This window comes from Psychromonas sp. Urea-02u-13 (assembly GCF_002835995.1).
Taxonomy (GTDB): domain Bacteria; phylum Pseudomonadota; class Gammaproteobacteria; order Enterobacterales; family Psychromonadaceae; genus Psychromonas.
On sequence record NZ_PJBZ01000047.1, the window covers coordinates 1 to 57,517 of the forward strand.

Genomic DNA, 57,517 nt, shown 5'->3' on the forward strand with positions numbered 1-57,517 from the left:
ATTATTATTTGTATTTTTTGTTTTGTGTCAAACTATATCAACAGTGATACTTTCTAGTTTCATTAAGAATATACTTTTGGGAAATAATGAAGGTTTAGGTTATGCAATATTTGTTAGGGCATTATTGATAGGAATAGAATAGATGACTGCTGATTGGTGACTTTTCGAGAAGGAGGTGTTGAGACTGATAGCCATATTACTCCATCCTCCAGTGGATAAAGTAATACGACTATTAGTGTGTAATAGGGAGCTAAATATCTTGCCAGTTAATTGCATCTACATCGATGCGTTCATTGGCAATGTAATGCAGGAAATCATCGGTTTTAATGATTTGATCAAGCGCTGGGTTAAGTTGCATATCATCGCCATTTTTGAAATGACTCAAACCAATTAATATCATGCCATGTTCCCGCTTCAAGCTATGAAACAGTGTCCCAAAATCAAGCGTATGCTCCAGATGAGGCGTTTGTAAACAATAAAGCGTTGCACCTGAGAGTGTTGAAAGTAGCTGTTCGGTCACTTGGCTTGAGCCAGGATCTTGCATGCTACGTACCATCATTTTTGCGCTGTTATCGATGCTACATTCAATACGTGGGCAATGCATTTTCAGTAATTGTGCTTTGGTTTTATCAAAGAAATGCGCTGAAATATTGGCATCTTGGGCTGCAAAGGTCGCGATACTAAGTGCAATAGACAGCGTTTCATCATCTGATTTTCCATCAACAATAATACGCTTCGCTTTACTAATACCCACTCTGTCTAACTCTTTTTTATCAGAGAAGGTACGTACTCTGGCAAAAGAGACATCCACATTATCTTGAAAAGGATTTTTAATGTCATCGGTAACACACAGTAAAATTTGGCGTTTTTTACGTTTCTTGTCACCCAAAATTAGCTTCACGATTTGTCTTGTTGAATGCTCGTCCCAGCATAGCAGCAGGATGTGATCATCATAATGGTAAAAATCATTGCTGCCGTTCATATTTCTTCTCGCTATGTTGATAAATAGTTGCGTGACTTTACCAATAAAAGAGGCAAAGACGATTAAACCAGAGGGGATTTGCCAAAACGAGACAATCGCTTTTCCCGCATAAGTCAGCGGGCTAAAATCACCAAAACCGACGGTTGAAACCACCACCATATTGTAATAAAAGAACTCTAACGGGTGATTAACCAGCTCGCTTTCACCTGCTAAAAAAAACAGAAAGTAGGTGATCGCAGTTTGCATCACCACTAACGAGAGCATCGCAGGCCAGCTCATCCGCCTTGCTAAACGTCGAAATAAGCGATTAATTCGTTTGCTAGGGAGCATGCATAATTCCTATTATTTATGTAACTACTCAGGCAGTCGCTATTTAAGGTCTGTTCAAGGTAAAGCTTCAGTTATCTGACGATAACCGTGTTAAAAAATGCTCATTTAAACAACTAAACTGCGCTTTTTCGCCTTGAACTAAGCATAAATAGCTTAGTCCTGAGCAGTTACTGTCTGTTTCATATAAAAGCACTCGTTTTAGCCGGGTGGTTACTTATTTATTAGCTAAGAAAAAACGATACGCTTGGTTGTCTGTTTCATCTTTATAGTTATAACCCAGTGCTTCAAGATGTTCATTGAATGAATGCATGTTCTCAGCTTTGACTTCAAAACCAGCTAATACCTGCCCATAAGCAGCACCATGGTTACGATAATGGAATAGGGTAATGTTAGCGTGTGTGCCAAGCATGTTTAAGAACTTAACTAACGCGTTAGGGTGTTCTGGGAATTCAAAGCTATAAAGTCGTTCTGTTAAGTTTTCAACGGGTGCACCACCGACCATATAACGCAGATGTAGCTTTGCAACTTCATCGTGGCTTAAATCGGCAAACCTATAACCTCTGGTGGTTAAATTGTCCGTTAACCCTGCCAATTCTTCAGCACCTTGTGGGGTGCGTACGCCAACAAAAATATTCGCTTCTTTACGTGAATTAAAACGATAATTGAATTCAGTAATAGCACGGCCATCAAGCTCATTACAAAAAGTTAAAAATGCACCTTGTCGCTCTGGAATAGTAACCGCAAGAATGCTTTCTTTTTGTTCGCCTAATTCACAACGCTCTGAAACATAACGCAAACCATGAAAGTTAACATTTGCACCACTTAAAATGGCGGCCAGTTGCTCATTCTCAAGTTGGTGTTGTTGGCTATATTTTTTAAGTCCGGCAAGGGAAAGGGCACCTGCAGGCTCTGCGATAGCGCGAGTATCTTCAAAGATATCTTTAACCGCCGCACAAATTTCATCGCTATTAACGGTAATGACTTCATCAACGTATTGTTGGCATAAACGAAAGGTTTCAGTACCAATGGTTTTTACGGCAACACCGTCGGCAAACAGGCCTACTTTACTGAGGGTAATTGGGCCACCATGATCCAGCGCCACTTTTAAACTCGCTGCATCTTCAGGCTCAACCGCGATAATTTTAATATGCGGTAACAGTTGTTTGATATAAACAGCGATACCCGCGGCTAAACCACCGCCACCCACAGGCACAAATATTTTATCAAGATGCACATTTTGCTGAATTAACTCTTTGGCAATCGTGCCTTGACCTGCAATCACATCACTATCATCAAAGGGATGAATCAAAGTGTAGTTATGCTCTGCTGCAAGTTCTTTACAGTGCTCGCTGGCAGCATCAAAGCTTTCGCCATGTAATATGACATCAGCACCTAATAAGCGTACTGAACTCACTTTAATATCGGGCGTCGTTTTAGGCATGACAATCGTTGCTTTGATAGCCATTTTCTTAGCGGAAAATGCAACACCTTGTGCGTGATTGCCCGCAGAAGCTGCGATAACACCACATGCTTTTTGCTCAGCAGATAAACTCGCTAGTTTGTTATACGCGCCACGCAATTTAAATGAATGCACGGGTTGTCTGTCTTCTCGCTTTAATAATATGTGGTTATTAAGGCGTTTAGATAACTTCGTCATTGGCTGTAATGGTGTTTCAACGGCCGCTTCATAAACAGGAGCTAAGAGTATTTTTTTTAAATATTGGGCTGCGGATAATGGCTGTGTCATGGTGTGATAAGTGCTCGCGCTTGAGAGTGGATAATCAAACGGGGACGGGACTTTAGTCCCGCTGTTTATTAAAGCTACACTGGGCTTCAGCCCCGCAAACTACACTAGGCTAAAGCCTAGGCCCCGGAATCGTGATTTTATTTTACTGTTGCAAATAGTTCGCCTAAACGTGTGACTGAGCCTGCTGCCAAGTCATCTGCAAAAGCGATGCTGTCTTTTGGAAATAGCGCAACAATGGTACTGCCGAGTTTAAAGCGACCCATTTCTTGTCCTTTTTCAAGGCGAATATCTTGGTCAGAATAATCGGTGTATTGGATCTCTTTACCTTTTAACGTGCCAGCCCAAACTGTTTCGATGCTCGCTACAATCGTTGCACCGACTAATACCATCGCCATTGGGCCTATTTCTGTTGAGAAAATAGCAACGGCGCGCTCGTTACGTGCAAATAAATTTGGCACGTTTTCAGCGGTTAATGGGTTTACTGAGAACAGATCACCAGGAATAAAGATCATTTGCTCTAATTTACCGGCAATTGGCATATGAATACGGTGGTAATCTTTTGGCGCTAAATAAACAGTCGAGAAGATGCCTTCGTCAAAAGGAGCTGCAACATCATCACGTCCACCAAGCAGTTCACGTAAACTAAAATCGTGACCTTTAGCCTGAAAAATACGGCCTTCTTTAATGTCACCTTGTTGGCTTACTTTTCCGTCTACAGGCGTAGCAAGATTATCATCACCTTCAATAACAGTACGGGCACCTTCTTTTAGCTCGCGCGTAAAGAAGTCATTAAAAGTATCAAAGTGTTCTGGTTCTGAGTGTTTTGCTTCGCTCATATCGATTTTGAATTTTGCGATAAATTGTTTAATTAAAAAGGTAGTGAATTTACCCATTTTGGCTGCTGCTAATTTACCTGTGAAACGTGATAAAAGGTGTTTAGGTAAAATGTATTGGCCAATAATTTTTAATTGATCGATCATAATGTTCTCTACTTAAATGATGATGTAACACCCCTTGTTAAAGAGGTGCGTTTATAAATTTAGTTCAAGATGAACTCGACTCGAGTAATCATATCTTAATACGTGTTTGGATCTCGATGGCGTGCATTTTTTGCATCGTCCATGGTTTCTAAAATACGTAAGAAACTACGGTAGCGTGCATCATCGATTTTCTTTTCTTCGACTGCTGCCACTAATGCGCAACCTGGATCCGCTTTGTGTTTACAATCTCTGAAACGACATTCACCTAAGTAATCTCGAAACTCAATAAAACCACTGGCAATACGCTCTGCTGCTAAATGCCATAAAGAGAATTCACGAATACCCGGGCTATCAATAAGATCGCCACCTTCAGGGAAGTGATATAAACGTGCAGTAGTCGTGGTATGTTTACCAAGACCTGAGCCTTCAGATATTTCACCGGTAACCGCTTCAACTTCTGGTAGAAGCATATTCAGTAATGAAGTTTTACCTACACCTGATTGGCCAACAAAAATATTGATTTTGTCTTTCATTACCGCTTTTAAGTTATCAAGACCATCACCGTGCATTGAGCTATAAAGCACGTTATAACCGATATCTCGGTAGCTTTGTAATTCATTATCAATATGCTCACGTGACGCATCATCTAATAAGTCACTTTTATTAAGCACGATAATGGGTGTGATACCAATGTCTTCACAGGCGACTAAATAGCGGTCAATAATATTACGCGAGAAATCAGGCGCAATAGAGCTAACAATTATAATATGATCAATGTTAGCTGCAATCGGTTTGATACCGTCATAATAATCTGGACGTGTTAGTACGGTTGTACGCGGGTGAACAGCTTCAACCACGCCACTAATGCCGTGGTAAGACTCGTTACCCGCACGCCATACGACTTTGTCGCCAGTTACTAATGATTTGATTGCGCGACGTAAATTACAACGTTCAATGTTGCCATTTTCATCTTCGATATCAGCATGTTGTCCAAAACGGCTAATGACCACACCTTGAAGTTGTGGACCAAGTTCAGTTTCATCCCATTCTTTGCTCTCTTTTTTATTCAATCGTTTATTCTGATTGCTTTGAACACGACGGACTTGATTTTGGCTGAGTTTTTTCTTCTTAGTCACAGGCTTCCTTAACGATTACTTAACTATCACATGTTGTATTAATCAAGTATCATACTATATTTTGTAGATGATTTAGCAAAAGAGCGCTCTCTCGTAGAGAAAAGGATCACAATAAGCATGAATAATAACTTAATATGGATCGATTTAGAGATGACAGGTCTTGATCCAGAGACAGATACCATTATTGAGATCGCTACCGTTGTAACGGATAGTGACCTGAATGTGATTGCTGAGGGGCCTGAAATAGTGATCCATGAAAGCAAAGAAAAAATGGATGCTATGGATGAATGGTGTGTAACACATCATGGCGAGTCTGGTTTAACAGACCGTGTTCTCAATAGTAAAATTAGCTGTGCACAAGCAGAGCAAGAAACACTCGCATTTTTAAAGAAATGGACTGAAGCTGGCGCGTCACCTTTATGTGGTAATAGTATTGGTCAAGATCGTCGATTTTTAGTGCGTTATATGAAAGAGTTAGAGTCTTACTTTCATTACCGTAATATTGATGTCAGTACCATTAAAGAGTTAGGGCGTCGTTGGGCACCAGAAATGACAAACGCTCATAAAAAGCAGGGAACACATCTCGCAATGCTCGATATTCAGGAATCTATTTCTGAATTGAAACATTACCGTGAGAACTTCTTTAAGTTTTAGCCTCTTTTTTAAGCGTAAATTTTACATTTGCGCAAAAACTCAGCAAGCAAGCTTTGGATTCACTAAAAACAGTAAATAAAGCTTGCATTCATTTGCCTCCTCTCTATAATCGCCCCCATACGAAGCAGGCATCTCCTAGATGCTTTCCTAGTAAGAAAATGAAGCGCGGCACTAGCTCAGTGGTAGAGCATAACCTTGCCAAGGTTGGGGTCAAGAGTTCGAATCTCTTGTGCCGCTCCATTTTCCTTCTAACTCGTATAAAAAGTAAAAAAGAATGAAGCGCGGCACTAGCTCAGTGGTAGAGCATAACCTTGCCAAGGTTGGGGTCAAGAGTTCGAATCTCTTGTGCCGCTCCATTCTTACTTACACACCTCAGTGACAAATAACACCCTCATAAAAAATACAACTCCATTAAAAAATAAAAACACTCTCTAATTACCCATCATTTATTTAAAAATAAAGCCTTACTCGATTTATGCTCGTGTTATTAATTAAACGCAGGCCTTTTAGCTATCTATAGCTACAAATTAATAACAGAGGGTGATAGTTCAAAGGTTACTAACTGTGGATTATGGTCCGACGCATCAGTGATTATGCTTTTTGCCTCAATGACGTTTAAACCTCGAAAATAAATATGATCCAGCGGTAAACCAAATACGGTTAGACGCTGATCATCATCAAACAAAGCCTCTGAAAATCCTGATTTGATTAATGACTGTTTCACCTCTGATAATCTCGCATCTGTCCAAGTATTAAAATCACCACTAAAAATAATCGGTCCGCTATGTTGCTTTATTAATGCCAGGTAAGGGGAGAGTTGCTCACGTAAGGGTTGTTCGGTCAGAGTGAAATTAACGCCGTGTAAATTAATCAATAATAATGTCTGTTGACTACCTTGAATCGGATAGGTACTTGCAAGCCCTGTTTTAGGCACCCAAATCCAAGGCTCTGGATAAGCACTGCCACATAATGATAAGGGGGCCACTCTGCTTAAGGTATTTACCCCATAAATGAAATTGTTATATTTGAAAGCGTAGTTGTGTAGATAAGAAAGTTCTTTTTGGACACTAAATTGTATTAATGCAGGCGAGAGTTTAGCTTCTTGCAAGGTTATAAAGTCAGCACGATCAGCCCACTCTTTTAAACTGTTTTCCCAGTTTTGGTTTTGTTGTTTAAAAATATTCCAATTGAGCAGGGTAAAAGGAGAAGAGAGTTCTTTTTGATTGGTGTTGATTGATGCTTTTGAAAGTATCGGGCACTGGGTTTGATAATACTGATTGTTTTTAGCCAGTATGGTGAGTTGCTCTGGTGAGTCTGGAAAAAAGGCATGCGCATTACCCAAGCCTAGTACGGTCAGGAGTAATAAAATAACAATACAAATAGGTTTGCGTATCATTGTTATTAAAGGAAATGTGAGCTGTCGATCCATATACCTATATTCCAGTTGATAGAGTGGAGTCTTACTGGTTATACCCAAACTACCTGAAGATGCAGATTCAGAGGCTCGCTCGGATGTCAGATTAAGGCGCGACATGAAGAGAAGGGTTATTCCCTTTTCGAATGTTGTAACGCAGAGCTGGCTTTCGAGCGAACCTCCCGTAGGGCCAGGTGAGAGATACCCCTCTTCTGTGTTATGAAGCATTGATTTAGAATGACTAAACCTTCAACTTCATGCCTTGAATATGGCTACCTCTCAACTGGCTGATTCCTGCATCTTCAAGTAGCTTGGGTATATACCGATGTTACCTCAAGATGCTTTGTCAGGTACAAGCTCGGTAACCAGAGCAAGGCGAAACATGAGGTAACCTTCTACCGGTAAGATTAAACAAAAGGCTTTAATCTCCTATTGTCATTCACTTTTCGATTGTTGTAACGATGGGCTGCCATGGTTGAGTAATAAGCGAGCTTGTACCCCAGAGGGCAAGGCAAATTACACCAGTCTACTTCGTTATAAAATATCGGCTTAGAGTGACTAGGCTTCACTTTTATGCCTCGTATCCTGTCACAATTTTCCTTGCTGACCTTGCATCTTGAAGTCTCATCGGTATATATTGCGCGTTCCATTCCTCTTTTTAAAGTAGTTATTATGCCATTACAACGAACACTTTCAATTATCAAACCCGACGCAGTGCGTAAGCAACATATTGGCGCAATTTTAGGTCGCTTCGAGCAAGCACAATTAACGCCTGTTGCAATTAAAATGGTGCAAATGACACAAGCACAAGCAGAAGCGTTTTATGCAGAGCATAAAGGCAGAGAATTTTTTGAACCGTTAGTTGAGTTTATGACATCAGGTCCAATTACGGTGCAAGTATTACAAGGTGAAAATGCAATTTCACATTACCGTGAAGTGATTGGTACAACAGATCCAGCACAGGCTGCACCGGGTACTGTTCGTGCTGATTTTGCTGAATCTATGCGTCTTAACGCAGTACATGGTTCAGATAGCCCAGAGTCTGCATCACGCGAGATTGCTTTCTTTTTTACAGACGATGAAATCTGTCCACCTGCTGAAGCTTAAGGTAAACCCATTAAATGAATGATTTTATGATGTTGATGGAGCAAGTGCCTGAGCTTCTTTATGCTTGCGTAACCATTCTTGGCGTATTGATAGGATCATTCTTAAATGTAGTTATCTATCGCTTACCAGTGATGATGGAGCGTTCATGGAAAGCAGAGTGTGCAGAATGTTTTCCCGATGCAAACATCAAAGTAGATGAAGAAGTTTTTAATCTTGTTTTACCGCGATCTCGCTGCCCTAAGTGTAATCATTTAATTGGTTCCAGTGAAAATATCCCACTGGTTAGTTGGTTATTCCAGAAAGGTTGCTGTAAACATTGTGGCTGTAAAATTAGCAAACGTTATCCGAGCATTGAGCTGTTAACTGGTTTTATGTCGTTAGCCGTTGCTTTTGTTGTGCCATTTGGTTGGCCATTACTGTTCGCATTAGTATTTACATGGGTCTTGATAAGCCTAACGTTTATTGACTTTGATACCATGTTATTACCGGATCAGTTGACACTACCACTGCTTTGGCTTGGCTTGATTGTTAATATATCAGTTACGTTTAGTGGCTTAACCGATGCTGTACTTGGCGCTATCTTTGGTTACTTAAGTTTATGGTCTATTTATTGGGGCTTTAAGTTAGTAACCGGTAAAGAAGGCATGGGTTATGGTGACTTTAAGTTATTAGCCGCGCTGGGTGCTTGGTTTGGTTGGCAGGCATTACCGATGATTATTTTGCTCTCTTCTTTTGCGGGTGCGATTATTGGCATTGCTGTTATTGCTGCTTCAAAAGATAAACAAAGTCGTCCGATGCCATTTGGGCCTTACCTTGCAATCGCAGGTTGGATTTACTTGGTTTACGGTTTTGAGCTTAATGAGCTTTATTACTCTTTGGTATTGTAGTGTCTGAATTAAATTTGCAACAACAAACAGATGAAAAATGGATGGATTACGCTTTATCACTTGCGCATAAAGCGGAGCTAGAAAATGAGATTCCAGTAGGGGCTGTTTTGATTAAAGATGATCAAATCATCGCCGAAGGCTGGAATCTTTCCATTCTAAATCATGATGCCTGCGGACATGCTGAAATCATGGCTATTCGTAATGCGGGTCAGGCGTTAGAAAACTACCGCCTTATTGATTGCACGCTTTATGTTACGTTAGAACCTTGCCCAATGTGTGCGGGCGCGTTAGTACATGCTCGTATTAAACGTCTTGTTTATGGTGCAGGGGATTATAAAACAGGCGCCGCTGGCAGTGTTTTCGACTTAGTACGCAGTGATAAGCTCAATCACCAAATTGAAGTGACGTCTGGTATTTATGCTGACGAGTGTGCCATGAAAATAAGCGCGTTTTTTAAACGTCGTCGTAAAGAAAAAAAAGCACTGAAAAAAATGGCGACAGAGGCTACGACAAGGGAACAAAATGACATCTAAAATAGTAAATTTTGAAATAGAAAAAGAAACCAAAAACAGCATTCGTTACAAAGAAGTACCGGAAGAAGGGCAACCGCCGATTGTGGGTAGCTTGTATGTGCAAAAATGGTTTGCTGGAAAGAGTAAAAATATTCAAGTCACTATTGAAAAGAAAGATTAATCTCTTTGCTTTTTTGAGGTGTTGCTGGATATTTTAAAGGGGGAGGTTGCTATGAAAGTCGCTTTTACAATGTGTACTTTATTACTGCTTATTGCTGGTTGTAGTACGAGTGATTCAACGTACAGCCCTCTCTCTGATTTTGAGCAACAGCAATTACAAACCTATCAATTAAATCACGCGTTCCTTTCTGGCTGTGTCACAGAGAAACTCGCGGATATTAACCGTGATTATTGTGATAAAGAAAATAACTTCTGTAATATCCCGCCTGAAGCGACATTTAATTTTCTGCAGTGGTTAGTAGTTTATCAAGCCTGTATTGCTAAATGATAAGGGCGCTATCAGCTCGGGTCACTTAGCTCTTGTCCAATCTTCAAAAAATCCTCTTTATTATCCAAAAATAGCGTCACTAAGCGTGGTTCAAAAAACGCACCTGACTCCGATTGAATATATTCTAATACGCTTTCAATACCCCACGGTTCTTTGTAAGCACGTTTAGAGCAAAGCGCATCAAAGATATCAGCTAACGCACAAATGCGCCCATAAATAGGGATATCTTCCCCTGATAGCCCATTTGGATAACCTGTTCCGTTCCATCGTTCATGATGTGTACCTGCAATAATGGCGCCGGCATCAAGTAATTCTAACCCTGAGCCCGTAAGCATGGTTTCACCTAACTGGGCATGTGTTTGCATAGTGACCCACTCATCTTTATCTAATTTTGCGGGTTTATTTAAGATGCGATCAGGAATACCGACTTTACCAATATCATGTAATGGCGATGCAAATAGTATCACTTCGCACTCTTCTTCATTTAAACCATATAGTTTGGCTAATAATTCACAATATCTAGCGACACGTTTAACGTGATAGCCTGTTTCATTAGAACGACTTTCAACGACTTCGGTTAAGCGATATATCACTTCGCGTTGTGAGCTTTTCATCTGTTCATTTAATTCAATGTTCTTCAGTCCGACCCCTAAATTCTCAGCAAAAACCTCTAATAAGTGTCTGTCTAATTCATTTAATGGATGATCGGTCGCGATGTAAAACATCACTGAATGAGATTCATTTTTGCAGTAGATGAGTATTTCATTTTCGGTAAAAACAGAGTGTGCTTGTTGCAATGCTTGATTCAGCAAATCTTGGAAAGGGAGTTGGTCTAAATGTGAATATTGTTCTTCAACATTGGAAAATACACCGGTACCACAAATCGTTTGTAAAGCTTGTTTGTGATGGTCCATCTCAATAGCATGGCTATCAAGGTTCACTAACATCGCATCGTTCACTTTTAACAAGGCAATAATTTGTTCTAATGCTGCTTTAGTAAAGGTAAAAAATCCGAGTTTATCCATGACATTACGTGTTGCCTGAACAACTTGTTCCATGCCTTGTTTGCTTTTTTCTAAAATCATAATGTGCTGATAAGCACGCAATGCGGTCAGTGTTGCGGTATATAATTTTTGGGCGGTTAACTCTGTTTTTGCCTTGTAATCATTAATGTCATAATCACGAATCACGGCTTGCTCTGGTGCTTGACCTGGCTGGCCTGTTCTTAATACGATACGTACATTTAAATTTTTATGTTCTTCGCGAATCCATTTGGCTAGATCTAACCCTGCGTGCTCTGTTTCCATCACCACATCAAGCAAGACCATCGCAATATCATTATTGTTTAAAAAGGCATCTTTACCCTGTTGTGCAGACATCGCATTAATAAATTTTAAGGGTCTATTATCAAAAGAAAAACCCGTCAAGGCCATCTCGGTGACACGATGAATCTCTTCTTCATCATCAACCACTAAAACATTCCAAGGCTGTTTTACTTCTTGTTCGCAGACTTCTTCCTCGGCAAAAAAATCATCACTAAATAGGTCGTTGTCACTCATTTTGTCACCTTAATAGGTAAAGTTATGTCGAATTTTAATCCCGATGGTTTAACGTGAGAAAGTGCTACTTGACCATCTAATTTTTTAATAATGTTATAGACAATATTTAAACCCAACCCTGTGCCACCTTTGCCTCTTTTTGTGGTAAAAAAAGGTTCAAATAATTTCGCTAAGGCATCATTTTCTACACCGGTGCCGGTATCAAAGTAACAGATGTGTAAGGTTTTTTTATCAATGTGTGCTTTTATTTCAATAGTGCCTTTAAGGTTTGATTGAAAGGCGTGTAGCAGTGAATTGTTCACTAAATTGGTGATGATTTGATTTAACTTACCAGGACAACTGTAAATACATAAGGCGCTATCGATATGGTTAATAAACTGGATAGGTTTATTTTTAAATTGGTGTTGAAAACTCTTTTTAATATTGTCAATTAGCTCTTTGAGGTCAATGTCTAACGAGGTATCAATAGACTGATCAACGGCCAATTGTTTGAAGCTTTTTACTAAATCTCCAGCACGCATCAAGTTATCTTGAATAATTTCACCACTCTCAATTGCACAGTGGAAATAATCATCTAACTGCGATTTTTTCATGGTTTTATTAACGTAGTGTTCATTAATGCTTTGAGTCTGTACAACAAGATGGGAAGCCGCCGTAATACCAATGCCGATAGGGGTATTAACTTCATGGGCGATGCCTGCTACTAGGCTGCCTAACGAGGCGAGTTTTTCTGATTCAATTAATTCATTTTGTGTTTTTTCTAATAGTGAAATTTTATCTTTCAATTGAGAAGATCGCTGCTCAACTAAAGACTCCAAATTATCATTAATATCTTTGAGTTTTTTTAAGTTATTAAAGCGTACGATGCTATGCCCTAACGCTTGCCCTAATTGGCCTATTATCTCTTTTAACCAAGGTTGAAGTGGGCGTTTTTTAATTAAATTATCGCACGCTATCCATCCGATGGCGGTATCACCATCCCAGATTGCCGCCATTGCACTCCAACCTTTACCGACTACTTTATTGTAATAGAGAAGGTCAATATCATTCCATACTTGTACATTTTCTTTTGAAGCAAGTGTTAGTGCGACCCAAGGCGAATCAGAGATAGGAGAACGAAAACCTCTTTCATCTTTAACAGTGCCATCTTGGTCTGTACCCCAAGTGCCAATCATTTCATTAGTCTCAGTGTCGAGCAGGAAAATAGCGAGGCGATCCAGATAAAGGTGTTGTTGCGCTTCAATGATTGATTGTTGGTATAACTCATCAAGTGTTGCCACTTGGCTAATACGACGAGTAATCGCATGTAATTTCCCCATTGTATCGGCAAAATTTTTCCAACTCGATTCGTCTATTTTTAAGTGGTTAAATTGGTAACAATATAAGTTATCAATACAGGAGACATGTTCCACTTGCAGTGAAAAAGAAGAAAAATTAGGGTGCTGATATTGATCTGCAGGTAGGTCTCTTAAGAAATTAGATAGATTTGTCGTGCTATGTGATAGCAAGTTAGTGAGTGCTTTACTAGCGCAACTGTATTGCTCTTCTGGTTCGAAAAGTAACATTAATTCTGGCGATTGAGTGCAGTATTCTTTAGCCCAATTTGAAATGCTCATAGATTCCCTAACTAAACAATGTTTATTAAAGCTAGTTCAAGGAGTGAATTATTTCGAGTAGATAACTCTTTTTTAAGTAATTAATGGGGGTTATATAGGATTAATATTAGGAGAGAAACGACAGTATTAAATGAGTAAAGATAATCATTTAATACTGTCGTTATTTTACATTAAAATGTGTTATTTATTTTCTTCAGCACGACAAGCTGCTACGGTAAATAATACATCCGTTGAGCTGTTTAATGCTGTTTCCGCAGAATCTTGTACAACACCAATGATGAAACCAATAGCGACAACTTGCATTGCAACTTCATTTGGCACACCAAACAGGCCACAAGCTAGTGGAATAAGTAATAGTGAACCACCTGCAACACCTGAGGCACCACAAGCTGAAACCGCTGCCACAATACTCAATAAAATAGCCGTTGCTATATCAAACTCAATGCCTAATGTATGCACTGCAGCAAGCGTTAATACTGTGATAGTAATCGATGCGCCGGCCATGTTGATAGTTGCACCCAGTGGAATTGACACAGAGTAAGTATCTTCGTGTAGGTCTAATTTCTTACAAATTTCCATGTTAACTGGAATGTTAGCAGCAGAACTACGTGTGAAGAAAGCTGTTACACCTGACTCGCGTAAACATTTGAATACTAACGGGTAAGGATTAGTACGTAGTTTTAAATAAACCAGTGCAGGGTTAATCACTAATGCAACAATTAACATACAGCCAATCAATACCACTAATAACTGTGAGAAGCCTAATAGCGCATCGAAGCCTGTTGCTGCTACTGTTTGTGCTACTAAACCAAAAATACCGATAGGTGCAAAACGGATAACCATATGAACAATTTTTGTTACTGCATTAGAAACATCATGCAATGTGTTTTTTGTGCTTTCGTTTGCATGTTGAAGTGCAAAACCAAGACCAATACCCCAAGCTAAAATACCGATAAAGTTACCAGTCACAAGTGCATTAACTGGGCTGTCGACAATTTTAAATAACAAAGTATTTAAAACTTCAAGAATACCTTCTGGTGGTGTTGCTTGAATGTCAGTCGCTGTTAATACCAATGTTGTTGGGAACAATACACTGATAATTACCGCTGTTGTTGCAGCTAATAATGTACCAATCAGGTAAAGATGAATGACTGGCTTAAGGTTGGTATGTGTGCCTTTTTTCTGGTTTGCAATAGAAGAGGCTACTAAAACAAATACCAAAATAGGTGCAACGGCTTTTAACGCGCTAACAAAAAGACTACCAAAGAAAGACAATGAAAGTGCCGTTTCTGGTGAGATTGTAGCGAGCAAAATACCAGCAACAATACCAATGACAATCTGTACTACTAAACTACCATTTAAAAATCGTTGAAATAGAGTGGGGTTGGAGTTCATATAACTTACCTGTTGTAATGATTAAGTGCAGAGGTGATAAGTCCATTTATTACTGTGCAGTGAATTTATTACCTATTCTCAATCAAGGTGCTGAATGTTGCATTTGATTGAGAATGGGTAGACACCATCATGGTGTAATGGCGTGCATTGTAGATAGATCAAAAATTATTGCATGTGTTTACGTCATAGATTTTAACAAAATCACTTTTTATTGATCATTTACATGGGGAAGTGAATTGTACTCTAAGTGTTTTTTGGTTGTGTTTTGTTCGTAACTAACTGATATAAAATAGAATGTTGAATGCAACAACAAATGTAAAACGAGTCGCTTTATTAACGCTAAACATGATTTTTTGTTGCACTAATGTTAAATGTTTTCCGCGGGTCTTGTTTTGCTTCCTGGTTAAGCACGCGCCGCGCTTTCTTTAAAGAAAAGTTAGACGGCTTAAACGGTTGGCTGACCTTCTAATACGTAGATTAAAAGGTCTAATGTAAATAATTGCTTAAAGGAATTATCGAGTTTCGCTAACGAGTCCAAGCAGGTATGATAATGTTCTTTATCAAATCATTATAATGAGACAAATAAATGTCTGCTTCAAATTTTGTTTTACCTCTAATTGATCCTATTGCGATCAGCTTAGGGCCTCTCGATATTCGCTGGTACGGCTTAATGTATCTAGTGGGTTTTATTTTTGCTTTCTGGATGGCAAATCGTCAATGCGATCGCTCAAATGGTGTATGGACACGTGAGCAAGCGAGTGACTTACTCTTTTACGGTTTTATGGGGGTTATTCTCGGCGGGCGAGCAGGTTATGTTTTCTTCTATCAATTCCCACAATTCTTAGATAACCCTTTATACCTGTTTAGAATATGGGAAGGCGGTATGTCATTCCATGGTGGTGTTATAGGGGTCGTTACTGCGATTGTTTTTTATGCGCTTAAAAATAAACGTTCTATTTTAGCGGTGGGAGATTTTATTGTCCCATTATTACCTGTTGGTTTAGGCGCGGGTCGTATTGGTAACTTTATCAATTCTGAATTATGGGGGCGTGTCACTGATTCTCCTTTCGGTATTATCTTTCATAATGGTGGCCCTCTTGCGCGTCATCCATCGCAACTTTATGAGTTTGCACTTGAAGGTGTGGTTCTGTTTATTATATTAATCGTATTTATTCGTAAACCTCGTCCAGCGGGATCGGTGGCAGGGCTATTTTTATTAGGTTACGGCATCTTCCGAATTATCGTTGAATTTGCACGTGAGCCAGACGCACACCTTGGGTTCTTAACCTTTGGATTAACCATGGGACAAATACTGTCAGTACCGATGGTTATTGCGGGTATTGCTTTGATTGCTTATGGCTACAGTCGTAAAAACACAGAAAATTCTACGCTAAAAAGTGAGAGTAAATAATGAAACAGTATTTAGATTTATGTCAGCGTATTGTTGAAAAAGGTGACTGGATTGAAAATGAGCGTACCGGTAAGCGTTGCTTAACCGTGATTAACGCAGATTTGGAATATGATGTAAAAAATAATCAGTTCCCGATGATCACCACACGTAAAAGTTTTTACCGTTCTGCAATCGCAGAGTTTCTAGGTTATATCCGTGGTTACGATAATGCTGCCGATTTTCGCGCATTAGGCACTAAAACATGGGATGCCAATTCAAACCTTAACGAAGCATGGCTTAATAACCCTGCACGTAAAGGCACTGACGACATGGGGCGTGTTTACGGTATTCAAGCGCGAAGCTGGAAGAAACCCGATGGTAGTGTTATCGATCAACTTCAAAAGGTAGTTGATAACTTAACTCAGGATATTGATGATCGCGCTGAAATCGTGACGTTTTATAATCCTGGTGAGTTTGATATCGGCTGTTTGCGTCCTTGTATGCATACACATACTTTTTCGTTAGTCGGTGATACTTTGCACCTAACGAGTTATCAGCGTTCTTGTGATGTCCCTCTAGGACTTAACTTTAACCAAGTGCAAGTATTTACCTTCTTGGCATTAATGGCGCAAATAACTGGCAAAAAAGCAGGTACGGCTTACCATAAAATTGTCAACGCACATATTTATGAAGACCAGCTTGAACTCATGCGTGACGTGCAATTAAAACGTGAACCGTACGAGTCACCACAGCTAAAGATCAATCCAAAAATCCAATCTTTAAAAGATTTAGAAACATGGGTAACAATGGATGATTTTGAAGTTGTCGGTTATGAGCATCACGAAGCGATTAAGTACCCATTTTCGGTATAACCTTTAGGTTTCATATTTTTAATCGATTCAAGTTATCAACATAGATAAACCTTAAACAATAAAACAACCTTATCAGTCCGGTGGGGTTGTTGATTTCCCCCACAATCAGTCAATAGCGAAAATTATATTATGGATAACATTTTTACTCGCCCACTTAGTCTCTGTCACCTTGTTGCACCCCTTCTGTTTACTTCAAGTTTTGTCAGTGCAACGGAACAACCAGAGATCAATCACTGGTCTCAGTTTACCTTTGAAAATGACGTGATGGCGCTCGTTAATGCCAGTGATGATGGTTATAGCAATGGTATTTCTTATGCATGGGGACGTTCGCAATACGATAGCTTTGAGTCGCTAGATATACCACAATGGATCCGTTATATCAGTGATTGGACTTTTATCAATCAAGGGGATAGCAAGACCTATGCGATTTCCTATGGGCTTTCTCAGTCTATGTACACACCCACTGAAATAGAAGAGCCAGCGTTGATTGAAGATGATCGTCCCTATGCCGGTACGATGTTATGGCACGCTAAAATCCGCAACTTTGCAGATAATCGAGCGAACAGCCTAGGGTTGTCGCTGGGTATTGCCGGTCCTGCTTCATTAGCAGAGCAAAGCCAGACAATTATCCATAAAGCGATTGGTGCGACAACACCAGAAGGCTGGGATAACCAGATAAATAACGAATTGGTTTTTCGTGTTTCAGGTGAGCATATTGAACGTTTTTATGATTATAAATTCACTGACACGGTTGGCTTTGATGCAAGCTCATACAGTGAAGCGGGAATAGGTAATTTACGCAGTGATGTCGGTACTGGTTTGACCTTTCGAATTGGTAACCTGTTAGATGGCAGTTACGCGTTTATTAATCCCGTTAATAGTCAATCGGCGAATGTATTAAGTAGCAAAGGGGAAGGGTTCTATTGGCAGGCTTTTGCGTCTGCTTATGCAAGTTATGTCTTTAATGATATTAGCTTGGATGGTAATACGTTTTCCGATAGCCACTCTATCGAAAAGGTTAACGAGCAAGGACTACTGAGTTTAGGGGTATTCTTGATGTACAACTCTTGGGGTGTTGCGTTCGCTACCCAACGCGGTAACGAACAGTTTGTAGGCCAAGACAGTACCAGTAAATATGGCTCTGTAACGATTAGTTACCACCATTAAATAGAAGCACTGAGAATTGTTTTTTTAACTGAAAGAACGGTTCTTCTCTGCGATTAATAACGCTTCAAACTCAAGTGCGGGCAACGGCCTACTGAACATATAACCCTGGCCGTATTCGCAATTAAGTTGTTTGAGAAAATCAGCTTGCGCTTGCTCTTCTATTCCCTCTGCAACCACTTTCATATTAAGTGCTTTCGCCATTGCGATAATGGCGGTGACCAACGATCTATCTGATTCATTGGTTTCTAAATTCATCACAAATGCGCGGTCTATTTTTAGCTTACTAAAAGCATATTTCTGCAGGTAACTTAATGCCGAATACCCTGTGCCAAAATCATCGATGGTTAGTTGAATACTTAAATTTCTCAATTCAGTTAACATGCTACTCAATTCATCCTCTTGATTGATGAGTAAACTTTCAGTCACTTCTACATCGAGTTTGTCACTGGGTAATCCAGTTTGCTCAAGCACACTTTTAATTTGTGTTAAGAGCGCATGGCAGTCTCTAAACTGCACACTAGAAAAATTAACCGAGATTTGTATGGGTATGATTGTTTGCCATTGAGCCGCTTGCTGGCACGCTTCTGTTAATGCAAATTCACCAAGAGAATGAATTAAGCCATTACGCTCAGCGAGTATGATAAATTCATCGGGAGGCACTGCACCAAGTTCTTCATCGGTCCAACGCATCAATGCTTCTGCACCAATAATACAGCCTGTTTTTAAGTCCACTAAGGGTTGGTAATACATCTCTAAATCATTATTTTCAATGGCATAACGTAATCGTCGGTTAATGGTGACATTACGTAATACATCTACATTCATGGCTGCATTGTAAAAGCTAAAGTTATTACGGCCTGCATTTTTAGCGCGATATAGTGCCATGTCTGCACATTTCAACAGGTTCTCAGGTGTTTCGCCATCCTGCGGATAAATAGATAAACCGATGCTGATGGATGTGAAAAATTCTTGTCCATGTAAATGAAAAGGTTGCTCGAATAGAGACAGTATTTTTACTGCCAACATAGTCGCTTGCTGGTTGTCTTTTAGCTCAGGTAAAATAAGTAAGAATTCATCACCGCCTAAACGCGCAACGGTATCGGTTTTACGCACTGAATCAAGTAAACGCTTACTGGATTCAATAAGCACTTCATCTCCTGTGCTATGGCCGAGCGTATCGTTAATTTGCTTAAAGTTGTCTAAATCAAAGAACATGATTAAAATTTTGGTGTTATTACGTTTACTCACTTCAATGGCATACGCGAGCTGGTTTAAGCTGTAATTACGGTTAACAAGGCCTGTTAGTGAATCATGGGTTGCTTGATACTCCAATATTTTTTCAGTCGCTTTACGCTTACTAATCTCCTGCTCTAGTTGGAAGTTATGCACAGACAATTGTTGCTGTTGATATTGAGAGGTACTGACCTCTGTTTGTAAAACAGTATTATTATGTTCGATACGAATCAGGTAATAAAGACCACCAAATACAGGAATTGCGAGTAAAGAAATGACGACAATAAACCAGTGAGAGGTAAATAAATCTTGTTCGTTAACTGCTTCATACCAGCCGGTTAGCGTAAGCGGGGTATTGCTAACAGGGGCATCTAAAAAGTGTAAATCATTATCTTCTATCGCTTGATTTTCGCTTAGAGTACTGCTGTTATTTAATGAATTCCAAATGAAAATGTTGCCAACAGCACTTTTTAATTCTAAACGGCTAGGACTATCGAGGTATTCTTGAGTCACCAATTGTTGAGCAATAATTGGCGGGTTAATTTCTGCTGCGATAAATGCAATAGGGTCACCGTTCAGATAAACGATTTGTAATAACTTGATACTGAGGTTGTTATCTAAGTGTTCAATGTGGATGGAATTGCCATCGTTAATTAACGCTTCAACATTAATACTGCCTAAATTAAAGGGGATCTGGGTATTATCAAGGATCATGCTTCCATTAAGATTGATCAGTGAAATACGCTTGAAAATAGGGGCTTTATCAATTTTTCTGTCAAGACAAAGCTGCTTAATTAAAGATTCTAATTTAAATAAGCTCGATCCTAATCCATAAGCCATGGACATGCCTGCGCTTCGGTTGTAAAAATAAGTGCTCATGGTTTTATCCTCTGATAAAACCAATATATCTTCCTGCGAAATGCTAAAAAAATAACTTAAAGTGTCTGCGTAATGCGCCACTTTTAACTGTAATTCATTGTGTTGCGATTCTTTTAAACGGTTTTGTCCGAGGTTAATTACGGTTAAAACAAGCGCTAAATAAGCGCCTAATACAAGACCTGCATAGATAATAATGGTTTTACTGGAGGTAAACTTCTTTTCGCCTGACATTGTTTATTCGCTATGATTTGATGGTGAAAAACTCACCATAGAAGTGGAAAACGGAAGGGTAGTATTTTTTAACGAGTCGATTATAACTGCCATCTTTTCTTAGCTGACGTAAATATAAATTAAACGCATGACGTAATTCAGGTGAGTCCTTACGAAAAGCGACGGCCATAAATTGATCTTCTGAAATAGGTCCTATTACTTTAATTTCTCCTGGCCATTTTTGTAATGCAATTAACGTATCAGGCACATCTAATAAAGTGCTTTCGGCATCATCGTTTAAGATAGCGGGAATCATTTCATTGAGTTTTCTTGCAGTTACTGGAAAAATTAAATTTGCACCTGTTTGCTGTAAATTATATAAGTCAGGGTCTAAGCAAGAATGTTTCATTGCGAGTACATTAACATTGTTGATTAATTTTTTTACTTGCTGGATATCGAGGTCGGTAGAGCCTGCGGGGGTGATAGGGTGTAAATTTGAATCTGCACGCGCAACTAACCATACTGCGGAAGGAAAATATTCATCTGAAAAATCCACTACCTGTTTTCGCCAATCAAGCGTAGTTGCGCCATTTGCGATGACATCACCTGCAATTTTTTGTTTATGTTCGCCGATAATGAGCTGTCCATTTTTATAGTGGGCACTTTCCCCATTGAGTAGCGTAAAGACATTTGCCCAATCGGCTTTTACATATTCATAACGCACACCAATATGTTTCGCAAAACCTTTCATTAGTTCAACATCAAGACCTGCCTCAACCGTTTTATTACCTTGCTTGTATTGAGTAACAAAATTGGCATAAGGAACACCGATATGGCGTAATACACCCTTGGCTTGAATTTCAGCCAGATCGTAAGCCTGTACAAAAAAGCTAGATAGCAGAAGACAGAAGGCAAAAAGGGAACGATTGCAGAGGAGTGTTGTTAATTTTTTTTTCATTATTAATCCTTTCAATTAATAAAGGTACTTTGTGCTTGATTATGTATTTATTAGCATAGGCAACTTTTGACTAAGTTGTGACTAAATATAGGGGGTTTATGTGTAAAAACAGAAAGAAAGGTAAATACGATGACTTTTATTTCTGTTTTTTCGGTGCCAGTGTTTAAATCGTTTGATATATCTGCTGCATCGCATTAACCAGTTCAAATACATCTTTTTCATCGTGGAAAAGATGTGTTGAAATTCGCAACGCATGCGAGTCATTTACATCGGAAGAGTGCACTTTAAAATCAGTAGTACGGATGATAAAACCGGTGTTTTCACGCAGCTTATCTCTAAATGCGGTCAAGATCGGTAAATCATGTTGATCGTCATAAGGGTTAAAGGTACTCAGACCACTGCTTAACTCGCTGATATTAGGTGCGTAAAAGTGGGCGTTAGGAAAGGCTTCTAATAAAAGATCCTTACATAATTTACTTAACTGTAAAATACGCGTCTCTATTTTTTGTCGGCCTATTTCATCCCAAAGTTCACAGGTATCACAAAGCGCTTGTTTGGCGGGATAATTGTCATTACCTATATATTGAAGCTGTAATTGTGTGCCTAGGTAATCTGCATGGCCGAGTGATGAGTTGATAAACCACAATGGGTTTTCTCTGTCAGACCAGTATTGGTCAAGACGATTTGCATTGTTGAGTACAAATAAAATACCGGTTGCCCCTGGACCACATTGCCATTTGTGACCGGATCCTGCGTAAAAATCACAACCAATATCATGAAAATCAAGATTAAACATACCCACTGTATGCGCGCCATCGATCAAGGTTGGGATGTTATTTGGAATCGCGACTTCTTGGCAAATTCGTTTCGCGGGCAGTGCGGTACCGGTTTTATAAGTGATATGTGAAAACGTAATGAGGCGAATACGTGACCCGTAGTCTGCAACCGCATTAGCAAAAATATCCACAAAGTCCTGCTCGCTTATTTCATTGCTACCGGTATACACGGGAATATCAAGGTAAACGACTTCAACACCGTAGCGCTGAGTAATAACATGAAAAGGGGAGCTGGCGGCTACATGTTCATGATGTGTTGTTAAAATGACATCACCCGCTTCAAAATGTAATCCATTAAGAATGCTACACATGCCATCGGTGGTATTACGGCTGAGGATTATTTCATTTGGCAGTGCGCCAAAACCTGGGGCTATTTTGCTAATCATTTCTGATACGTATGGCCATTGTCCAAATTTTCCCTGCATATCCCATGGGTTTTTAGCGACAATATAATTGTTTTTATCGTAATCTTTGAGTACTGATTTTGGCATTGAACCTGTGGTGCCAATATTCATATAAGTGGTTTTTTTATCAAGTCGAAACTCTTTTTTTACCTTTTTCCAAAAGTGCTTATCTGAGCTTTTATTGTTTAACTTTTGCCAATGAGTGCCCGCTTGTAATTCGCTACTGAACACAGTTGTACCTAACCCAGTTAAAGCAATACCTGCAGTACTCTTAAGAAAAAAACGACGCTCTAGCGAGGTTTCTTTTTTAGTCTCTTGTTCACTCATTGTTAACTCCAAAGATTAAAATATCACGAATCAATGAGCTTAGGATGCTTTTATGAAAGGGGTGTTAAAAAATCCAATCAAACAATATTTATATTCGAAATTTTGAAGCTGATCGTCTCACTCACATTTATGCCTTAATAAGAGGGAAGTAAAGCAAGATGTACTTTAACTAATGAGTCCAATCAAAGGCTTACTTGAGTTGATTCTGTGAGACGCATTTTTACGCGTGTTGCTCGAACTTTACACATAATGATACTTATTTCTCCACTCGTTTAAAAAATAGTCAATAAAGGAGGAAATTTGATGAAGATCACGTATACTGCGCCACCGAATAAACACCTTTCAACGATGAGACGTGTTTTTCACTCATTATTTTATTTACCGTTATGTGCAATATTACTAGTTCGCTAGTTAATATCAATTAGCTAACACTAGGAATACCAACATGCTTGCAACGTCTAACATCACCATGCAATTCGGCCCTGAGCCATTGTTTGAAAACATCTCTGCTAAATTTGGCCACGGTAACCGTTACGGTTTAATCGGCGCTAACGGCTGTGGTAAATCTACTTTAATGAAAATCATGAGTGGTGAATTAGCACCTACATCAGGCAATGTTTCAATCTCGCCTGGATTTAAAGTCGGTACCTTAAGCCAAGATCAATTCGCTTTTGAAGAATCAAACGTAATTGATACCGTTATCATGGGTGATACCGCGTTATGGGAAGTGAAGCAAGAACGTGATGCTATCTACGCAAAACCAGATATGACTGAAGAAGACGGTATGCGTGTTGGTGATCTTGAAAGCCAATTTGCTGAAATGGATGGTTACAGTGCAGAAAGTCGTGCTGGTGAAATCTTATTAGAAGCGGGTATTGAAGAATCATTCCATTACGGTTTAATGCAACAGGTTGCACCAGGTTGGAAACTACGTGTTCTACTTGCACAAGCGCTGTTCGCAAACCCAGAAATATTATTACTTGATGAGCCAACGAATAACTTGGACATTCATACTATTAGCTGGTTAGAAGCTGAGTTAAACAAACGTAAATGTACCATGATCATCATCTCGCATGATCGCCATTTCCTAAACTCTGTTTGTACACATATGGCTGATATCGATTACGGTGAATTACGTATTTACCCAGGTAACTACGAATTCTTCCTAGAGCAGTCTGCGTTATTACGTGAACAGTTACTTTCAGGTAATGAGAAGAAAAGTGCAGAAATTGCAGAGCTACAAGACTTCGTTAACCGTTTTGGTGCAAATGCATCTAAAGCAAAACAAGCAAGTTCTCGTGCTAAAAAAATGGACAAGATTAAATTAGATGACGTTAAATCATCAAGCCGTATGACACCAAGTCTTAGCTTTGCACCAGGTAAAAAGATGCATCGCCAAGCGTTAGTATTAGAAAACCTAGGCCACGGATTTGATGACGAAATGTTATTTGAAAAAGGCGATGTTATTTTAGAAGCGGGCGCAAAGCTTGCTATCATCGGTGAAAATGGTGTTGGTAAAACAACTTTCCTACGCTGCTTAGTGAATGAGTTAGAAAATAAAGAAGGTGTTGTTAAATGGTCTGAAAATGCGATCATTGGTTACTGCCCACAAGACAGTGGTCACCTGTTTGAAAATGAATTAACCATTATGGATTGGATGTCGCAATGGCGTAGAACATGTCATAGTGATTTAATCGTACGTGGCATGTTAGGTCGTTTATTATTTAGTGATGACGATGCAAACAAAAAAGCACGTAACTGTTCTGGTGGTGAGAAAAACCGTCTGTTATTTGGTATGTTAATGATGTCTGATTTAAACGTATTAATTATGGATGAGCCAACCAATCACATGGATATGGAAGCGATTGAAGCGTTAAATAACGCGCTGAAAGAGTTTGAAGGTACGTTAATTGTTGTAAGTCATGACCGTGAATTCGTTTCATCACTAGCAACACGTATTATCGACATTAAAGATAAAGAAGTGGTCGATTTCCAAGGTACATTAGATGAATACTTAGCAAGCCAATCAGAAGCAATGAACGCTGCTTAATTGATTTAGCTGGGCTAATGAAAAAGCACGAGTATTAAAACTCGTGCTTTTTTTTATCTTTATTTTGTTAATAAGTATTTAATCGTTTCCGCTATCTCTTCTGTTTTACCATGTCCCGCCGTAATCACCTGATACTTTCCTTTTACAATAAAAGTGGGTACTGCGTTAATTTTTGACTGTTCTGATAAAAGCGCAATCTCATCAACACGTTTTAATAACAATTCTGTTTGTTGATCGTCGTAGTTAAACGGACTAATCAACCCACGTGATTCAAAGGCTTTACCCATCACAGCTTTCTTTTGCTCAATGGTGCTGTCCTGTGGCATTTGAATCGCGTCAAATAGGTCATTCATAAACGCATGATCGGGTACGCCACCTGTTTGCATTTCTGCTGCATAATAAAACATAGCTGCAATCTGTGCTGATTGGTTAAAAACAATATGCATTTTGGCAATATCTTGGCCGAGTGATTTCTCTAACTCAGGAAGTATCGCTTCCATTTTTTTACAGTGACCACAGCCTAAAGAAAAGACCTCTGTAACAGGATCAAATTTTTCACTGTTTAATGTTGTTGGTAGCTGTTGATATTGTTGCCCTTCAACAGGGATTGATGTTTCGTTGCATGCACTAAGAAAAGAGATAAATGCAAGACTGATTAAAAGGGTTTTAAATTTCATTGGGGGCCTTAAGAATGGTTATAATATTTTATTGTGAACTTTTCATAAGCTAGGCTTACCAATAGATAATACATCCTGCACCTAATGCAAACATGATTGATTTCAATGAGAGAGCTATTTTGATAAAAAAAATAACCAATTATCTCGCATCAATATTAAAAGTAGATGCTGAAAATGAAAAAACGGACCATCGCCTCGCCATCGCGTCACTATTATGTGCCGTTGCTTATGCCGATCACGATACCTCTGATGTTGAACGAGTCGCCATTGAGGCAAGTTTAATTAAACTATTAAGTGTTGATAAAACACAGGTGCAAGCGGTGATGAAGTTAGCCGAAGAGGAAGTGCTGCAATCAACGTCTATTTTTGATTTTACTTCGCAGCTTGAAGATCTTGATCATGATGAACGTATTAGTGTTATTGAAGCAATGTGGCGCACCGCTTATGCAGATAACCACTTAGATGAAATAGAAGAAGCGATCATTCGCCGTGTTGCAGGGTTAATCTATGTGCCTCACAGCGAATTTATTCGTACAAAATTAAAAGTATTAGCTGATATTTCAGCGTAATTTATTAAAACACTAAAGTACCTACTCAGTACCCTGCTGAAACGTATCTGTTTTATACGAAAACAGACAGTAACTGCTCAGGACTAAGCTATTTATGCTTAGTTCAAGGCGAAAAAGCGCAGTTTAGTCGTTTAAATACTACGTACATCCTGTACTACGCCCTTCGGGCCACCTTACAGATGTTCAAACTCATTCCCGATGAATTTGTGAGCATTTTTTAACACGGTTATCGTCAGATAACTGAAGCTTTATCTTGAACAGACCTTAAATAGCGACGGCCTGAGTCGTTACACACTAAATACTAAAAAACATTGAGGCGACTAACAAACTTGCCATGCTGTAATTGAAGTATTTTAAGTTAGTCGGTTTACTGAGTATTTTTTGCATTCTTTGTCCGGCAAAGACCCATAAACAAGCCGAAGGGATATAAATAATGCAGTAGATTGCTGCAATAATATAAACCGCATAGAGGCTGTTAATGCCGGCGCTATATAAAGTGATGGCAGATAAAGCCATTGACCAGCTTTTAGGATTAATCCACTGAAAACTGGCTGCTGCCAAAATACCCATCGGCTGATAAGCATCATTATCACGACTCATATTATGGCTGGTGGCAATTTTATAAGCCAAATAAAGCAAGTAAGTCACACAAGCCCACTGCAAGATAGTTTCTAACAACGGATAAGCGCTAAGCAATTGCATTAATCCTAATCCCACCACAATCACCATCAGCGTAAAACCAATCAAAATGCCAAACATATGCGGGATGGTGCGATAAAAACCAATATTCGCGCCCGATGTCATGAGCATGATGTTATTAGGCCCGGGCGTAATGCTACCAATTAATGCAAAGGTACTTAATGCCAATAAATGCGAATATTCCATGGTTATTTTCCTGCTCAATTATTTGTGCCCATATCTTATGTAGAAGTTGGCAGGATTTTGTGTTTATATTTGCTCACATAACACTATTTACACAAGGATTTATCTAAATGGATAGGTTTGACGAAAGAATATTGCGTGAATTAAAGATTGATGGAAGATTGTCCAATGTTCAGCTTGCGGATCGCATCGGCCTTTCTGCTTCTGCAACGCTGCGACGCGTACAAGAGTTAGAAAAAAGTAAGGTGATTGCAGGTTATCGTGCTGTTCTGAATCCGGCTGCATGTGGGGTTGAATTTGTCGCTTATGTCTCGATTGGCCTTTCTGATCACAGCAAAGCATCACAACTGCATTTTGAAGAAGCGGTATCTGTCGCCAAAGAAGTGGTGGAATGCCACAATATTACTGGATCTAGTGAATATTTATTACGTGTGGAAACTAAAAGCCTGTCAGCTTACAAACAGTTTCATATCAACGTGATTGGTAGTATTCCGCAGGTAAATACAGTGGCGACATCGGTGGTCATGGACAGCCCAAAAGATGAACGTGCTTAGCCTTCTTAAGCTTATTAATGTGTGCATGAAGGTTATAGATCCTTTAAAGCAGATCGCTATTTTTAGGATCTGATCGCTAATTGATGAGGGTAGGTCCAGTTATCTATTTTCAACACCGTTTAGGATCGGATCGCTAATTTATGATGATAGATCCAGTTACCTATTTTCAACACCATTTAGGATCCGATCGCTAATTGCTGATGATAGATCCGCTTATCTATTTTCAACTATGTTTAGGATCTTCTTCGTTTATAAATTATGATTGTCTCTATAAATGAAAATATTTCGTTATGTGAAATATTGATGGAGAATAATGTGCTTAATCCAATGTGGTTACAGACCTTTAGAACGTTAGTGGAAGTCGGGCATTTTACGCAAACGGCAGAGAAGTTATTTATGACTCAGCCGGGCGTTAGTCAGCATATCAACAAGTTAGAATTAGCCTGTGGACACAATTTAATAAAGCGTTATAACAAAACCTTTGAAGTGACCGAGCAAGGCAGACGTGTTTATCAATATGCGCTGCAAATGGAAGCGCAACAATCTCAATTAATTGAAAGCTTAAATATCGATGATTCAACAGTAGGGCAGTGCCGTATTAGCTGTTCTGGCTCGATGGCATTGCATATTTATCCACAATTATTAAACATTCAAAAACGTTATCCGCAGTTAACCTTTCACTTAGAAGCCGCACCGAAAAAAAGAATGTTAGAAGGTATTCAAGCAGGGTTGTCAGACTTAGCGATCATTACCGAAAAACCCAGTGAACACCTGTTTAGCAGTGAAGTCTGTGGAGAAGAGCCTTTAGTGTTAGTTTTGCCTAAAGCCTTACAAAACGAACCATTAACGCCTGAGCTCTTAATACAATGTGGTTTAATTTCTCATCCCGATGCTTTGTATTATTTGTCTTTGTATTTTAGGCGATGTGGGCATGCCAGCTTAAATAAATTAAACCCCGAAAAAATATTACCGGTGAGTTACATAAATCAATTAAGCCAAATATTAGTGCCTATTTCAGAGGGAATTGGTTTTACTGTTTTACCTCAAAGTGCCGTTAATGCCTTTGCTTTAAGAGAGGCATTACATGTTCATCAGCCTGTAAAGCCGGTATCTGAAACGCTTTATATTGTGCACAAAAAAGGGCGAGAATTAGCATCGCGCTATCAAACGGTATTAAGCCAATTGAGCATCTGAACATAGTTCATTTACAATGAGCAAAAAAAGAGGCTAACTATGACTGGCTAGCCTCTTTTTTGTTAAGTTACTTTTACTAAGCCACTGCAGCTTCTGTTGTGTCTGATTTCTTTTTCAAGAAAGCATAAGTGAAACCTGTTACTGCTGTACCTGCAGCAATGGCCACTAAATACATAAATACTGGCGTAATAGCATGAGGAATAAACAGAACAAATAGGCCACCATGCGGTGCTAATAGCTCTGCGCCAAATAACATCGATAAACCACCTGTTAATGCACCACCTGCCATACAGCTTGGGATAACACGCATTGGGTCTTTGGCTGCAAAGGGAATTGCACCTTCTGAGATAAAACATAAACCTAATACAAAAGAAGCTTTACCGGCTTCACGTTCGCCTGCTTCAAATTTATTCTTAGTGAGGAATGTGGCTAGTCCCATGCCTAATGCAGGTACCATACCGGCGGCCATAATCGCTGCCATCGGGCCGTAAGTTTGAGAGGCTAATAAACCCACACCAAAGGTATAAGCCGCTTTATTTACCGGACCCCCTAAATCGAAACACATCATACAGCCAAGAATCACACCTAATAACACGGCATTTGTTGAGCCCATTGTATTTAGGAATTCGGTTAACGCAGACATAATGGCAGCGACCGGACCACCAACGATGTACACCATCACTAAACCAGTAAATAAACTAGCAACAAAGGGAATGATTAAAATCGGTTTAAGCGCTTCCATTGACTGTGGAAGTGACACCTTATCGGCAATCCATTTTGCAGAATAACCGGCAATGAAACCCGCAGCGATACCCCCTAAGAAACCTGCGCCAAGTGAACTTGCTAACATACCACCAATTAAACCGGGTGCGAGACCTGGACGATCGGCAATTGAGAACGCAATAAAACCCGCTAACACAGGAATCATCAATGCAAAGGCAGCGCCTCCACCAATATCCATTAATGTAGCTGCTATGGTGCCTTTTTCTTTAAAGGCTTCAATACCAAATACAAATGACAGGGCGATCAATAAACCCCCTGCAATCACAACGGGTAACATATGTGAAACACCGGTCATTAAGTGTTTGTACATGCCTTTTTTCTCATCGCTGTGAGAAGACTGTGTATTACCTGACGCTTGAAAAATCGTGGCATCGACAAAGGCTTTATCGATCTCTTGTTCGGTTTTCTTGAGTGCTAAGCTAGTGCTTGTTTTGTAGAGACGTTTGCCGTTAAAACGCTCTAATGGCACTTCAATATCAGCGGCAATAATCACTAAATCAGCGTCGCTAATATCTTGGTCGGTTAACTGGTTTTTTGCACCCACAGAGCCACGAGTTTCTACTTTAATAATATGACCTTGGCGTTTAGCTTCACCTTCTAACGCTTCTGCAGCCATGAAGGTATGCGCGACACCCGTTGGGCATGCGGTAATAGCCACAATATTTTTAATCACGTTTGATTCTATCGTAAGGGGCGTTGCCGTTGTCACCTGTGAAGAGGTTAATTCTGTTGCTTCATTCACTGCATTTTCTAACCAAGCTTGTGCATTGGGCGTGCAATCAGAAATAGTCCCTTGATAGACTTTTTTACCGATAAAACGTGTCGTATCTACCGTGGTATTGCTGGTAATGATAATCGCATCTGCGTGCTCAATGATCGCTTGCGTTAATTGCTCAACAGGCATGATGCTTGATTGGCATTCAATCGAGGCTTTCCAATTTAATGCCGTTACTGCTTGCTCTAATAAACCGGCTGCAATAATACTGTTTGCGATGCCGCTTGGGCATGCCGTCACTATGGCGATATTTTTCATGTTTTATCCTTAAATTTTAGCAAATGCCTTATTACGCGTTTGCAGGAACATTGAGTGTTACTTGTTGTTGTAATGCTGTTACGTCTTCAATATTTGTTACGCCCACGCCTACTTGCGATACGGCTAAAGCAGAGAGCGCAGTTGCAAAAGATAATATTTGAGTGCGTGACCAATTTGTTTGCATCTGCCCCCAACATAAACCTGCGACTAACGTATCACCTGCACCCACTGTGCTAACGACGTTCATTTTTGGTGGCTGAGAGTAAATCCATTCTGCGTTGTTTTGATTGTTTTGATTGTTTTGATTATTTTTTCCTAGCCACATCACGCCTTTTGAGCCTAATGAGATGACCACATTCTCAATGCCTTTTTCTGACAAATTCTCTGCGACTTGTTGAAATTCTTGTAGGCTTTCTAAAGGACTACCCACTAGTTCAGATAACTCATCATCGTTGGGTTTAATTAACCAAGGATGGCTGTTTACACCTGCTTTAAGTGCTGCTCGGCTACTATCAAAGAATACTTTTTTGCCCATCTGATGCAGTTTTTCAATCCAACTAGCACATAACTCAGGGGAAATTCCTGTCGCTAAGCTACCTGCAAGCACAAAAAACTCATGGGTTTCTGCAAGCGTAAATAAACGTGATTCAAACTGCTCGATAGCCTCTTTTGAAACACTAATACCCGGGAAGTTGATATCACTGACACGGCCATCATCTTCAACTAATTTCACGTTAATACGTGTAGCGCCATCAATACGGATAAATTCATCTTGTGCGCCCATCTCTTTAAAGTGTTGGCAAAACAGCGCTTCATTATCGCGACCAAGAAAACCCGTGACTGTTACGTCTGCGCCTAAATCTGCTAATACTTTGGCAACATTCACGCCTTTACCGGCTGGGTGTAATGAACCTGTCTTGACTAAATTTACTGAGCCCGCTGATAAACTGTCTAAGCTACCGGTTAAATCCAGTGCTGGATTTAAGGTGATGGTGACAACTTGTAGTTTTTTATTCGTATTCATAATTTGTCTCTTAATTGCTTTCTTAATTTTTTTCTTGATTTTTTTATTAAGTGCTCTCTTAATTAGCCTTCACTCAGGCCGGATGCGATCGCTTCGCCAATACCCGCAAGTGCTTCTTTTTCATCAATGCCTATCGCAGTAAATTGCAGTTCATGGCCGTGTTTTACACTTAATGAGATCACTTTCATTAAGTTTTTAGCATCAACTGATTTACCATCACCATTTACATTTAACACAGTAATTTTTGAAGCGTATTTTTTAGCTTCTGCCACTAACATGGCACTTGGGCGGGCATGTAAACCATGTGTATTATTAATTTTAAAGGTGGCGCTATTGGCATTGCTTGTCTCTATTGCTATCTCGTTGGTATTGGTTGAAGTAGATAAAAACAGTTCAAGCAACTGCTCTGTTGTTGCTGATAAAATCGAGTCTTGTTGCTGCGTAAAAACCAACTCAGTGATAGTGGTTAAGAATGATTGATGGGTGTTATTCGCAGAGGCAATCGCAATTAAACCTCGTACCGGTAAATGATTAAACTCAAAGCTATTTACCACGCTCACAATAGACATAGCGGCGCGCTTAACGCCTTTATTCGAGCTTACCAACCACAATCCACTACCTAAATACGTTGGCTCTTTTGTCACTAACTCGCCAATAAATTGCTTGTCTACGTTGCCATTATTTTTTAATAAGCCACCTGCTACTGCGCTCATTTGAATCAGATCGTTGGCTGGAAAATGTAATTGAATTAATGAGGCATCAAAATCAGCTTCAAGCTGCATTTCACCATTTAATAACGCAATGATGTCGGCTTTTGTTGTTGCCTGTTTTAATTTTTCCTCAACGCCATCTTCAGAAAGGGCTTTCGTTAACTGCTTCAAAATACCTAAGTGTTTATCTGATTTTGCTGCAATACCAATCGCGACATAAGCAATGTTGCCATCTCCCCAATTTGCGCCTTCAGGGAAGTGATGAACGGCAACCCCTGTTTTATTCACTAAATGTCGTGTATCGGTTGTGCCGTGCGGAATCGCAATACCATTACCTAGAAATGTTGAATTTTGCTGCTCACGTTGCAACATGCCATCGACATATTTTGGGCTAACAAAACCCATCTCTGTTAATTGAGCTGCCATCGCTTTAATGGCACTGGTTTTATCCTGAGCGCTTTGTTGTAGGGTAATATCATCATTTATTAGTGTAAGCATGGGGTTTAGCCTCTCGCGATAGTTCATTTAGTTCAATTAATTCACAGTGTTTACTGTCTTAAATCTTAAAGCTGAATCGTTTCAGCAAAAATATTAAAAAAATTCAACAAATTCTATTTACTGACTAATCACGCTTTAATGTTGTAATTTAGAGTCGTTATTTAGTACAAATTTCAAACTAATAGAATGTGCTGAATCCTTTCAGCTTTTATACTGAATCGATTCAGCGTATAATTCAAGAGATAAAAGGATCAGATGGAAATTTATATGATCCAGCCCACATAATTAAGGATCTTGAATAATGACATTAGATGAAGTTTCCAAGCTTGCAGGTGTCTCCAAAACCACTGCAAGTTATGTCATTAATGGTAAAGCAAAGAAATATCGCATCAGCGAAAAGACGCAGTTAAGGGTAATGGCAGTCGTGGATGAGCATAATTATCGACCTGATCATGCAGCTGCTGCATTACGCGCGGGTAGTAGTCGATCTTTTGGTTTGATCATTCCAGATCTTGAAAATACCAGTTATGCCAAACTGGCTAAATTATTAGAGTACAACTCGCGTAAAGCGGGTTATCAGATATTAATTGGCTGTTCCGATGATGATCCTGAAACTGAAAAAAATGTCGTAGAGGCGTTAATTAGCCGCCGTATTGATGCTTTATTTGTCGCTAGCGTGTTACCGAATGGCAGTGAATATTATTTAAAGATCCAACAGCAGGGCACACCGATTATTGCTATAGACCGCTCGTTAGATGATGAGCATTTCAGCTGTGTGATTAGTGAAGATTTTGATGCCGCCTATGAACTAACGCAATCTGTGATTAATTCAGCGGTCACCTCGGTAGGTCTCATTGGCGCATTACCAGATTTAAATATTTCACGACAACGTCATTTAGGCTTTCAAGCGCAGGTAAAAGAGCAAGGTTTATTAAGCATTACCGGTTATGGTGAGCATTTCAATAATGAATCTGGTAAGGCTATTTTTGAAAAGTGGATCAAAGAAGATACCGTGCCCGATGCGATTATTACCACCTCTTATACCTTACTCGAAGGTCTTTTAGACGTGTTAATTGAAAAACCAGAGCTGATGAAGAATCTAAAAATAGGTACGTTTGGGGATAATCGTTTATTAGATTTTTTACCGATAAAAATTAACTCGCTACCGCAGCAGTTTGAGCTTATTGCAGATAGTGCATTGGGTTTAGGCTTGAACGCATCTGCCAAGCGTTATCAAGCAGGTATCGAATTAATTCCAAGAAAAATAGTGATTCGTTGATTAATGAGCTGGGTTGGTAAAGGTAAGTGAAGGTGTTTATTTTTCGACGCGTATAAAAAAGGGCATATCGTAATATGCCCTTTAATCTGTTTTATAAGACTCAGCTAGTGACTGACTATCTCATTGTTACAAATTCTTCTGAACCCGTTGGATGAATGGCGATAGACGAATCAAAATCAGCTTTTGTTGCGCCCATTTTCATTGCCACTGAGAAACCTTGAATCATTTCATCAACAGCAAAACCAATACCGTGTAATCCCACAACCACTTCGTTTTCACCGGCACAAACTAACTTCATTTTGCAAGGTTGACGATGTTTTGTCACGGCTGTGTACATTGCCGTAAAGCCTGATTGATAAACCTTCACACTTTTCTCGCCGTACTGTTCAATCGCTTGTCGCTCAGTTAAACCAATTGTACCGATTGGTGGGTGGCTGAAGACGACTGTTGGGATTAAATCGTAATCCATTTTAGCATCGGGCTTGTTATTGAATAAACGCTCAGCAAGTTGACGACCCGCTTTAATGGCTACAGGTGTTAGCTCTACGCCACCTTCCATAATATCACCCACACAATAGATGCCTGGGATATTCGTTTCTTGATAAGCGTCTACTTTGATGTAACCACGATCGTTGGTTGCAACGCCCGTTGCTTGTAAATTAATAACATCTGTAGCAGGGTGGCGACCAATGGCCCAAATAAGTGTATCGACGTTAAATGACTCACCATTTTCAAGGTGTAGTGTCAGGCTACCATCAGATTCTTTAATCACTTCTTTTGGTGTGCTGTTTGTATGTAGCGTAGGGCCTTCAGCTGCCATTACTTCTACTAAGGTATCAACGATCAGTGGATCAAAGCTACGTAGTGGCGATTCTTTACGTACAAAAATATGTGTTTCAGTGCCTAGCGCGCTTAATACACCGGCGATTTCTACTGCGATATAACCTGCGCCTACAACTGCAACACGTTTAGGTTGCTCAACAATATCGAAGAAACCGTTTGAGTCGATACCGAATTCTGCACCGGGAACATTAGGGATCGTTGGACGACCACCCGTTGCGATAGTGATGTGTTTTGCACTGTATTGTTTACCGTTTACTTCAACTGTGTTTTTATCAACAAAGGTCGCAAAACCTTTAATCACTTCAACGTTATTATTACCTAAAACACGATCGTATGATTCGTGAATACGGCCAATATAAGCTTGACGGTTTTCAACCATTTTTGCCCAGTTAAAACTTTTTACATCTAAGTCAAAACCGTAATCTTCTGCGTATAAGTTAATCGCTTCAGCAACTTGTGCGCCATGCCACATTACTTTTTTAGGCACACAACCCACATTTACACAGGTACCACCAAGGTCTTTTGCTTCAATGATAGCTGCTTTTGCGCCATACATTGATGCACGATTAGCAGATGCAATACCACCACTACCACCGCCAATACAGATGTAATCGAAATCAAATTGTTGCTCAGTCATGAGTTACCTCGGTTATTTTTAATTGCGTGATCTTATTATTTAAATCGAAGAAAAAATAAGATGCGTTGATGGGATTGTATGACGTAATTTCAGTGACTGCACTCTATTTGAGTGATGCTTTCTATTTTTCAGGCAAGTTTTAGCCTGAGTTGTGTGTTTTGATGTGAGGTACTGGCACTTTAGTATTGCGAGGCTGTGTTAGTGACTTTTGTCGAAGAGGCAGAGCTGAAGCCTTATTCTGCGTATTTTAAAATACTTTTTGAAAGTAAGGCTTCAGACTGTTTTATATTTTTACTGCTACGCCGTTAATAACAGCGCTTGTATTACAACGTTTTTACGCGCTGACCTGTTGATATGCCCAGGTTAACCAAGGTATTAATGCTTCAAGGTTACTTTGTTCAACGGTACTGCCACACCAAATACGTAAACCACTAGGCGCATCTTTGTAAGCGCCAATGTCAAAGGCAACTTGGTTATCCGCAAGCACTTGAATAAATTGTTTAATTTGTTCATCAGTTAAATCAAGCGATAAACAAACACTGGTATTAGAGCGTGTTGCTTCATCACTTGCTAAGAAGTTAATCCATTCATTTTTTGCTACAAATTTACTTAATACAGTTAAGTTATCCTGTGATTTTTGAATGCTTTGTTCAACACCGCCAATTGATTTAACCCAATCTAATGCGTCTTGATAATCAGCAACACAAAGCATAGAAGGAGTATTAATTGTTGCGCCTTTAAAGATACCTTCAATTAACTTACCACCCGCAGTTAAGCGGAATATTTTAGGCATTGGCCAGCTTGGTGTATAACTTTCTAAACGCTTAACAGCACGGGGGCTTAAAATGATAATACCGTGTGCGCCTTCGCCACCTAATACTTTCTGCCAGCTAAACGTCGTGACGTCTAATTTTTCCCATGGCATTTCCATTGCGAAAACAGCTGAAGTCGCATCACAAATGGTTAAACCTTCACGGTCATCTGCAATAAAATCGCCATTTTTAACTTTAACGCCAGAGGTTGTGCCGTTCCACGTGAAGATACAATCATTCGCTGGGTTCACTTTGCTTAAATCAGGAAGCTGTCCGTAATCTGCAGTAATCTGATTAACGTTATCAAGTTTTAACTGCTTAGTGATATCTGCATACCAACCTTGACCAAATGATTCCCAGTAACAAACATCAACCGCACGCGGGCCTAACATCGACCACATGATCATTTCCATCGCACCGGTATCTGACGCTGGCACAATACCTACGCGGTAACCTTCTGGTAATTGTAAAAGCTCAGCCGTATCGGAGATGACTTTTTGCAATGCGTCTTTACCGATATTAGAACGGTGTGAGCGGCCTAATGCAGAAAGATCTAACTGATTAATATCGTAGCCAGGGCGCTTTGCGCAGGGGCCAGATGAAAAATTTGGATTTGCGGGTTTGATGATCGGCTGTGGGAAACTCATTGATTAAACGTCCTTTATAAACAAGTGTTAGAAATAGCAAACTACACCAGTGTGTGACGGCAAGCAATGGAAACTAGGTGCATTCGTTTCTTTCACTTAAATATTGAAGTGAATAATCATGCGCAAGTTGGCATTTTTAGCGGTTATTTAACGTTATTGTTGGAATTGTAGGCAGTCGAAGAGGGTTTCATTAAAAGGAGCTTTACATTATTTTTGGCTTAGGTATTATTCGCTTTGTCAGCAGGGGTGTAGTTCCAACGGCAGAACGACGGATTCCAAATCCGTATGTTGGGAGTTCGAATCTCTCCACCCCTGCCAAATTATGCAGTAATAGTGAATAACTATTCTCTGCGCATGAAAAAGCCACTCATTGAGTGGCTTTTTTTGTTTCTAGGGTATGAGCTGATTACTTTTGTGGTGTGTTTTCTTTTTCCCACTCAATCTTATCAATGCGCTTTTCATGCGCGAGCAATGTACCTTGAATACCCCGATTAATTTTTACTAACTGCCAACCTATCCAAGCCACTCCTATTGCGATTGGGGATATTCCAAGGTTTGCAAGCAATGCTACTGCAGGAAAATCCATTTAAGCCACCCTATATTTTTTACTTAACCAGTGCTCAACGGCAACACGCAACATTCTACGGAAGCCGAACGTATCAATGTAAACCATTGCAAGGCAGTACCAGTAATGCTCTGGCACGCTCTTTAGTGCGGTAAATCCAAGGTCAACATATTTAGCATAATCAGGAATGAAACTAAGTATGAGCGGGGCGGTTGTGATTAATAACAAATACTCATCTTTCCAACCACGATCACTTAAGTTAATTTCGTCTAGCTTCCCTGCACTCGCATCACCCTGTGCAACGCGTTTTCGTTTAGCTGTTGAAATTGAGGCTTTTAACTCACCCGCTTGCTTAATTTCATCTGCTTTATTTTTACGAACCGCTTTAAATGCACTAAACCCGCCTGTTATGAAAGCACCTAGTAATGTAATCATGCTAACTCCACATGTGGACCATCTTTGAAGCTATTCCAATCACCGCCCCAAACAATAGGGATGTTTAATTCACGGCTTGCTTGTTTAAATGCTTCGCTAATTTCACGGTAGTAATGCATATCCCAAGTAGGTTTTCCGCTTTCATCGTAGGCCATAAAATCAATGGCTTTTGCATGTTGATGTTTACTTTTGCGGTTTACTCCATCCAATTGAGAATGACCCTTTAAATATAAATCATGTTGCTCTGCTTCTGTTCGGTGGCCAGACGTAATAGCAAAATCAAATGCTGATAACTCAAGCGCCCGACGAGTAACCTTTTTTAAATCATTTTCCACCCCAAGCATTTTTGTATTACTGCGAGAGGATAAGGCAAACCCGCTTACAGCTTTATCTATTTGTTTTTTATTCATGGTATAAATCCCTATAACTCCAATCGTTAAAAGTAATGGCGTTAACAATTTCATTGCTAAAAGTCGGCTTGATGACTAAGAATAACAATGTATTTTCCATCTGCCTTTTGTAGATTTACCTGCAATTCAACTGCATTTTTTGGCGCAATAATTTGCAAGTGATACGTAGATGAAAATTGCGGTACTTTGTTAAAGATAATTTTAGGGTAATGACATGTTGAAGCGCCCTCAGCATTCAACAGGTCTATATGAATCGTATCAGTTGGTGAATTAACCCATGTAGGGTCTTCCTTGTCCTTATCGAAGTTACTCGAAGGCATGCGTTCCAGTGCTAGCGTAATAAAGTTAACATTTTCATTTAAAAAAAATGAAACGGTATCAGTGCCGTTATGAGAATCAATTCTTTGATCGTTATAATTTAAGAGTTTTAAATCTATTAAGTTACCCGTTATTTCTGTCGGCAATGATTTTAAGTGTTCTTCAATTTCGTTTATTTTATTAAGGTCTGAGCCTGTACCAAGTTGAAACATAATTAGTTAACCTCGCTTAAGTAGCAGTTATCAGTAATTACCACTGCAAATAAATTTACCTCTGCAGTGGTTGATAGTTCAATTTTTTCCCCTGCAAAAAGGGGCAATCCGTTATCAGCCGTTTCACCAATCCAAATAGCACCAGTGTTTAATGGCGACGCTTTAATGATTAGCGTCTTACGGTTTAGGTTTTCAGCAACAACGTGGTTATTACTGGCAAAGTCAGCTTTAACCAGGGGCGTGTAAATTGCAGATTTAACAGCATCTACTTTTTGTACCGTAGGTAAGTTATTAATGCTTACATCCCATAAACCTGCTTGCTGTGCTAGCCATTGCCCGCTCTGGCTAACTGACTGAATAGCAGGGAGGTTGTTCACGCTTACATCAAGTAAACCACTTTGTTTGACTGACTGTATAAGCGGGAGGTTGTTCACGCTTACATCAAGTAAACCACTTTGTTTGACTGACTGTATAAGCGGGAAATTATCAACTAAAAAGCTTTGTCCTGCTGAAAATTGCACGCTTGGCATTGCCGTAATAACTGCATTTGTACTACCCCCATCATTAGCAGGGTAAAATTTTCCATGGCCTGTTTTAATCACAACATGATTAGCTGAGTCGTGCATATTGCGGATTGTTATCGCTTTAAAGTCCTCACCTTGTGGCACTTGAACTTGGTCCCAACGATTCAGTGAGTAATTTCGGCCTGAGTCGGTTGTTATTTCAATTAATCCATCAGCAGAATCAACAAAAATAAAACTCCCCTCTGCTGATAACATCGGCTCTGCACCTACCTGTAAAGTTTGATTAATAATCATCGTGTTTTCATTCCCCACATAATAAAGCCAATCATCACAATCCCACCCACCACAGCAATGGCAATTACTTTTGTTTGTTGTTTGCTCATTTCAGTGGCGCCACCTGTTTGCGCTGATTTAGCAAGCTCAGTAATGGCATTTAATTGCTCATCATTAGATCGCATTTGGCTTGAGCTAATGCCTGCAATCACTTGTGTATTATCAAAGTTAGATTGCGCTAATTTATCAACTACATCAGCGCTTAATTCCTGCATACCATCCAAAGAATCAAGCGCCACCGATTCAGCAAAATCAAAGCTTGCTTCGGTTGTTTCTGCTGAAATGCTAGCTAAATTAACAGCGGTACTCATTGCGTTTTGGCCTAAACTATCCGCTGTATCGAAAGCATTAGCCCCCAATTTTCCTGCAGTTTGCGCAATCTCTTCGGCTGCATCCATAGCGCCGTGGTCGGTGGTGGTAGAGTGAATGGTATTACCCTCTCCCAATACTTGAATCCCGCTGTTTTCTTCCTGCTGAATAGCGCGATTATCATAATTAGTATTGTCAGTTTGTGCGCTTTTATTTGAGGAGCTACCACCCATAATTCACCCCGTTTTTTGCATAAGCAGTGCCACGCATAGGGGAGGAGTTAGAAAATTCAGCTTGAGGTAAAAAAAGGTTTCGCTCTGATTTACTTGCTGATTTTTTTAATTTATTTTTTTGTTTTTTATTCATTGTATAAATCCATCCTATAAACAAACTCTGTTTTATTAAATAGGGATTCGCGCACCTCGATTAATTTAAAAGGATAAGCGCGCAATGCTCGGCCTATGGCCTTGGGAACTTGGGTGTGTACTCGCAACGTTGAAGCGCCAACCCGTTTTGCATAACTGTAAATTTCTGGCGTGTACTTGCGTAAACTTTTACCAGCCACAGCAACTAAAACAAATTCGCTACCCTCTAACCTTGTTACTGCCAATAACTCCCCGTCGTTAAAACTCCAAAGCTTAGAAACACCCGTTAATACTTCGCGTTTAATTGTGCCTTTGGCGTTATTTAAAGCCGGGGATAACTGCTTTTTGGTCGCTTTATTCCACACGTTTAGTTGTTTCATTATTTCTTAAGTAGAAATAATGCAATTACAACAACAATACCGATGGCAACAACAGGTGAAACCGCTAAGCCCGAAGCTTTAGGGCCACCAAAGTTAACTCCACCGTAGGCTTTACCACCAAAAGAAGTGTCACCGCTTGTTGCGGTTGCCGCGCCCCCCGTTAAACCACCGCCCCCCGTTAAACTAGTCATTGCTCCAAGCATAATTATTTACCACCTTGAGACTTATAAACCAAGTAACCACCACCAATAAATGCACCGATAAGAAGCACTTTATTTGTGTTACTGCCTGCCCACCAACCTGCACCGCCTGAAATGGCGGCAACAATTGGAATGATTAAAAGTGGCATAAACTTCCCCTTTATCGTCTAATTACTACTAAAACAAGAAGCAGAGCCACTACACCGCCTGCAATCATTAACATGTTGTTATTTAATAGTGGCGTTGTAGTAACGGTTTGCACTGGCGCACCGTTATTATTAACCGCAACAGGTTTTTGATATTGCTGATAAGCCGATGGCGTAGCAACAGCCAAAGGCGGTCTAGCTACAGCTAGCGGTTCCTTTTTCGCTTTGGGCTCATCAATATATTTATCAACGGCGGCAAGCTTGCCAACGTCCAGTATCGTTTCCCCCAAATCTTCTAAAAAATCAAACATGAATCACCTACTATTACTGAGGGAGTGCTTTCACTTGTTCAATTTGGTCAACAAGCAAACGAATATTTCCCGCATTGGTTTTAGTAATGCGAAAATCTAAAGACTTACGCGCAAACGTTGGAAAACGCCCATCTTCTGCAAAGCCATACTGTAAGAAATCAAGCACATAAGCATTGGTTAGGGGGGAGCGGCCATTACTGATTAAATCAAAAGAGTTATCAGCACTTGTTGACTCAAATTCAACCAAGTCATCTCGTTTAATTTCAACCTTTGTAATATCTGGCGCTTGAAAAATTAAACGGCGTAACGTTCTGCGTGGGTCGCGGTCTTGCCAATCAAACGGAGTTTCACCGCTTTGGTTAGCTGTCCAATCAAGTGTAAATAGGCGCGGTAAAAAAAAGCGTTCAGGTTGCGCTTGCGTTGTTTGTGCACGAAGTTTTATTTCGGGTACGATTTCACTATCAGATGCACTTGCAGAGGTTTTAAGCTCAACATAAATCATAATATGGTCATTTTCTAACGTAACTAATTCACCTGCTCGGACGCCTTGGCGGGTGCGCATTTGAGGGTTAGAGAATGGAATCACTAAACGGCCTGCTTCAACGTAAAGCTTGCGCTGTTTTGCTAGTTCGTTTAATTCAACGCCTGTAAGCGAAACAAACTCTTTGCCACCTAATGTCATAGATACTTTTAAAATATCAGTCACATTAAGGTTATGTTTGATTTCAATGTTTTGATAAGTGGGGCCACAAACTAAGCGTAAATTCGCTTTTTGACCGTAACCTACGGCATTCATTGGGTTTAATTCGTGTGGCTTTGGTGCATATCGACCACGATTAAATGCTAAAAGTTGAGACATTTTGTCTTCCTTAATTTTTAAAAAGTTAAATGAGATGCAAGGCTTTAATTAACCGATTACATCTTCAACAGCGCCAACATTATTTGAAGCCCAAACAACCAGACCCGCAACGACAAGCGCAATGCCTGCAGTAATCACGTGAGATTTTTTCATAATTTATTTGCCTTAATTAGCTTAAAAAAAAAGCCACTCAGATGAGTAGCTTTATTGAGTGGCCTTAGTAAGCGCTATTTATTCCCTTTGATTCCTAATACTATTTTTCGTTATTGCGTTTAAATAACGCGTAAGTGAGGCGTAGGTCACAAATTACCACTTTATAACGCCCGTTTTAAACTGCTTTCCATCCTGCAAAATGTAATCAAGTGGCTCTAATTGCTCTATCTCTTTAGAGGGGATACCTGTCATTTTTTCTAAATAAACTGCACTTGCCTTTGTTTTTTGCATCATCACACAAGCCCGTTGGCAATTATCAACAATGGTTTTTGATACTTCCTGACCACGTTGAAACAGGTTGATAGTATGGACATTAAACTTACGACCTAAACGTAAAAGCTTGCCGTGATAACCAGTGGCCTTACCTGCATTTAAACTATGCTCTGCAACTTCTTCACAGATCACTTTAAATGGTTTTTTATGCTTACCATTGCCAAGCGCCCAAATGACACCACAAAAAGCGTCAAAATCTTTTACCGTGGTTTCATGCTTGGGTTGATAAGCAATCTTAAAGCCCTGCTTTGTTTTTCGCCCTGCAATTAATGCACTAGCAAAGGCTTTTAAGTTTGAATAGCCACGCACTACACCGCCTGCGACCTTGCCCTGATAATCTCCAACTGGGTCAAAAAATGCAACGTGGTCACTCGCTTTGATAAATAGCTTTTTAACCGCTGAGGTTTTACCGCAACCACTCATACCAACTGCAAAAATGTGCCCGTTTTTAAGTTCGTTATTGGGGTTAACTGGTTGCATCTGTCTCCGCCTCTTTTTTAGGTTTACTGGCCACCTTTTCTGCATCCACTTTTTTGAGGGCTTTAACTTGAGTTAAAGAAGTAAAACACAGCGTTCCCAATGCAAAGGTAAACATGATTTCTTCTTTATATTGTAAAAACCACGGTGGAAGTTCACCGCCATATTTAACAAAGAGAGGTGCAAAACTCTTACTCACATTTTCTTTTTGTGCCTTTTCAAGCTCAAAGCTTTTGTGACCAAATTGCTTAACTAACCCCTCACCCGCACCAAGCAAAGCGACCGCTGTCATTTCGCCTTGTGCCAATAATAAAGATTCATCAATTGCGGGCGTTGCTTCAGTACTTTCCCCATCATCCAACGTATTTAAAAAATCAGTTTCTTCAATTGTGTTTTGAATGATCTCTTCTTCAATGATTAGGTTTGATTCCATTTCGTTATTCTCAATATTTTCCATTACGCTACCGCCTTAATAAATTTAATTAGACCACCAAAACAGAGGCCAACTACAACACCCACGCCAACACTAGCGGGGGTACTCATTCCACCTGTTTTAATAACAGGCTTTTCTACTTGTTTTTGTGAATATTTAACCGGTTCCTTATTGGATTTAATATTCACAATATTGCATTCATCTAACGGTTTATTTTGAAGTGAAATTTCAGCTTCAATTTCTTCCAATGGTTTAAATGTTTTTAATTCAGCTTGCGCCATTGCACCTGTTCTTGTGTCTGGACCGCATGAACAACGGGCATGAACATATTTAATGCGCTTTCCTGTGCCTTGCTTGACTGATTTTGGCTCTTTGCAGGTATTGCATTTGATGTAACCCAATATTTCATTTTTATTTTCCACTTAACATTCCCCTTGATTGGCTTTGTATTGCATTAATTCACGTTTAAAAAATGCATTACATTGTTGAAAATCTTCAAGCGCTTTGATCACTTCAACGGGTGCGCCATTACTAACCATTCCCATTAATGCAGTAAATTTGCTCTCTTTTAACGTCTCAGAAAATTTGATTAATATTTTTTCTGATTTTTCGGAGAGTAAAACGACTTTTTTAAATTGGTCACTCTCTATATTTTGATTTTTCACTACCCACGACCCCTTTTTGTTTGTTTTTTTGCTTCGGATTTAATTTCGATTTATCTGAGTGCGTACAGTTATTGACAGAACTCCAAGGGGAAAACTGACGTTTTCTAACTGCATTGCTCTCCTGTGTTTTTGTGGCTCTGACTATCTCCCATGAACCCTCTCTAGTGACTTTTTCAAGACCTAAAGACTCAACACCCTGTGTTTTATTAACAAGCTCTCCGTAGCTGTTTTCGACTTGCTTATAAGTCAGTGAAACAGGCATTAATGAGCGAGGGCAAAAAATACCGCCCATTGATAAGAGGTACATTGACCAGTTGCCAATGTCCGCGCTATAACGGGCTAATTCGAGCGGGTGCTTTTCGTTTTTAAGATCTATAAATGATTTGATTTGTGCGGGACTTTCTTCGTTTTCAGTTTCGGTTTTAATATTGGTGCTTGGTAGTCTGCGCAATTCACGCCATACGCCCACAGGTGCACCGCCTATTTGTTGAAATTGGCGAATACCCCACAATGAAGCCCATGCACAAGCAGATAACGCTTCACCTTTGGCACTGTCATCTAATTTGTAACCATCTATATTTTTAGCAATGTATTTAGCAATGTAACCCGTAGCGGTACCACGTTTTTTATCAATGCGTTTATAGTCAAAGCGAGGGGTAATATCTTCGCCTAACTCCTCTCTATCTTCGGCTAAAAAGTATTCCTGCAGGACGTCTAAAATTTCCCCTTCATGTTCGGGTGCAAAAAAGAAAAGAGCATGCCAATGTGGTGTTCCATCATGGTGAGGCTCAGCAACACGAAACCCCATTAAAGGGATCTCTAATCTGTTTAATTTTGCTCTGGCTTTTTGCCATGTAGCACAAAGGTAGTTTTGTGTTTGTGATGGGTTATAGCCTTGGTAGTGTTTGTTATTTACCGATGACCATTTGTCTTTTCGTTCAACCGCTGTAAAAGCGTGATATTTAGAGGGAGCGGTAATCGTAAAGAAACCACCCATTAATTTATGTTCATCTGCGGTATCTTCAAAACCGCGCATCCTAACCATTAATTCAGTACGTCTAAGCTCTTTGTTTGCAATGCTTCCATCAACTACGCCACGCATGGGAATTTCTTCCCCTGTTTCGGTATTACGAGCAACCATTTTTTCAATATAGAGATCACCTGCTTTTTTACGTGAAACAAATTCCTTACGGCCTGTTTCACTCACATATTTTGAAACGCCCAAACGCGTTTTACCGCTAATTATTCGACAGTGTTCGCAAAATTGCATGTAAGCACGTTCTATTTTAGCCTCCCACCATTTATCAGTGCGTAAACGCTCAATACGACCCATAGCCAATAATTCATTCTTTCTCAGCTTGTACTCACCCTTGCTTTCGTTTTCTTCTTGAATTAATCGTGCGGTGGGTGGGGTAGGTGTGAAGTGCCAAAAGTTGGCATATTCAAGCATCTTTTTTTCAGTGGGGAACAGGCCAATATTTATTGGTGAAGTGCAATCTATTAAAATCGCCTGACATGCATCAGCACACAATTTAGCTTGTGCCTTACGTAGTTTGATTGTTTTTAATTTATTGAGTGATACAGGGAAAAATTGCAAAGCACTTGAAAGCTTTGCGATTTCACCACGTAACCATTGAAGGGCAGAATATCGCCCATTATAAGCATTACTATTCCACTTTTTTACATAGCGCAAATAGACATCATTAGCGCATTCAACAGGCAATAGTTTATTGATTAACTTGGTTGCCTGTTGTTTTTCATCCGCCCATTTAAGCAAAAGGATTTCACGGCCTTTATCTGAAAAGCGCGAATTCATAGAGGTTAATAATTTAGGTTGAGTATTAAAAATATTACGGCTAATCATTACTTGAACTCATAGCGCGATAAATTAGAAAAGGGCGCAGTTAATCGGCTTAAACCCTGTATTTTCTTCAATATTCTAATGCGCTCTAAATCGTTTAATTCGCATAGCTTCTTTTTAGCCGTTTCAATAACATCTGTTTTCTTGCCGACCTTAGCCACAACACAGAAAAATGAACGCTCTTCATGGGTTAAGCTATCCCACAAAATGGCACCACGGCTTGATTGATTTAGTTGTTCGTAAATTGAATTAATGTGAGTTTGACTATTCATTACGCCACATCTTCAAAATCAAAGCGTTCAATTCTCAATTCCAAAATTTCTGAATAGCCCATCATGAGGTTAAATTGTTTTGTTAGCCTCGATATTTCGCTCAATAAAACGCGTTCTCTTAAATCATCGGATAAAAGAAAACCCTTTAGATCACTTATTTTTTTATCTAACTCTTTTTTTTCTTCAACTACTCTTTTTTGATAGTTCTTCATTATTCACTCTCCAACGTGTGTGTTTCTAGTTTGAATTGACCAGAGTCAACCAACTTATAAACTTCAACTAAATCAATCAGTACCGTTTGGCGTTCAGATTGACGGGGGATAATTGGCATTTCACCTTCGCTTACCATGCGTTTAACACGAGAAACAGACATACCCGTTAAAAAACAAAAGCGATTCAATGCCATAAAGGGCGCAGGGGCGGTGATATGTATTACAGTTTTCTCAATACTCATGATTAAAGTACTCCTCAAGTGGTAAACTAAAAGTTCGTATATGTGCGTATTAGTGCGCAATCGCAACTGCTGACCCGTACGTCCCAGTATACTAGGCCAAACGAAAGAGGTAATCAACATGAATTTAGGAAAAAAAATAAAATCAATACGAATTTGTGAGCGCTTAAATCAAGTCGATTTCAGTCAACTCATTGATTTACCTATAGGAACACTACAAGGTTATGAGCAAGAGAAAAGGCACCCTACCAGTGAGGGATTGCTAAAAATTACAACGCATGAACAGTTAAAAAAGTACACGTTATGGTTAATGACGGGTGATACAGCTCTTGAGTCAGGTCAGGTTTGCCCTGATTTTTCTATTTTATTAAGTTGCGGTCTTATCGAAGACGAGACGGAAAAGCGAGCATAAGCAACTGCATGAAGATGTTTTACCGATGGGGTGCAATATGTTGATTCAAAAAGGTAATAAATGGATAACCGATGCGGATGCAAGTCGTGAATTCAACTTGCGAATTGATGCGCTCGGATATCAAAAACGTCTTAAAAATAGAACAGAAAATCACATTCGTGAAGAGATGCAACGTGATAATAGAACGTTGAGCAAATTGATTAATATCTGGTATAGGCTTCATGGCAATGTTTTAAAAGACGGTTATCCCAGATGTAAAAAGCTTCTTTGGGTAGCGAATGAATTAGATAACCCTATAGGAGCGTTGTTCTCCAGTGAAGTGTTTGCACGATACCGTGAAAAGCGAGTAAGTGAAGTTTCAACGACGACGATTAATCGAGAGCATGCTTATTTACGTGCTGTTTTTAACGAGTTGAAACGCTTAGGTGTGATCACTTATGAAAACCCATTAACCAACATTCGCCAGTTCAAAGAGACTGAAAAAGGTTTACGTTTTTTAACCTTTGACGAAATAAGCACGTTATTAAAAATGTGTGAACGTTCAAGTAATAAATCATTATCACCAGTCGTTAAAATTTGTTTGGCAACGGGGGCAAGGTGGAGTGAAGCGGAGGGGTTAAAAGCATCTCAAGTTATCAATAACAAGATCACTTATTTAGACACTAAGAGCGGTAAAAATAGAACGGTACCCATTTCTAATTCGTTATTTAATGAACTAGACGAGCTTGGCAAGTCTGGTGACCAACGATTATTTATAGGCTGTATTAATGCGTATCGTGTTGCGATAAAAGCGGCGTTTATCCAATTACCCAAAGGGCAACTTTCCCACGTTCTACGACATTCATTTGCTAGCCACTTTATTATGAAGGGGGGAAATATCGTTGTACTCAAAGATATTTTAGGGCACAGCACAATAGAAACAACCATGCGCTACGCCCATTTAGCACCGGAACATTTAGCCGATGCTGTTAAATTAAATCCATTAGAGAATAATTAAAACTATCTCTTTTAACCGTTTGGCAGTGAAAAGGGCATCAAATCAAATAACGTTTTTTACCCTCGGAAAACGCTCAATTTGAAACAAAATATTAACAAGCTTAATTAATGCCGGCACTAACAATGAACCACTCGTTTTAAGCGGTTCGTTCAAATGTTTTTACTAACCTGTTATTTTCATATGCCAAAACGGGTGTTTAACATAATAGTGATTTTACGCATATTTATTTATATTCACCTGTTCAGTAAATTACTTAAAACGTAATTGAAGGCAAATGTCCATAAAATCATTATTATGTTCTGTATAATGAAGTGCATAATTATATGATTTTTTACTTCCCTGTCCTGTAGAAGAAGGAGTTTCAAATCGAAGATTGTAATAAAGATAATCTTGAAGAGCATTCCAATTATAAAGGTGATAACAAACTACGTCACCAGTTTCTTTCACTACAATATAGCCTCCAGATGCATCATATTCGCCAGACCATGGTCTTTTAGGTTGCATGCCTAGAGCCGCATCTACAATAAGACGTTTAATTTTATATTTGTAAAAGTCGAGTAATCTGGTGGAATCTTTAGTAGTAAAATTACAAGGATTCTTTACAGCAACTATATCAACTATTTCAGAGAGGCTAGTTATTTTTGAACTCATAAATACAAGTAAGCATTCGGATAATATAACATCTAAAGAAGAGTCAATAATGAGAATATTCTCTTGAAAATTATTACTTTTAATTCTATTAAATGATAAAAAATAACCTGCTTCTAGCAATAATTTCACTCGACCTTTAGGGCCTGTATCAATAGGTAAATCATCCCTATCATATTGATGCGGTTCTAATAAATTACTTATCTCATAAGTATCGTTAATCTTATAAGGCTTTGTTATCTTATATTGAAATAAAGTCTGTCCTGATGCATTTATTAAAGTTGCAGGTGAGCTATGCTTTGATTTTATACTAAAACCAACTTCATTTTCAAAACCAGTCATAACATCATGAATAACGATATGTATATCAGCTTTTTTTGAAGATGATTGTTTCGTTACTGGGTTCTTTAGCTTATCTAAAATAGAAGATATTTCAGGTACTAAAAAAGCGCGTCCTTTCCTAGAAGATATTATTTTAAAAAAACGATCTGCCTCATCTTTAAAATCAATCATTTTGATGTAATCCGTACAACCATCGGACTCCACTTTTATTTCTTTATTTCTAGTATCGACATGATAAATAACAGGAATTGGATTTTGTTTTATACTATCAGAACGTTGCATTTCAATTGAAATAACCGGAAAATAATTATCATTGAGTTTATTTAATGAGCCATCGGCAGCGTATAAACGTCCTTCTGAAAGTACGTTTAGTAAAACATAAAATTCAGCCCATTCACCTGCATTTCTTTTTGAGTGTATTTCTGACAAAATTAAACCTTATTAATTTAAAAATATGGAGTTATGTGTTTTTAAATAATTTATTATTTTTGCAGCGGTTGCTTCGACTGCATTTACAGCTACGCTATTACCTAGCTGTTTCATAGCCTGGGTTGTAGATACTGGAAATGAAAAGTCATCAGGAAATCCCATCATTTTTATCCCTTCGACTGGGGATAATACTTTGACCTCACCATCAACTAAATAAGTATCCCAATTACGGCGGTCATGTAAACCAGACCGACGACCACCAACGCGAAGTGTATAGCCTATTTTTTTAGGGCATTCCCCACCCCAAATATCAGACATATTTGTGGTTAATGGAACCGCTTCAGGAAATTCAAATATAGGCATGTTGGATATATCTTTACGAAATCCTACAATATATACACGAGGACGATGTTGAGGTAGTCCATGGTCAGAGGCTTTGACAACTTTATATTGAAAGCTATAACCAAGTTGATTCTCTAAATAATCTTGAATAATTTTAAATGTTTTTCCATCATCATGTTTTAGTATGTGACGAACATTCTCTAAGAAAAATGCCTTTGGCCTTTTACTTTCAATTATTGAGCAAATGTTAAAAAACATATTGCCCCGATCATCTTTATCTTCATTAAACCCCTTTTTATAGCCTGCTTGACTAAATGGCTGGCAAGGGAAACCGGCACAAAGGATGTCGAAATTAGGGATTTGTTCTTTGGGTGAAATTATTTTTAATATATCGTCATTGAACATGCCAGAATCGAATAGATTAGGAGAGTATTTATATAAGTTTTCTTTGTAAGTAATTCGAGCATTTTTATCTATTTCTGATGCAAAAACGCACTCTGCATTAAGCTTGTGAAAAGCTATATGGAAACCGCCAATACCAGCGAATAGGTCAATAAATTTCATAATGTGTTCCGTAGTAATTTGAGGGAACTTATAACATGTAAGTGACCCTTTAATACAGGATTAAATAGAAATAAATAGATTCAATTCAGTGTTAAATAAAAAGTCTGTATTTGTATTATTCATTTACCATAATACCCGTTATACGAATAATTATGCAATTCACTTTTGCATAACCAAGCACGCTAATTAGCGTGTTTTTTTTGCCTTTTGAATCGTATATGTCCGTATTAGGTCGTATTGAGTCGTAAATTCACTTTTAATGATTTCAATCTTTTGATTTAAAAGAAAAACAACTGGATTCCAAATCCGTATGTTGGGAGTTCGAATCTCTCCACCCCTGCCACATTCAGATGAAACCCTAACGAGAAATCGTTGGGGTTTTTTCGTTTCTGATGCCCTATAAATTATCCCTATCTATATTTTCATAGACGTACAACGAAACCGACTCTTCACTACGCCTTATTCTGTTCTAATTGAAGTGCTCACAAACATATATTTCGCGTATATCTCTTTTGTATAATGCGCTTTAAAAACTACAATTTACATATCGACTGTATTCACCACTCAAAAAGAACCAGTTAAAGGGGCCTTTAAACTTTATCTGGGGTCGATTATAAAAATCACTGTGGTGATTATTAACGCCATATCATCATATCATCATGACATTTCGATTCACGGTTCTGCTGTAACGTTCACAACACCATGAAAGAATTGGTTTGTGGCTACCGTGTTTTATTTTTTTCGTGGCAGGGTTTTATCGTATGAAAAAGATTGTTTTTTTTATTCTCATGTATTTTATTTCAAATTCTGTTGTGTTTTCTGCGCAGAACGTGACGATTGCCACTTATGATGTTCTTCCTCCATTTGCATTCAAAGATACACATGGAAAATTGACCGGCACTTATATTGAGATAGTAAAAAGCGCCGTGTCGAAGATGCCGGATTATACCGTCACTTTCAAAGTGTTGCCTTGGACCAGGGCAAAGAGGGAAATAGAATCAGGCATGATGTTCGCAATTCTCCCGCCTTATTTTCACGCCCATGATTGGCTGACAGAGACGGAACCCAAACGCCCGTATATCTGGCCTTATTCGCTACCACTGCTTATGCAACGTGATGTAGTGGTCTGCAATGAAAAAGTGCTGGCGACGGCATCCCGAATAAAATATCCGGATGATTATAAGGGCCTGACATTTGCCATGTGGCGGGGTGATGGAAGGGCGGGTGAAAAATTCACTCGATTGGTGGCGGAGAAAAAAATTAACGTATTTCTGCTCAGTGATATGGAAACCATTATCCCTTTTCTATTGGATGAAAGAGCGGATTGTACTGTGACTTCCAGAATTCCCTTTGCATGGTATGTGAAAAAAATTAAAGAATCTGGAAAGTATCAGAAACATTACAAGAAAGGAGTCGTTTTGAAAGAAGTCGCCGTCATTTCCAGTAACGAAGGGTATTTAGGATATACAGATATTAATGCCGAGAAAAATTTTCCCTATAAAAAAGATTTTTCAATTAAGTTCGATATTGAAATTTACAAAATGAAAAAAAATGGTGAAATTGAGCAGATCATTAACCGCTTTGTTAAGTGACAGATCTTTTACGCTGCATTCATGAGTAATGGTCTGTTATAAAGTTCAACGAATTTTTAGGTATTGCCTCTAGCTCTACCTTTGTATGTTTGGCGCTTGAATCTCTCCACCTCTGCCATATTCAGATGAAGCCCTAACGAGAAATCGTTGGGGCTTTTTTGTTTCTGATGTCCTATAAATTATCCCCGTCTATATATTTCATATACATATAAGGAAATTTACTATTTATAACGGCTCAGTTTATTATTTCTCTAAATCAATGGTTTTACAGCGTATAGATAATGTCGGCAAACTAGCGCAAAGGGATAAGCTACGTATAAAATCGATGGCTTTGGTTAAATCCTGAGTTTCAATTTTTAGATTATTCATAATACGCCCATCATTGGTCATGTCGGTATCAACAACACTCGGGCATAAACAACAAACCTTAATACCCAATGGAAGCAGTTCTTGATAAAGAGATTGACTGTAACTAACGATAGCGGCTTTTGTTGCGGAGTAAGCTGCTATTTTGGGCACTGGCTCTAAGCCTGCAGTTGAGCCAATATTATAAATTTCACCGTGACCTTGTTCCGTCATTTTTTCGATAACTAAATTACATGCTGTAATGGTAGAAAGTAGGTTTACGTTTATTAATTCAGAAAGTTGATTTAGCGTTAAGTTTATATGGCCTGCCATTAAAACCCCTGCGCTATTGACCATAACATCGATAGAATTATGCTTATCAATAATGGATTTTATGCTGGACTCTACGTCTGTTGGTTTCTTAAAATCTACGCTAACTGTTTCTATATCGCATGAAGGATATTTTGCTTGTATCGCTAACTTAGTTTGATTGAGCGTTTCTTTATTTAAGGAAACTAAAATAAGTGAGTACCCTTGCTGAGCAAAGTAATAAGCAATAGCCTTTCCTATACCACGACTGCCTCCAGTAATGAGTGCAAATTTAGACATAGTGAGTTTCCTTGTTGATGAGTTTTGGCACCATAGCACCTTTAAATATTTATGATTGAAATAATATTTATCAATAACTTACTTTTTTATCACTTCAGTATTGATGAATAAATCGATATTAAGCGAATGCGTTATTTCATACCTATTGCTCTAATCACGTGTTTGAATTGTATTTCAGTTGTTATTGTTTTTTTGTAAGCTAACATCGTTGCCAATTACATGTTAATGATATACATTATCACTTTTAAATTAAATGGAATTTATTATTATTTAATTTTTTGGTGATGTATGAATTCATACTCAATAACAATAAAAGGATATACATATATGAAGCATTTAATACTATCGACCCTGTTAGTTACTACTTCTCTTTGTACTTTTGCTAACGCAAATACCAATGTTAACGAACATGTATTTAAGTCTGAAGAATGGAAAGAAGTACATATAGATGAGGATCTTTATTGGGCTAATTTAACTCGGAGTTGCAACGAAAAATTCCCAGGATCTCGACCTCCAGACCTCTCAGATATACTCGGTTTTTCACAAAAATTTAAAAATGAAGCCACGCGTCCCCAGCTCTATACTTTCCTGAGGGAAACCTTTGGCTTTGCTGACTCTAGTGATCCTAATATTCAATCTGCTTTCAACTTAAATGGTAAGCACCAAACTATTGCTCTCCCTTTTTATTTCCATGATCCAATATCGTACTACAATTCCATCACACTTTTTTCAATTGGATTTGATGAAAATAATGTATTAACTACTCAGAGCCCACTTCTTGATGAAAATGGTGGCCGAAGAAGCGCATTATCGCTTGCTCCCTCTTTAGGTGAAGTAAAAACTTTCTGTATTTTAGGCAGTGAAAACAGTTAATTTTTTATAAGTGATGAGCAATCAATAAAAGTGAGAAGGAAATAATTATTTTGCATCTCACTTTTTAAAAATTAAGTTTTGCTAATCATATTACATATCGAAAATGTCGTTTTCATACGACATTTTCATTTATAAAAATAAGAAGATATACGTAAAAAGGAGCGCTGGATTATCTGCGACCCTTTACGCGTTGACTCTATTAATTAAGAGTAAATAAATATGAATCTAAAATTTGCCGTTGCAGCCATCACTTTGGCTATGAGTTATCAAGCTTATGCGTATGATCGCTATTCTGTTTTTGAAGATTATGTTGACCAAAACTCAGTAGCAAGCAACAGTTTACGTGTGAATAAATTTATTAAAGTGATAGGGGAAGAAAAAAGTACAGTTGGAGAATACCTTTATAATCAAGAGAATAAAGTAATAAAACGTAAGTATTTGGATAGTACTTTTGATTACGAATACAACCCTGATGGCACACTTAAAGTCGCTAAGGCTTTAATGCAGCACAACAATCCTAATTCTCATATTCGCCATACGAAGCAGAACTTTATTTCTGAGTACGAATATAAAAATAGCCATAATACAAAGGTTGTCGACATTGAGCGAAAGAAAGTGTTTAACGAGCATGTCTCTAACTTAGATGGGCAACCAGAATCAACGTATACCATTCAGTATAAATATAGTGATGAAGGGAAATTAATTAAACGAGTTCAAACACCAGACAATGAGGTAGATAAATCAAAACTCATTTTCCGTTATTTATACTACCCTGATGGGCGCTTAAAAAAAGTAATAGAGGTTCAAAATCTTAACTTGTTGATTGTCAGTAAAAATACATTGAGGTTGAATTATTACAATAATGGAGAAATAAAAAAAGCGATCCATAAGAAAGATGGCGAAGTCATTAGAACTGTAGAGTTGCAATACGTTGATGATGCTTCACTAGTATACGCAGTGCACTATGTGGACCCTGTAAAAGAGTGGAAGGTTGATATGGACTTCTTTGGGCTTGCATTTTTTCCGATTAAAAACATGAAAGATAGCAGAGGCGAAAACGTTACTCAGTATGAGTATCGCTATCAAAGTACAGACGCTGATCTATTACCAGATGCTTTGGATGTAAAACTGACTCTGCCAAGCAATCATGTCATCGATCTCAAATATCGCTTTGAAAACTCTAATCTGTAGTCTTGTGAATAATTGAGGGCATCCCATATCTTAATATTTTAAGCTATGAATTTTATGTACATCAAAATGTTGGGGCCCTCGAACTTTTTGGCTTATATGTTTATTAACAATATTTAAGCCATTATTTTGAATGTTGATTACGCGGTATAAGTGATTTATTAAGCATGTTTTTTCAGTTCAATGATTATTATTTTGTGCTTAAGTCGTTTTTATACCAATTCCATTAATTTAATTTCCTATGTTTATATAGGAAAAAGGAGCTAATTGAAGGCGGGAAGTTACCGCCTTTCGAGCGGTTAACTTCGTGAAAATAGCTTCTTTTAACCAGTAAGGTTGCTTAGTTAGTTAGTTAGTTAGTTAGTTAGTTAGTTAGTTAGTTAGTTAGTGGAATTGGTGTTATTACCCGCATGTTTATCTTTCTGCTCAACCAATATTTAATTTATTACTTGCAAAGAATGGAACCGCTCCTTTTCCTAAAAACCTCCCCCTGTTATGCCACTCTGCCTAATTAAGTTGCCTAAGATTTGACTGAAAAAATGAATGATCGCAATATTTTTCGCTTGAGTGCTCGCTAACTATTAGCAGTGAAAATAACCAAGAGATCGTTTCTTTAATATTTTTAAAAGAAATCGGGAACCTTTTCCAATCTGCTTGCATCTTCATTATAAGTGACAAGGTTTTTTATGAACTGAGCACTACCTTAACTCAATTTAAAAGGAAGTAATGATGAAAAATATAATCCAAACACAAGCGAAACAATCTTTAATAATGAGTGTGAATTCGTACAGTAAAAAGCTAATAGCGATTGTAACCACATTAACCTTACTCAGTAGCTGTAGTCTTGAAGCTTCTGAGAAAAATCAGGAATTAACAGACGCAAACATAGCGGCCATTGTGGTTGGTGCAAACAACATCGATATTTCTGCTGGCGAAATTGCACTAAAGCGCTCTAAAAATGATGAGGTACGCAAATTCGCACGTACTATGATTAATGATCATACAGCGGTATTAAATGCGGCTGTCGCGTTAGTTACTAAGCTAGGTGTTATCCCAGTAAACAATGATTTAGTGGCTGCCTTATCAGCGCAATCACAATCCCACGAAGAAAAATTAAAAACACTAACGGGCAATGCTTTTGATAAAAGTTATATTGACCACGAAGTTGCATACCACAAAGCGGTTATTGAAGTCATCGAAACACAGTTGATCCCTAGCGCTAAGAACCAAGAGCTTAAGAATATGTTGGTGCATGTATTACCTGCTTTTAGAGCACACCTTAAGCACTGTGAAATGATCCAGAGTAATATTTAATGCAGTGCATTCAAGCGCAAAATATACGTACCTTTTACAGGCGTAAAAGGGCACGTATCTTAGGTACGTTACTATTCTTATTAACCAGTATTGTTATGTCGGCGGAGAGTCAGCCAAAGGAAGGTATCACGCACATAAAGTGAAAATTTCCGGATTTGAATTTTCGCCAAAGGAGTTAACCGTCAACATAGGTGATCGCGTTATTTGGCTCAATGAGGATATTACACCGCATAATATTATAATTAGCACGACAGGGAAAAGGATCACACCCGATTTATCATCCACAGAAAGTGCGACCTATACCATCACTCAAAGCATAAATTACCAATGTGGTTTACATCCATCGATGGTGGGTAAAATACTTATTAACAAAAATATTCAATAAAGGTTAATAGCAATTGGAATAACTAGCAGGTAACCCTTATAGGTTTAAAGGCCTTCTTTGTTATAAGTTGATAGAGGCACAAGCATTAATTCTGAGAGTGATACTATTTTGCTAGTGATCTTTTAGAGCATAGAAAATCCAATTGCTATCACTCGCTGTTAATAGAAATC

62 protein-coding genes and 3 tRNA genes are annotated in these 57,517 nt (G+C 38.8%); 24 read left to right on the forward strand and 41 right to left on the reverse strand.

The window, feature by feature from the left end:
- Positions 1–250: 250 nt before the first annotated feature.
- The 4 genes from CXF74_RS06855 to rsgA all read right to left on the reverse strand — a co-directional run bounded on the left by CXF74_RS06855 (position 251) and on the right by rsgA (position 5,175).
- A complete protein-coding gene (locus CXF74_RS06855) occupies positions 251–1,312 on the reverse strand; it encodes a potassium channel family protein (RefSeq protein ID WP_101081674.1) in 1,062 nt (353 codons plus the stop codon).
- 214 nt (positions 1,313–1,526) lie between these two features.
- On the reverse strand, positions 1,527–3,059 hold the full coding sequence (gene ilvA, locus CXF74_RS06860) for a threonine ammonia-lyase, biosynthetic (RefSeq protein WP_101081675.1): 1,533 nt from the start codon (positions 3,057–3,059) through the stop codon (positions 1,527–1,529).
- A gap of 137 nt (positions 3,060–3,196) precedes the next feature.
- A complete protein-coding gene (asd, locus tag CXF74_RS06865) occupies positions 3,197–4,039 on the reverse strand; it encodes an archaetidylserine decarboxylase (RefSeq protein WP_101081676.1) in 843 nt (280 codons plus the stop codon).
- A 95-nt stretch (positions 4,040–4,134) separates the two neighbouring features.
- A complete protein-coding gene (gene rsgA, locus CXF74_RS06870; protein ID WP_101081677.1) occupies positions 4,135–5,175 on the reverse strand; it encodes a small ribosomal subunit biogenesis GTPase RsgA in 1,041 nt (346 codons plus the stop codon).
- Positions 5,176–5,292: 117 nt separating this feature from the next.
- On the opposite strand from rsgA, the gene orn reads away from it, so the two are divergent.
- From orn to CXF74_RS06885, 3 genes are all read left to right on the forward strand, one after another.
- Positions 5,293–5,829, forward strand: a complete 537-nt coding sequence (gene orn / locus CXF74_RS06875; RefSeq protein WP_101081678.1) for an oligoribonuclease — start codon at positions 5,293–5,295, stop codon at positions 5,827–5,829.
- 165 nt (positions 5,830–5,994) lie between these two features.
- A tRNA-Gly gene (locus CXF74_RS06880) sits at positions 5,995–6,069 on the forward strand.
- 41 nt (positions 6,070–6,110) lie between these two features.
- Positions 6,111–6,185, forward strand: a tRNA-Gly gene (locus tag CXF74_RS06885).
- 164 nt (positions 6,186–6,349) lie between these two features.
- Here CXF74_RS06885 and CXF74_RS06890 read toward each other — a convergent pair.
- Positions 6,350–7,258 (reverse strand): endonuclease/exonuclease/phosphatase family protein, encoded by a 909-nt coding sequence (locus CXF74_RS06890; protein ID WP_232772465.1) that lies wholly within the window; start codon positions 7,256–7,258, stop codon positions 6,350–6,352.
- Positions 7,259–7,915: 657 nt separating this feature from the next.
- Between CXF74_RS06890 and ndk the strand changes: the two genes are divergently transcribed.
- Genes ndk through CXF74_RS06910 form a run of 5 tightly spaced genes read left to right on the forward strand, consistent with a single transcriptional unit; the run spans position 7,916 to position 10,257 of the window.
- Positions 7,916–8,350 (forward strand): nucleoside-diphosphate kinase, encoded by a 435-nt coding sequence (gene ndk, locus CXF74_RS06895; RefSeq protein WP_101081731.1) that lies wholly within the window; start codon positions 7,916–7,918, stop codon positions 8,348–8,350.
- Positions 8,351–8,364: 14 nt separating this feature from the next.
- Positions 8,365–9,237 (forward strand): prepilin peptidase, encoded by an 873-nt coding sequence (locus CXF74_RS06900; RefSeq protein WP_101081679.1) that lies wholly within the window; start codon positions 8,365–8,367, stop codon positions 9,235–9,237.
- Positions 9,237–9,770: a tRNA adenosine(34) deaminase TadA gene (tadA, locus tag CXF74_RS06905; protein WP_101081680.1), complete on the forward strand. Its 534-nt coding sequence runs from the start codon at positions 9,237–9,239 to the stop codon at positions 9,768–9,770. The genes CXF74_RS06900 and tadA overlap by 1 nt, the downstream gene beginning before the upstream one ends.
- Positions 9,760–9,930: a hypothetical protein gene (locus CXF74_RS22155; RefSeq protein WP_198552806.1), complete on the forward strand. Its 171-nt coding sequence runs from the start codon at positions 9,760–9,762 to the stop codon at positions 9,928–9,930. The genes tadA and CXF74_RS22155 overlap by 11 nt, the downstream gene beginning before the upstream one ends.
- A gap of 51 nt (positions 9,931–9,981) precedes the next feature.
- Positions 9,982–10,257, forward strand: a complete 276-nt coding sequence (locus CXF74_RS06910) for a hypothetical protein (protein ID WP_101081681.1) — start codon at positions 9,982–9,984, stop codon at positions 10,255–10,257.
- An 11-nt stretch (positions 10,258–10,268) separates the two neighbouring features.
- Here the strand turns inward: CXF74_RS06910 and CXF74_RS06915 are convergent, their stop codons facing one another.
- From CXF74_RS06915 to sstT, 3 genes are all read right to left on the reverse strand, one after another.
- Positions 10,269–11,816, reverse strand: a complete 1,548-nt coding sequence (locus CXF74_RS06915; RefSeq protein ID WP_101081682.1) for a DUF3369 domain-containing protein — start codon at positions 11,814–11,816, stop codon at positions 10,269–10,271.
- A complete protein-coding gene (locus CXF74_RS22160) occupies positions 11,813–13,432 on the reverse strand; it encodes a sensor histidine kinase (RefSeq protein ID WP_198552807.1) in 1,620 nt (539 codons plus the stop codon). Before CXF74_RS22160 ends, CXF74_RS06915 begins: the two co-directional genes overlap by 4 nt.
- A gap of 180 nt (positions 13,433–13,612) precedes the next feature.
- Complete coding sequence (gene sstT, locus CXF74_RS06925) at positions 13,613–14,827, reverse strand: serine/threonine transporter SstT (protein WP_101081683.1); 1,215 nt, start codon at positions 14,825–14,827, stop codon at positions 13,613–13,615.
- A 586-nt stretch (positions 14,828–15,413) separates the two neighbouring features.
- On the opposite strand from sstT, the gene lgt reads away from it, so the two are divergent.
- The 3 genes from lgt to CXF74_RS06940 all read left to right on the forward strand — a co-directional run bounded on the left by lgt (position 15,414) and on the right by CXF74_RS06940 (position 18,256).
- Positions 15,414–16,238, forward strand: a complete 825-nt coding sequence (gene lgt / locus CXF74_RS06930; protein WP_101081684.1) for a prolipoprotein diacylglyceryl transferase — start codon at positions 15,414–15,416, stop codon at positions 16,236–16,238.
- Entirely contained in the window at positions 16,238–17,089 is an 852-nt protein-coding gene (locus CXF74_RS06935) for a thymidylate synthase (protein ID WP_101081685.1), read from the forward strand. Before lgt ends, CXF74_RS06935 begins: the two co-directional genes overlap by 1 nt.
- A gap of 129 nt (positions 17,090–17,218) precedes the next feature.
- Positions 17,219–18,256 (forward strand): lipid A deacylase LpxR family protein, encoded by a 1,038-nt coding sequence (locus CXF74_RS06940; protein ID WP_101081686.1) that lies wholly within the window; start codon positions 17,219–17,221, stop codon positions 18,254–18,256.
- Between the two features lie 24 nt (positions 18,257–18,280).
- Here the strand turns inward: CXF74_RS06940 and CXF74_RS06945 are convergent, their stop codons facing one another.
- The 3 genes from CXF74_RS06945 to CXF74_RS06955 form a co-directional block, all read right to left on the reverse strand.
- Complete coding sequence (locus tag CXF74_RS06945) at positions 18,281–20,599, reverse strand: putative bifunctional diguanylate cyclase/phosphodiesterase (RefSeq protein WP_101081687.1); 2,319 nt, start codon at positions 20,597–20,599, stop codon at positions 18,281–18,283.
- 10 nt (positions 20,600–20,609) lie between these two features.
- A complete protein-coding gene (locus CXF74_RS06950) occupies positions 20,610–21,536 on the reverse strand; it encodes a transporter substrate-binding domain-containing protein (RefSeq protein ID WP_101081688.1) in 927 nt (308 codons plus the stop codon).
- Between the two features lie 163 nt (positions 21,537–21,699).
- Positions 21,700–23,103, reverse strand: a complete 1,404-nt coding sequence (locus CXF74_RS06955; protein WP_101081689.1) for an aminotransferase class V-fold PLP-dependent enzyme — start codon at positions 23,101–23,103, stop codon at positions 21,700–21,702.
- Between the two features lie 445 nt (positions 23,104–23,548).
- Between CXF74_RS06955 and CXF74_RS06960 the strand changes: the two genes are divergently transcribed.
- On the forward strand, positions 23,549–25,153 hold the full coding sequence (locus CXF74_RS06960) for an ABC-F family ATPase (RefSeq protein ID WP_101081690.1): 1,605 nt from the start codon (positions 23,549–23,551) through the stop codon (positions 25,151–25,153).
- 59 nt (positions 25,154–25,212) lie between these two features.
- On the opposite strand, the gene CXF74_RS06965 is transcribed toward CXF74_RS06960, so the two are convergent.
- A complete protein-coding gene (locus CXF74_RS06965; RefSeq protein WP_101081691.1) occupies positions 25,213–25,830 on the reverse strand; it encodes a thiol:disulfide interchange protein DsbA/DsbL in 618 nt (205 codons plus the stop codon).
- A gap of 119 nt (positions 25,831–25,949) precedes the next feature.
- Here CXF74_RS06965 and CXF74_RS06970 point away from each other — a divergent pair, with 119 nt between their 5' ends.
- Positions 25,950–26,399 (forward strand): tellurite resistance TerB family protein, encoded by a 450-nt coding sequence (locus CXF74_RS06970; protein ID WP_101081733.1) that lies wholly within the window; start codon positions 25,950–25,952, stop codon positions 26,397–26,399.
- A 294-nt stretch (positions 26,400–26,693) separates the two neighbouring features.
- Here the strand turns inward: CXF74_RS06970 and CXF74_RS06975 are convergent, their stop codons facing one another.
- Positions 26,694–27,284 (reverse strand): LysE family translocator, encoded by a 591-nt coding sequence (locus CXF74_RS06975; RefSeq protein WP_101081692.1) that lies wholly within the window; start codon positions 27,282–27,284, stop codon positions 26,694–26,696.
- A gap of 107 nt (positions 27,285–27,391) precedes the next feature.
- On the opposite strand from CXF74_RS06975, the gene CXF74_RS06980 reads away from it, so the two are divergent.
- On the forward strand, positions 27,392–27,835 hold the full coding sequence (locus CXF74_RS06980; protein WP_101081693.1) for an Lrp/AsnC family transcriptional regulator: 444 nt from the start codon (positions 27,392–27,394) through the stop codon (positions 27,833–27,835).
- A gap of 315 nt (positions 27,836–28,150) precedes the next feature.
- Positions 28,151–29,029 (forward strand): LysR family transcriptional regulator, encoded by an 879-nt coding sequence (locus tag CXF74_RS06985; RefSeq protein ID WP_101081694.1) that lies wholly within the window; start codon positions 28,151–28,153, stop codon positions 29,027–29,029.
- Between the two features lie 76 nt (positions 29,030–29,105).
- Here the strand turns inward: CXF74_RS06985 and fruA are convergent, their stop codons facing one another.
- The 3 genes from fruA to fruB all read right to left on the reverse strand — a co-directional run bounded on the left by fruA (position 29,106) and on the right by fruB (position 33,077).
- Positions 29,106–30,845 (reverse strand): PTS fructose transporter subunit IIBC, encoded by a 1,740-nt coding sequence (gene fruA, locus CXF74_RS06990; protein ID WP_101081695.1) that lies wholly within the window; start codon positions 30,843–30,845, stop codon positions 29,106–29,108.
- 31 nt (positions 30,846–30,876) lie between these two features.
- Complete coding sequence (gene pfkB / locus CXF74_RS06995) at positions 30,877–31,869, reverse strand: 1-phosphofructokinase (protein WP_101081696.1); 993 nt, start codon at positions 31,867–31,869, stop codon at positions 30,877–30,879.
- A 62-nt stretch (positions 31,870–31,931) separates the two neighbouring features.
- Positions 31,932–33,077 (reverse strand): fused PTS fructose transporter subunit IIA/HPr protein, encoded by a 1,146-nt coding sequence (gene fruB, locus CXF74_RS07000; protein WP_101081697.1) that lies wholly within the window; start codon positions 33,075–33,077, stop codon positions 31,932–31,934.
- A gap of 301 nt (positions 33,078–33,378) precedes the next feature.
- On the opposite strand from fruB, the gene cra reads away from it, so the two are divergent.
- Positions 33,379–34,356 carry a catabolite repressor/activator gene (cra, locus tag CXF74_RS07005; protein ID WP_101081698.1) on the forward strand — a complete coding sequence of 326 codons (978 nt, stop codon included), beginning with the start codon at positions 33,379–33,381 and terminating at the stop codon, positions 34,354–34,356.
- Between the two features lie 115 nt (positions 34,357–34,471).
- On the opposite strand, the gene gorA is transcribed toward cra, so the two are convergent.
- Positions 34,472–35,836 (reverse strand): glutathione-disulfide reductase, encoded by a 1,365-nt coding sequence (gene gorA / locus CXF74_RS07010; protein WP_101081699.1) that lies wholly within the window; start codon positions 35,834–35,836, stop codon positions 34,472–34,474.
- Between the two features lie 334 nt (positions 35,837–36,170).
- Complete coding sequence (locus CXF74_RS07015) at positions 36,171–37,295, reverse strand: phosphoserine transaminase (protein WP_101081700.1); 1,125 nt, start codon at positions 37,293–37,295, stop codon at positions 36,171–36,173.
- A 242-nt stretch (positions 37,296–37,537) separates the two neighbouring features.
- Here CXF74_RS07015 and CXF74_RS07020 point away from each other — a divergent pair.
- Positions 37,538–37,613: transfer RNA gene (locus CXF74_RS07020), tRNA-Trp, on the forward strand.
- 88 nt (positions 37,614–37,701) lie between these two features.
- Here the strand turns inward: CXF74_RS07020 and CXF74_RS07025 are convergent.
- From CXF74_RS07025 to CXF74_RS07110, 20 genes are all read right to left on the reverse strand, one after another.
- Positions 37,702–37,881, reverse strand: coding sequence for a hypothetical protein (locus CXF74_RS07025; RefSeq protein WP_101081701.1), 180 nt, complete (start codon positions 37,879–37,881; stop codon positions 37,702–37,704).
- Positions 37,882–38,295, reverse strand: a complete 414-nt coding sequence (locus tag CXF74_RS07030; protein ID WP_101081702.1) for a hypothetical protein — start codon at positions 38,293–38,295, stop codon at positions 37,882–37,884. It lies immediately after the preceding gene.
- On the reverse strand, positions 38,292–38,705 hold the full coding sequence (locus tag CXF74_RS07035; RefSeq protein ID WP_101081703.1) for a M15 family metallopeptidase: 414 nt from the start codon (positions 38,703–38,705) through the stop codon (positions 38,292–38,294). The genes CXF74_RS07030 and CXF74_RS07035 overlap by 4 nt, the downstream gene beginning before the upstream one ends.
- 56 nt (positions 38,706–38,761) lie before the next feature.
- A complete protein-coding gene (locus CXF74_RS07040) occupies positions 38,762–39,235 on the reverse strand; it encodes a hypothetical protein (RefSeq protein ID WP_101081704.1) in 474 nt (157 codons plus the stop codon).
- Positions 39,236–39,237: 2 nt separating this feature from the next.
- The gene (locus CXF74_RS07045; RefSeq protein ID WP_101081705.1) at positions 39,238–40,053 is read right to left on the reverse strand and encodes a hypothetical protein; all 816 of its coding nucleotides are present in this window, start codon (positions 40,051–40,053) and stop codon (positions 39,238–39,240) included.
- On the reverse strand, positions 40,050–40,634 hold the full coding sequence (locus CXF74_RS07050; RefSeq protein ID WP_101081706.1) for a hypothetical protein: 585 nt from the start codon (positions 40,632–40,634) through the stop codon (positions 40,050–40,052). The genes CXF74_RS07045 and CXF74_RS07050 overlap by 4 nt, the downstream gene beginning before the upstream one ends.
- Positions 40,624–40,767, reverse strand: coding sequence for a hypothetical protein (locus tag CXF74_RS21920; RefSeq protein ID WP_157822345.1), 144 nt, complete (start codon positions 40,765–40,767; stop codon positions 40,624–40,626). The genes CXF74_RS07050 and CXF74_RS21920 overlap by 11 nt, the downstream gene beginning before the upstream one ends.
- The gene (locus CXF74_RS07055; protein ID WP_101081707.1) at positions 40,760–41,146 is read right to left on the reverse strand and encodes a hypothetical protein; all 387 of its coding nucleotides are present in this window, start codon (positions 41,144–41,146) and stop codon (positions 40,760–40,762) included. Before CXF74_RS07055 ends, CXF74_RS21920 begins: the two co-directional genes overlap by 8 nt.
- On the reverse strand, positions 41,146–41,349 hold the full coding sequence (locus CXF74_RS07060) for a hypothetical protein (protein WP_101081708.1): 204 nt from the start codon (positions 41,347–41,349) through the stop codon (positions 41,146–41,148). Before CXF74_RS07060 ends, CXF74_RS07055 begins: the two co-directional genes overlap by 1 nt.
- A 2-nt stretch (positions 41,350–41,351) precedes the next feature.
- Positions 41,352–41,495: a hypothetical protein gene (locus tag CXF74_RS22165; protein WP_198552808.1), complete on the reverse strand. Its 144-nt coding sequence runs from the start codon at positions 41,493–41,495 to the stop codon at positions 41,352–41,354.
- A gap of 11 nt (positions 41,496–41,506) precedes the next feature.
- Entirely contained in the window at positions 41,507–41,803 is a 297-nt protein-coding gene (locus CXF74_RS07065) for a hypothetical protein (RefSeq protein WP_101081709.1), read from the reverse strand.
- Positions 41,804–41,816: 13 nt separating this feature from the next.
- A complete protein-coding gene (locus CXF74_RS07070; RefSeq protein ID WP_101081710.1) occupies positions 41,817–42,662 on the reverse strand; it encodes a major capsid protein P2 in 846 nt (281 codons plus the stop codon).
- Positions 42,663–42,968: 306 nt separating this feature from the next.
- Positions 42,969–43,628, reverse strand: coding sequence for an ATPase (locus CXF74_RS07075; protein ID WP_101081711.1), 660 nt, complete (start codon positions 43,626–43,628; stop codon positions 42,969–42,971).
- On the reverse strand, positions 43,615–44,082 hold the full coding sequence (locus tag CXF74_RS07080; RefSeq protein ID WP_101081712.1) for a hypothetical protein: 468 nt from the start codon (positions 44,080–44,082) through the stop codon (positions 43,615–43,617). Before CXF74_RS07080 ends, CXF74_RS07075 begins: the two co-directional genes overlap by 14 nt.
- Positions 44,082–44,480 carry a hypothetical protein gene (locus CXF74_RS07085; protein WP_101081713.1) on the reverse strand — a complete coding sequence of 133 codons (399 nt, stop codon included), beginning with the start codon at positions 44,478–44,480 and terminating at the stop codon, positions 44,082–44,084. Before CXF74_RS07085 ends, CXF74_RS07080 begins: the two co-directional genes overlap by 1 nt.
- Positions 44,481–44,723: a hypothetical protein gene (locus CXF74_RS07090; protein ID WP_101081714.1), complete on the reverse strand. Its 243-nt coding sequence runs from the start codon at positions 44,721–44,723 to the stop codon at positions 44,481–44,483.
- A complete protein-coding gene (locus tag CXF74_RS07095) occupies positions 44,698–46,587 on the reverse strand; it encodes a replication endonuclease (protein ID WP_101081715.1) in 1,890 nt (629 codons plus the stop codon). Before CXF74_RS07095 ends, CXF74_RS07090 begins: the two co-directional genes overlap by 26 nt.
- Positions 46,587–46,856 (reverse strand): hypothetical protein, encoded by a 270-nt coding sequence (locus CXF74_RS07100; protein ID WP_101081716.1) that lies wholly within the window; start codon positions 46,854–46,856, stop codon positions 46,587–46,589. The genes CXF74_RS07095 and CXF74_RS07100 overlap by 1 nt, the downstream gene beginning before the upstream one ends.
- Positions 46,856–47,068, reverse strand: coding sequence for a crAss001_48 related protein (locus tag CXF74_RS07105; protein WP_101081717.1), 213 nt, complete (start codon positions 47,066–47,068; stop codon positions 46,856–46,858). Before CXF74_RS07105 ends, CXF74_RS07100 begins: the two co-directional genes overlap by 1 nt.
- A complete protein-coding gene (locus CXF74_RS07110) occupies positions 47,068–47,310 on the reverse strand; it encodes a hypothetical protein (RefSeq protein ID WP_101081718.1) in 243 nt (80 codons plus the stop codon). The genes CXF74_RS07105 and CXF74_RS07110 overlap by 1 nt, the downstream gene beginning before the upstream one ends.
- 118 nt (positions 47,311–47,428) lie before the next feature.
- Here CXF74_RS07110 and CXF74_RS07115 point away from each other — a divergent pair, with 118 nt between their 5' ends.
- Entirely contained in the window at positions 47,429–47,719 is a 291-nt protein-coding gene (locus CXF74_RS07115) for a helix-turn-helix transcriptional regulator (protein ID WP_101081719.1), read from the forward strand.
- A gap of 37 nt (positions 47,720–47,756) precedes the next feature.
- Entirely contained in the window at positions 47,757–48,716 is a 960-nt protein-coding gene (locus CXF74_RS07120) for a phage integrase (RefSeq protein ID WP_101081720.1), read from the forward strand.
- A gap of 249 nt (positions 48,717–48,965) precedes the next feature.
- Here CXF74_RS07120 and CXF74_RS07125 read toward each other — a convergent pair whose 3' ends face one another.
- Both CXF74_RS07125 and CXF74_RS07130 read right to left on the reverse strand, forming a co-directional pair.
- Complete coding sequence (locus CXF74_RS07125; RefSeq protein WP_157822346.1) at positions 48,966–50,135, reverse strand: HpaII family restriction endonuclease; 1,170 nt, start codon at positions 50,133–50,135, stop codon at positions 48,966–48,968.
- A gap of 12 nt (positions 50,136–50,147) precedes the next feature.
- Positions 50,148–51,041, reverse strand: coding sequence for a DNA cytosine methyltransferase (locus CXF74_RS07130; RefSeq protein ID WP_101081722.1), 894 nt, complete (start codon positions 51,039–51,041; stop codon positions 50,148–50,150).
- Between the two features lie 761 nt (positions 51,042–51,802).
- Between CXF74_RS07130 and CXF74_RS07135 the strand changes: the two genes are divergently transcribed.
- A complete protein-coding gene (locus CXF74_RS07135; protein WP_101081723.1) occupies positions 51,803–52,633 on the forward strand; it encodes a substrate-binding periplasmic protein in 831 nt (276 codons plus the stop codon).
- 243 nt (positions 52,634–52,876) lie between these two features.
- Here CXF74_RS07135 and CXF74_RS07140 read toward each other — a convergent pair whose 3' ends face one another.
- On the reverse strand, positions 52,877–53,587 hold the full coding sequence (locus CXF74_RS07140) for an SDR family NAD(P)-dependent oxidoreductase (RefSeq protein ID WP_101081724.1): 711 nt from the start codon (positions 53,585–53,587) through the stop codon (positions 52,877–52,879).
- A gap of 327 nt (positions 53,588–53,914) precedes the next feature.
- On the opposite strand from CXF74_RS07140, the gene CXF74_RS07145 reads away from it, so the two are divergent.
- The 4 genes from CXF74_RS07145 to CXF74_RS07160 all read left to right on the forward strand — a co-directional run bounded on the left by CXF74_RS07145 (position 53,915) and on the right by CXF74_RS07160 (position 57,347).
- Positions 53,915–54,460, forward strand: coding sequence for a hypothetical protein (locus tag CXF74_RS07145; RefSeq protein ID WP_101081725.1), 546 nt, complete (start codon positions 53,915–53,917; stop codon positions 54,458–54,460).
- 219 nt (positions 54,461–54,679) lie between these two features.
- Positions 54,680–55,651, forward strand: a complete 972-nt coding sequence (locus tag CXF74_RS07150) for a hypothetical protein (RefSeq protein ID WP_101081726.1) — start codon at positions 54,680–54,682, stop codon at positions 55,649–55,651.
- A 726-nt stretch (positions 55,652–56,377) separates the two neighbouring features.
- Positions 56,378–56,962, forward strand: coding sequence for a DUF4142 domain-containing protein (locus tag CXF74_RS07155; RefSeq protein ID WP_157822347.1), 585 nt, complete (start codon positions 56,378–56,380; stop codon positions 56,960–56,962).
- Positions 56,963–57,101: 139 nt separating this feature from the next.
- The gene (locus CXF74_RS07160) at positions 57,102–57,347 is read left to right on the forward strand and encodes a plastocyanin/azurin family copper-binding protein (protein ID WP_157822348.1); all 246 of its coding nucleotides are present in this window, start codon (positions 57,102–57,104) and stop codon (positions 57,345–57,347) included.
- Positions 57,348–57,517: the final 170 nt, after the last annotated feature.

Bases quoted from the DNA above. Each gene is read 5' to 3' on its own strand.
- CXF74_RS06855 (WP_101081674.1), bottom strand. From the start codon at position 1,312: ATGCTCCCTAGCAAACGAATTAATCGCTTATTTCGACGTTTAGCAAGG.
- ilvA (WP_101081675.1), bottom strand. From the start codon at position 3,059: ATGACACAGCCATTATCCGCAGCCCAATATTTAAAAAAAATACTCTTA.
- asd (WP_101081676.1), bottom strand. From the start codon at position 4,039: ATGATCGATCAATTAAAAATTATTGGCCAATACATTTTACCTAAACAC.
- orn (WP_101081678.1), top strand. From the start codon at position 5,293: ATGAATAATAACTTAATATGGATCGATTTAGAGATGACAGGTCTTGAT.
- CXF74_RS06890 (WP_232772465.1), bottom strand. From the start codon at position 7,258: ATGGATCGACAGCTCACATTTCCTTTAATAACAATGATACGCAAACCT.
- ndk (WP_101081731.1), top strand. From the start codon at position 7,916: ATGCCATTACAACGAACACTTTCAATTATCAAACCCGACGCAGTGCGT.
- CXF74_RS06900 (WP_101081679.1), top strand. From the start codon at position 8,365: ATGAATGATTTTATGATGTTGATGGAGCAAGTGCCTGAGCTTCTTTAT.
- CXF74_RS22155 (WP_198552806.1), top strand. From the start codon at position 9,760: ATGACATCTAAAATAGTAAATTTTGAAATAGAAAAAGAAACCAAAAAC.
- CXF74_RS06910 (WP_101081681.1), top strand. From the start codon at position 9,982: ATGAAAGTCGCTTTTACAATGTGTACTTTATTACTGCTTATTGCTGGT.
- CXF74_RS06915 (WP_101081682.1), bottom strand. From the start codon at position 11,816: ATGAGTGACAACGACCTATTTAGTGATGATTTTTTTGCCGAGGAAGAA.
- CXF74_RS22160 (WP_198552807.1), bottom strand. From the start codon at position 13,432: ATGAGCATTTCAAATTGGGCTAAAGAATACTGCACTCAATCGCCAGAA.
- sstT (WP_101081683.1), bottom strand. From the start codon at position 14,827: ATGAACTCCAACCCCACTCTATTTCAACGATTTTTAAATGGTAGTTTA.
- lgt (WP_101081684.1), top strand. From the start codon at position 15,414: ATGTCTGCTTCAAATTTTGTTTTACCTCTAATTGATCCTATTGCGATC.
- CXF74_RS06935 (WP_101081685.1), top strand. From the start codon at position 16,238: ATGAAACAGTATTTAGATTTATGTCAGCGTATTGTTGAAAAAGGTGAC.
- CXF74_RS06940 (WP_101081686.1), top strand. From the start codon at position 17,219: ATGGATAACATTTTTACTCGCCCACTTAGTCTCTGTCACCTTGTTGCA.
- CXF74_RS06945 (WP_101081687.1), bottom strand. From the start codon at position 20,599: ATGTCAGGCGAAAAGAAGTTTACCTCCAGTAAAACCATTATTATCTAT.
- CXF74_RS06950 (WP_101081688.1), bottom strand. From the start codon at position 21,536: ATGAAAAAAAAATTAACAACACTCCTCTGCAATCGTTCCCTTTTTGCC.
- CXF74_RS06955 (WP_101081689.1), bottom strand. From the start codon at position 23,103: ATGAGTGAACAAGAGACTAAAAAAGAAACCTCGCTAGAGCGTCGTTTT.
- CXF74_RS06960 (WP_101081690.1), top strand. From the start codon at position 23,549: ATGCTTGCAACGTCTAACATCACCATGCAATTCGGCCCTGAGCCATTG.
- CXF74_RS06965 (WP_101081691.1), bottom strand. From the start codon at position 25,830: ATGAAATTTAAAACCCTTTTAATCAGTCTTGCATTTATCTCTTTTCTT.
- CXF74_RS06975 (WP_101081692.1), bottom strand. From the start codon at position 27,284: ATGGAATATTCGCATTTATTGGCATTAAGTACCTTTGCATTAATTGGT.
- CXF74_RS06980 (WP_101081693.1), top strand. From the start codon at position 27,392: ATGGATAGGTTTGACGAAAGAATATTGCGTGAATTAAAGATTGATGGA.
- fruA (WP_101081695.1), bottom strand. From the start codon at position 30,845: ATGAAAAATATCGCCATAGTGACGGCATGCCCAAGCGGCATCGCAAAC.
- pfkB (WP_101081696.1), bottom strand. From the start codon at position 31,869: ATGAATACGAATAAAAAACTACAAGTTGTCACCATCACCTTAAATCCA.
- fruB (WP_101081697.1), bottom strand. From the start codon at position 33,077: ATGCTTACACTAATAAATGATGATATTACCCTACAACAAAGCGCTCAG.
- cra (WP_101081698.1), top strand. From the start codon at position 33,379: ATGACATTAGATGAAGTTTCCAAGCTTGCAGGTGTCTCCAAAACCACT.
- gorA (WP_101081699.1), bottom strand. From the start codon at position 35,836: ATGACTGAGCAACAATTTGATTTCGATTACATCTGTATTGGCGGTGGT.
- CXF74_RS07015 (WP_101081700.1), bottom strand. From the start codon at position 37,295: ATGAGTTTCCCACAGCCGATCATCAAACCCGCAAATCCAAATTTTTCA.
- CXF74_RS07025 (WP_101081701.1), bottom strand. From the start codon at position 37,881: ATGGATTTTCCTGCAGTAGCATTGCTTGCAAACCTTGGAATATCCCCA.
- CXF74_RS07030 (WP_101081702.1), bottom strand. From the start codon at position 38,295: ATGATTACATTACTAGGTGCTTTCATAACAGGCGGGTTTAGTGCATTT.
- CXF74_RS07035 (WP_101081703.1), bottom strand. From the start codon at position 38,705: ATGAATAAAAAACAAATAGATAAAGCTGTAAGCGGGTTTGCCTTATCC.
- CXF74_RS07040 (WP_101081704.1), bottom strand. From the start codon at position 39,235: ATGTTTCAACTTGGTACAGGCTCAGACCTTAATAAAATAAACGAAATT.
- CXF74_RS07045 (WP_101081705.1), bottom strand. From the start codon at position 40,053: ATGATTATTAATCAAACTTTACAGGTAGGTGCAGAGCCGATGTTATCA.
- CXF74_RS07050 (WP_101081706.1), bottom strand. From the start codon at position 40,634: ATGGGTGGTAGCTCCTCAAATAAAAGCGCACAAACTGACAATACTAAT.
- CXF74_RS21920 (WP_157822345.1), bottom strand. From the start codon at position 40,767: ATGAATAAAAAACAAAAAAATAAATTAAAAAAATCAGCAAGTAAATCA.
- CXF74_RS07055 (WP_101081707.1), bottom strand. From the start codon at position 41,146: ATGAAACAACTAAACGTGTGGAATAAAGCGACCAAAAAGCAGTTATCC.
- CXF74_RS07060 (WP_101081708.1), bottom strand. From the start codon at position 41,349: ATGCTTGGAGCAATGACTAGTTTAACGGGGGGCGGTGGTTTAACGGGG.
- CXF74_RS22165 (WP_198552808.1), bottom strand. From the start codon at position 41,495: ATGCCACTTTTAATCATTCCAATTGTTGCCGCCATTTCAGGCGGTGCA.
- CXF74_RS07065 (WP_101081709.1), bottom strand. From the start codon at position 41,803: ATGTTTGATTTTTTAGAAGATTTGGGGGAAACGATACTGGACGTTGGC.
- CXF74_RS07070 (WP_101081710.1), bottom strand. From the start codon at position 42,662: ATGTCTCAACTTTTAGCATTTAATCGTGGTCGATATGCACCAAAGCCA.
- CXF74_RS07075 (WP_101081711.1), bottom strand. From the start codon at position 43,628: ATGCAACCAGTTAACCCCAATAACGAACTTAAAAACGGGCACATTTTT.
- CXF74_RS07080 (WP_101081712.1), bottom strand. From the start codon at position 44,082: ATGGAAAATATTGAGAATAACGAAATGGAATCAAACCTAATCATTGAA.
- CXF74_RS07095 (WP_101081715.1), bottom strand. From the start codon at position 46,587: ATGATTAGCCGTAATATTTTTAATACTCAACCTAAATTATTAACCTCT.
- CXF74_RS07100 (WP_101081716.1), bottom strand. From the start codon at position 46,856: ATGAATAGTCAAACTCACATTAATTCAATTTACGAACAACTAAATCAA.
- CXF74_RS07105 (WP_101081717.1), bottom strand. From the start codon at position 47,068: ATGAAGAACTATCAAAAAAGAGTAGTTGAAGAAAAAAAAGAGTTAGAT.
- CXF74_RS07110 (WP_101081718.1), bottom strand. From the start codon at position 47,310: ATGAGTATTGAGAAAACTGTAATACATATCACCGCCCCTGCGCCCTTT.
- CXF74_RS07115 (WP_101081719.1), top strand. From the start codon at position 47,429: ATGAATTTAGGAAAAAAAATAAAATCAATACGAATTTGTGAGCGCTTA.
- CXF74_RS07120 (WP_101081720.1), top strand. From the start codon at position 47,757: ATGTTGATTCAAAAAGGTAATAAATGGATAACCGATGCGGATGCAAGT.
- CXF74_RS07130 (WP_101081722.1), bottom strand. From the start codon at position 51,041: ATGAAATTTATTGACCTATTCGCTGGTATTGGCGGTTTCCATATAGCT.
- CXF74_RS07135 (WP_101081723.1), top strand. From the start codon at position 51,803: ATGAAAAAGATTGTTTTTTTTATTCTCATGTATTTTATTTCAAATTCT.
- CXF74_RS07140 (WP_101081724.1), bottom strand. From the start codon at position 53,587: ATGTCTAAATTTGCACTCATTACTGGAGGCAGTCGTGGTATAGGAAAG.
- CXF74_RS07145 (WP_101081725.1), top strand. From the start codon at position 53,915: ATGAAGCATTTAATACTATCGACCCTGTTAGTTACTACTTCTCTTTGT.
- CXF74_RS07150 (WP_101081726.1), top strand. From the start codon at position 54,680: ATGAATCTAAAATTTGCCGTTGCAGCCATCACTTTGGCTATGAGTTAT.
- CXF74_RS07155 (WP_157822347.1), top strand. From the start codon at position 56,378: ATGAAAAATATAATCCAAACACAAGCGAAACAATCTTTAATAATGAGT.